Raw genomic sequence first — 54,188 nt, 5'->3', positions numbered from 1 at the left:
TCGAACGAGTACGCGGACATGTCCTTGCCGAAGCCGGACGCCTTGTAGCCGCCGTGCGGCATCTCGCTGATGATCGGGATGTGGTCGTTGACCCAGACGCACCCGGCCTTGATCTCCCGGGTGGCGCGGCCCGTGCGGTAGACGTCCCGGCTCCAGGCGGAGGCGGCGAGGCCGTACGGGGTGTCGTTGGCGAGGCGGATGCCCTCGTCGTCGCCGTCGAACGGCAGGACCACGAGCACGGGGCCGAAGATCTCCGACTGGACGATCTCGCTGTCCTGCGCGGCGTCCGCGATCAGCGTGGGCCGATAGTACGCGCCGTTCGCCAGCTCGCCCCCGGGCGCCGCACCGCCGGTGACCACGCGCGCGTACGCACGTGCCCGCTCGACGAAGCCGGCGACCCGGTCGCGCTGGACGTGCGAGATCAGCGGGCCTAGGTCGGTGCCCGGGGCGAAGGGGTCGCCGAGCCGGACGGTCTCCATCAGGGCGGCCGTCCGCGCCACGAACTCCTCGTAGAGGGGCCGCTGCACGTACGCGCGCGTGGCGGCCGTGCAGTCCTGGCCGGTGTTGATGAGGGCGCCCGCGACCGCGCCGTGGACGGCGGCCTCCAAGTCGGCGTCGTCGAAGACGACGAAGGGCGCCTTGCCGCCGAGCTCCAGATGGATGCGCTTGAGGGTGGCGGTGGCGATCTCCGCGACGCGTCTGCCGACGGCCGTGGATCCGGTGAAGGAGGTCATGACCACATCGGGATGGCCGACGAGGTGCTCACCGGCCTCCCTGCCCGTGCCGGTGACGATGTTGACCACTCCGTCGGGGAGGCCGGCGTCCGTGGCGGCCTGCGCGAAGAGCAGTGAGGTGAGCGGGGTCAGCTCGGCGGGCTTCAGGACGATCGTGTTGCCCGCGGCGATCGCCGGGAGGATCTTCCAGGCGGCCATCTGGAGCGGATAGTTCCAGGGCGCGACGGACCCGACGACCCCGAGGGGCTCACGGCGTACGTAGGAGGTGTGGTCCCCGGAGTACTCGCCGGCCGACTGGCCCTGGAGGTGGCGGGCGGCGCCCGCGAAGAAGGCGGTGTTGTCGATGGTGCCGGGCACGTCGAACTCGCGCGTCAGCTTGAGCGGCTTGCCGCACTGCAGGGACTCGGCCCGCGCGAACTCCTCCGCCCGGTCGGCCAGGACGGCGGCGAGACGGTGCAGCGCGTCCGACCGCTCGCCGGGCGTGGCCGCCGCCCAGCCGGGGAACGCCGCGCGGGCGGCGGCGACGGCCGCGTCCACGTCGTCGGGGCCGGCCAGCTCGTAGGTGAGGACCTCGTCGCCGGTCGCCGGGTCGACGACCGCGTGGGTACGGCCCGACGTGCCCTTGGTCGGGCGGCCGGCGACGAACTGCGCGCCGACCGCGAAGCGGTCCTGTGCGGGGAATCGGTCCGGGGTCGCGGTGCCCGGGTTCTGCATGTCGCTCTCCTCCGCCGGTGCCCCCTCTGTCCTCGGGGGCGGGTGGCGTAGCTCCAGCTCGATTTGAGTGCCGATCCTGACAGAGCCATGCGGCACCAACAAGGGATTCCGTTGTTGCCTTTTGGTTACGCAACGGAATCTGTCGACCAGGTGTCCAGTCGGCACAGGAAATCGAGGACGGAGTGTCAGTGGTTCCTGCCAGACTCGTCGGCATGGAGAAGATCGATTCCTGGGACACGCTGACGGAAGCGGTCCGCGCGGGGGCGAGGGTCAAGTACCTGCACTTCTGGGGGCACCGTCCCCTGCCGGACGGCCGGATCGGCGCGAGCTGTCTGAGCCAGTGGTGGCCGTCGCCGTTCACGGTGGACGGCGTGGAGTACGCGACGGCCGAGCACTGGATGATGGCCGCCAAGGCCCGGCTGTTCGGGGATCCGGAGGCGGAGCGCAAGGCCGTGGCCGCGTCGGGCCCCGCCCAGGCCAAGAAGGTCGGGCGGCTGGTGCGCGGCTTCGACGACGCCGTGTGGGAGCGCGAGCGCTTCGGCATCGTCGTCGAGGGCAGCTTCCACAAGTTCGCCGCCCACGCCGACCTGCGGGCGTTCCTGGTGGGTACGGGCGGCCGGGTGCTCGTCGAGGCCAGCCCCGTCGACCGGATCTGGGGCATCGGCCTCGCGGCGGACGACGAGCGCGCGATGGACCCCGCGCGGTGGCGAGGTCCCAATCTGCTGGGCTTCGCGCTGATGGCAGCCCGGGAGCGCCTGTCGAGCGGGGGCGCTCCGCTGCCTGCCGGGGGCGCCGTCCGGGAGTGACACGGCGGTGGGCGGGCGACTGCGGGTGCGTTGCGACTGGTCGCGCAGTTCCCCGCGCCCCTTTCGGGGCGCTCCTTCCCAGCGCTACGGGGCGGCTTCTCCCCTCGGCAGCACCAAGGACAGTGAGGTCGAGTAGCTGTCGTCGAAGGGGTCGGTGTCCGAGTCGTAGCCGTCGCTCTCGGCCGCGATGACGAGGAGGACGATGAAGCCGATGCCGAGCAGGATGCCGACGACTCCGCAGATGATCCCGGCCAGCGCGTGCCCCGGGTTCGTCGCCTCACCTCGGCGCGCCTTGGCCCGCCCGATGAAGCCGAAGATCATGGCCATGACCCCCAGCAGGATCGCGAGCGGCCACAGGCAGAAGAGCACGGCGGCGCAGATGCCGAGCACCATCGCCGCGATCCCCATCCCGTTGCTCGGCGGCGGCGCCGCCAGCGGCCAGGCGTACCCCGCGCCCGGAGCGGGGTAGCCGGCGCCGGGCTGCGCGTGGACGCCCGGGTACGCGGGGTACGGGGAGTAGCCGTACGGGACCTGCCCCGGACCCTCGGGACCGATGGGCGGAGGGGGTACGGCAGCGCCGGGGGCCGCGTAGGGCGCTGAGGCCGCGGGCGGCGGGTAGGACGCGTGAGGTGCGCCGGGCGCGGGCGGCGCGAACGGGTTGGCGGCGGGGGCGGGCGCCGTCGCGGGCTGCCGGTCCCCCGGGGGTGCGAACGCGCCGGGACCCGCCCAGGGCTGCGGCGCGGGGGTCGGCGTGTGCGCGGGGCTGCCATGGGCCGGGGTGTCGGCCGGTGCGGCCCAGGGGTCGTACGGAGCCTGGGGTGCGGGGGCGGACGCGGCCGTCGGGCTCGGCGCGGTCGGTTTGTCGAGGGCGACCGTCGGGGTCGGTGTCACCCCGGGTGCCGCGGCGAGCGTCGGGGACGGTATCGCGTCCTGGGGCTGCGGGACGGCGTCCGGCACGACAGGCAGGGGCACGCCCTCGGCCACCGTCAGCAGTTCGGCACCGCCGCCCGGCGCCGACGGCACGGCGTCCTCGGTGACCGTCGGCAGCGCCGCACCGTCCACCACCGTCGGCGGCACGGCGTCGTCGATCATCGTCGGCAGCTCGGCGCCGTCGACCACCGTCAGCGGGGCGGCGTCGTCGGTCACCGTCGGGAGGGTGGCGCCGTCGACCACCGTCGGCGACAGCGCGGCGTCGCCCTGTGGGGGCGCCCACGCGCCCGGCGGTGGAGTGGTCGGTGTGTCCGGAATCGGTGCCTCGTCGGCCGGCATGAGCGGTCCCCCTGTGACGTTCCGTGCCGTTCTGCGTCGTCTTTTCCGACGTACGCGATCAGCTGTACGTTCGGTCATGCTAAGGCCCGGGGATCGGAGAGCGGACGGCCGCCTACGATGATCTCCGAGTCATCGATCAGCCGATCACCCGCGTCCCCCGCAGCAGTCCACGGCTCGGGGCGGACGCCGTTCCCGGGGAGGAACCTTGACCGACCACCGCACCACGCAGGGCGTGCCCCTGAGCCCCGCCGTCGCCGACACCGCCGCCGCTTCCGGCGCCCGCGATCTGCACGCGTTCATCGCCGGTCTGCCGAAGGCCGAACTGCATGTGCACCACGTCGGCTCCGCCTCCCCCCGTATCGTCTCGGAACTGGCCGCCCGCCACCCCGACTCCCAGGTGCCCACGGACCCCGAGGCGCTCGCGGACTACTTCTCGTTCACGGACTTCGCCCACTTCATCCAGGTGTATCTGTCCGTCGTCGACCTGATCCGCACCCCGGAGGACGTCCGTCTGCTGACGTTCGAGGTGGCGCGGGACCTCGCCCGCCAGCAGGTGCGCTACGCCGAGCTGACCGTCACGCCGTACTCCTCCACCCGTCGCGGGATCGAGGAGCGGGCCTTCATGGACGCGATCGAGGACGCCCGGAAGGCGGCGGAGGCCGAGTTCGGGACCGTACTGCGGTGGTGCTTCGACATTCCCGGCGAGGCGGGTCCGGCCGCGGCCGACGAGACCCTACGGCTCGCCACCGAGGACCCGCTGCGGCCGGAGGGGCTGGTGTCGTTCGGTCTCGGCGGGCCCGAGGTCGGCGTACCGAGGCCGCAGTTCAAGCCGCATTTCGACCGGGCGATCGCGGCCGGGCTGCACTCCGTGCCGCACGCCGGCGAGACCACGGGGCCCGAGACGATCTGGGACGCGCTCCACGAACTGCGCGCGGAGCGCATCGGCCACGGCACCAGCGCCGCCCGTGACCCGAAGCTGCTGGCCCATCTCGCCGAGCGGCGGATCGCCCTGGAGGTCTGCCCGACCTCGAACATAGCGACCCGCGCGGTCCGCACCCTCGACGAGCACCCCATCAAGGAGTTCGTGCGGGCCGGTGTGCTGGTCACCGTCAACTCCGACGACCCACCGATGTTCGGCACCGACCTGAACACCGAGTACGCGGTCGCCGCTCGCCTCCTCGACCTCGACGAGCAGGGCGTGGCCGCGCTCGCGAAGAACGCGGTGGAGGCGTCCTTCCTCGACGAGCCCGGCAAGGCCCGGGTGAACGCCGAGATCGACACCTACACCTCGGCCTGGCTGACCCCCTGATCCGATCGGCACCGGAAACCACCACCATGCGCACCGTGACAGCCGTCGCCCATCGCGGCGCCCCCTACCGCCACCGTGAGAACACGCTCGACTCCCTGCGGGCCGGCCTCGAACTGGGGGCGGACGCCGTCGAGTTCGACGTCCGGACGACCCGTGACGGGGTACCGGTCCTGCTCCACGACGCGACGCTCGACCGGCTCTGGGAGGTGGACCGGCCGCTGGCCGCGCTCTCCGCCGCGGAGCTGCGCGGGCTGACGGCCGAGGGGGTGCCGACGCTGGCCGACGCGCTGCTCGCCACCGAGGGCAACCGCGTGATGGTGGACCTCCCGGGGGCGGTGAACCCCCGGGCGGTGCGGCAGATCCTCGGCGTCGTACGCGAGTGCGAGGCCGAGGACCGGGTCTACTACAGCGCCGATCCGCGGACCGTGCTCGCAGTCCGCACCGCCGCCCCCGCTGCCGAACTCGCCCTCACCTGGAAGACCTCCGCTCCGCCGCGCCCCGCCCTCCTCGACGCCATCCGTCCGCGCTGGCTGAACTACCGCTTCGGCCTCCTCACCCGCCCCCTGGCGGACCGCGTCCACCGGGACGGCTACCTCCTGTCCGCCTGGACGCCGGACACCCGGCGCTCCATGCGCCGCCTGCTGTCCTGGGGCGTCGACTCGATCACCACCAACCGGATCGACGCCCTGTGCGAACTCAGGGCCACGGGCAACGGACGGCCGGCCCTCTGAGGGAGCGCGGGGACCCGCTCGATCGGCCCCCACCCGCACACACGCGACCGCTACACCTCGGACCGCTGAGCCACGGTCGCCGCGTCGGCCGGCTTCTCGCGGGTGACGTACTGCGGCACCGGCGCCGAGTCCTTGCCGTCGTCGCGCACGAGGCCGTAGCGGATGACCCCCCGTTCGGGGCCGACGGTGATGTCCTCGGTGACGGCGTCCCAGGAGGAGGGCGCCACGGTGATGCCGTAGTCGGCGCCGCGTTCGTTCTGGATGAGGGTGACGGTGCCGTCGAGGTAGAAGTACTCGTTCTGCCACATCTGCTGGGTGCCGTCGGGCAGGACGGTGTAGCCGGTGTCGGGGCCGCCCATGCCCGAGGCCCTGCCGTCGGCGGAGGTCGGGTCGTCCATGCGGCGGCCGCCGCCCGAGGCGACGTGGAAGAGCTTGCCGTCGAGGCCGGTCCAGGCCGGCATGACCAGACCGCCCGCCCGGTACTGGGGCGAGATCTGCCAGCGGACCAGCACGTAGCCCCGGCCCGTGAACGTCACCTGGTCGCCCCGGTGGTTCATCACGGTCCGCGCCCCGCCGCTGCTGGTGACGCCGGACTCGGGCCGGCGTGGGAGAGCGGCGGGCGGGGTCTCCGGGTCCGGTGCCTCGTCCGCCACGTCGACGACGGTGCCGTACAGGTCCTTCGGAGCCTTCTTCTCCGTCGCCGACGGGGAGGCCGACGGTGAGGGGGACGACGACGGCGACGAGGAGGGCGACGGGGGGCGGGGCGCCGGGGCCGCGGGGTCGCGGGCCGTGCTCATCGCCGACGGGGCCGCCTGCGCGGGCCGATCGGCCGGGGGCTGCGTCACGACGTACGCGCCCCCGGCGACGATCGTCGCGCCGGCCGAGACCGCGACGACCGGCTTGGTGAGGGCACCGATCACCTTGGCGGACCAGCCCACGGAGGCGGTCGCGGCGGTCGCCGCCACGGCCGTCTTGCCGCCGAACGCCAGGGACAGGGTGAAGCCGACGGGGACGGGAACCAGGGCGAGCCCGACCAGGAGGCGCTCGGCGGGGACGACGACCTCGCCGGGGCGGCCGTGACCGTCGCAGCGGGCGCAGCCGCGGATGTGCCGGGCGATGCGCTTGCGCCACACCGAGTCGGGCTGCCCGCTCCAGCGCGCGGTGACCCGGCCGAGGTCGGAGCAGGAGGAGTCGAGGGCGCGGACGATGCCGCGCGCGGTCTCCAACCGGGCCTTCATCCGCTGCACGCGGACGGCGGCGTGCTGTCGGCTGATGCCGACGGCGGCGGCGAGTTCGCGCCGGGTGAGTTCGCCGGCGACCTCCAGCCACCACAGCGACAGCAGCTGTCGGTCCTCGTCGTCGAGCCAGCGGACCGCTTCCGCGACCTCCTTGCGCTGCCCCTCCAACTGGAGCCGCAGCACGGTCAGTTCGGCGAAGTCGGCGGCGCCGTGGGCGTCGTGGTCGTCGAGCTGGTCGGCGGTGCGGCGGCGCGCCCGGTCCCGTATCTGCCGCATGGCGATCGCGACCAGCCAGGACCGGAAGCTGTCCGGATCGCGCAGCGTGTCGAGGTTGTCGACGGCGCGCAGCATGGTCTCCTGCACGACGTCGTCGACGTCGGCGTGACCGTTGAGGGCCCGGCCGACGATGTTGTAGACGAGCGGCAGCCAGCCCTCGACCAGCTCGTCGAGGGCGCGCCGGTCCCCCGCCTGCGCGGCCGCGATGGTGGACCGCCACTGCCGCCCGTCCACGTACGTCCCCTTCGATCCCGCTGGGCTCACCCTGTTCACTCGGCTGTGTTCCGTACCTTCTCAGCCATCGCCCCGACCTGGGGAACCTCCGAGGCGGAGATCACACTGCGCACACTGCTCATACGGCTCGCTCCTGCATGTGGGGAGACAGGGGTGCCTACGGAGACGGTGTGGAGGCGGCCGGGATAACAGTTTTCCGGTCCCACCCGCCGGTGAGGGCCTCCAGCCGCTTGATCCGCTGTCGTACGACGTACAGCGGGATCACTCCGAGGACCCCGAACGACATGTCGATCACGGTCCACCAGAAGGGGATGTCCCGGATCGGCCCGCAGATCAGGGCCAGCGGGACGATCCCCGCGCAGGCGATCATGCCGAACTCGATGACCCAGATGTTGCGGACCGGGTCGCGGTAGGGGCCGTAGAACGACACCGCGATCACCAGGTGCGCGAAGGCCAGCCAGTCCGTGCCGTACAGGAGGAACGGGTACTCGGCGTCGGCTTCGTCGAGCCCCGCCCGTACCCGCTCGATCCACTCGACGAGCGTCGGCAGGTGGTCGCCGACGGACCACGACCGCAGCAACTCCTCGGTCCAGCGCAGCTCGTGGACCAGCGGGAAGGCTGTGGCGCCGCTCAGCACCAGACAGACGACGAAGAAGACCAGCCACGCACGGATGCCCTTCAACAGGGCGGCTCTGTCGCTCATGCGGTGAGCGTACGCCCTCACTTGAACGTGTTCAAAAGTGGGGGCCCGGCAGTCGCCGGGCCCCTCGGGAACGCGACGGACCGTCAGCCGCCGGGGATCGAGCGGATCGCGGCGATGTCGAACTGCAGGCGCACCTTCTCGCTCACCATGGCGCCGCCCTCCGCGAGCCGCTGGTTGTAGGTGAGGCCCCATTCGGAACGATTGATGGTGGTGGTCCCGTCGAAGCCGACCCGCTCGTATCCGAACGGGTCCATGACGTGTCCTATGTAGGTGAGTTCCAGATCGACGGGACGGGCGATGCTCTTGATCGTGAGTTCACCGGCCATGCGGTAGACATCGTTGCCGACGAGACGCACCGCCGTACTGACGAAGCGCATACGCGGATAAGTCGCGGCATCCAGGAAATCGCGACCCATCAGATGGGCGTCGCGCTGTTCCACTCCGGTGTCGACGGACGTGGTGGACAGCACTATCTCGGCGCGTGAACGCGAGGGATCACGGCCGTCGAAATAGAGCCGGCTCTGATACTCGGTGAACGCCCCGCGCACGGTCGTGACCAGGGCGTGCCGGACGGAGAAACCGATACGGCTGTGCGCCGCGTCGATCATCCATTCGCCGGTCAGCATCGTGAGTGCGGGGTCGGACATGCCGTCGGGAGCGAATGCCGCGGACTCGTGGGGGAGTTGAGCGGCTGTGGGGGCTGCCGGGCGGCGCAGGGACGCAGCACGGGTGAACAGGTTCATGATTCACGTAACTACGGCACGACGGGATGGGCCGCAACCCTTCGTCGGCGAATCCACCAGGTCCGAATCGACGGCGAAAGGCCGATAAAACGCCACCGCGCGGCGGACAATTGCACGATCTCCACAAGGCCCCCACGAATTTCCCGCCGCAATGCGTCTCGGAAACGGCCTGAAGTGAATCGGGGCCGTCCGGGAATCAGGTCGTGCTCTTCGGCAGCAGTCCACGGGCGAGGGTGTCGCGGGCGGCTGCCAGATGCCGCCCGGCCCGCGCGAGCGAGATCTCGTGGTGGCCGGGGAACAGCGCGTCCACGTCGAGCGCCGCCAGCCTGTTCAGACTGGCCGCGTACTCGGGGACCCGGCAGTCGTGCAGGTTCTGCAGTGAGACGCGGCCCCCGGTGAAGACACAGTCGCCGGAGAAGAGCGCCCGGTGGCCGGGGGTGCGCAGGTGGTAGCAGAGGTGACCGTCGGCATGACCGGGTGTCGCGACGGCACGCAGGACCACTCCGCCGCCGAGGTCGATCTCCTCGCCGTCGGCCAGGGCCTCGACCTGGGGGCAGGGGGCGAAGGTGTAGTCGGCCGGGTAGTAGCCGGACGCCTTTCCCCTGTCCAGACTGACGCCCGCCTCGTCGCCCGTCGCGATCCACCCCGTGGCCTCGGCACCGGCCAGCACCCGCAGTCCCGGCAGCCGTTCGGCGAGCGCGGCGGCTCCGCCCGCGTGGTCGGCGTGACCGTGGGTGAGCAGCAGACGGCCGGGGTCGGCGCCGCCGGCACGCACGGCGCGCACGATGCTCTCGGCGGACCGGCCGGCCCCGGCGTCCACGAGCACGCTGTGCCGGGCGCCCCGCACCAGGTAGACGTGGCAGTCCAGCGGGTCGCTGAGATCGAAGCCGTACGCCCCGCTGGCGACGAGCGTGACATGGTCGGTCAGCCGCATGACGGCCCTCCTGCGTTCGATGCCGACGGGGACGACGAGGCCCTCCCCCGCCCTCCCCAACGCCGACACCACCCCCGAGGTGACCCTCCGCCCCGCCCGGAGCGCTCCCGGTCTCCCACGGCGCCCCCAGCGCGCTCCCCGGCGCTCCGGGGCGCGCCCTGCCACACCCTCGGCGCCCCGGGCGCACCCCACCCGTCCCCCTGCTCTCCGACTCCCGCAGTCGCGCCCTACAACCCGACGATCCCGTTCCACCGCCGCGCGAACTCACGCCGTTCCCCGGAGGTGATGTCCCGGGCGACGGCGAGCCGGGCCCGCATGGCGTCGTCGGGGAAGATCAGGGGGTCCTCGGCGAGGGCGGCGGTCTCCTCGTCCTTGGCGGAGGCCAGGACGTCGCGGGCCGCCGGGACGGGACAGACGTAGTTGACCCAGGCCGCGAGTTCGGCGGCCACCTCGGGGTCGTAGTAGTGGTCGATCAGGCGCTCGGCGGCGGCCTTGTGCCGTGCCAGGTTGGGGATCATCAGGGACTCGGACCAGAGTTCGGCGCCCTCCTCGGGCACGACGAACCGGATGTCCGGGTCGTCGGCCTGGAGTTGGATGACGTCCCCGGAGTAGGCCTGGCAGGCGAGGACGTCTCCGCCGGCGAGGTCCTTGATGTAGTCGTTGCCGGTGAACCGGCGGATGTGGCCGGCCCGGACCCGGGAGGCGACCTGGTCGCAGACGGTGTGGAAGTCGTCCGCGGTCCAGCGCGTGACGTCGACACCGTTGCCCTGCATCAGCAGCGCGAACGCCTCGTCCAGCCCGGAGAGGAGGGTGACGCGCCCCTTGAGGTCGTCCGCCCACAGGTCCGCGACCCGGCGGATCTCACGGCCCACCCTCCGCCGGTTGTACGCGATACCGGTGATCCCCGACTGCCACGGCACGGTGAAGGCCCGGCCGGGGTCGAAGGCCGGCGACCGGAGCTGCGGATCCAGCCGGCGCCCGACGTTCGGCTGCCGGGCCCGGTCCATCTCCTGCACCCATCCGAGCCGTACGAAACGGGCGCACATCCAGTCGCTGACGACGACGAGGTCGCGGCCGGTCTGCTGGTGGTTCATCAGGGCAGGGCTGATCTTGCCGAAGAACTCGTCGTTGTCGTTGATCTCCTCGACGTAGTCGACGGTGATCCCGGTGCGCTCCTCGAACGCCTCCAGGGTCGGCCGCCGGGTGTCGTCCTCGTCGTCCGTGTCGATGTAGAGCGGCCAGTTCGACCAGCTCAGCCGCTTGTCCCGGGCCGACAGGTCGACTCCGGCCCGGTCGCCCGGCGCCACGTACGCGGCGGGCACCCCGCACCCGGCGAGCAGGCCGGCGGACACGCCCGCACCCAGCAGGGAGCGACGCGTGAACACGGGCACCCCCGCGCCCCGATGGGCCGAAGGCCCAAAAGGGGCGCGGGGAACTGCGCGACCAGCCACAACCAACCCTCAGCCGTCGACGACCCCTCAGTCCAACGACGTCATCACGTGCTTGATCCGCGTGTAGTCGTCGAACCCGTAACCCGACAGGTCCTTGCCGTACCCGGACTTCTTGAACCCTCCGTGCGGCATCTCCGCGACCAGCGGGATGTGCGTGTTGATCCACACGCACCCGAAGTCCAGCGCCTTCGACATCCGCATCGCCCGCCCGTGGTCCTTCGTCCACACCGACGAGGCCAGCGCGTACTCCACGCCGTTCGCCCACTCGACGGCCTGTCCCTCGTCCGAGAAGGACTGCACGGTGATGACCGGCCCGAAGACCTCCCGCTGGATGATCTCGTCGTCCTGCTTCAGCCCGGAGACGACGGTCGGCGCGTAGAAGTACCCCTTCTCGCCGACCTGGTGGCCACCGGCCTCGACCTTGGCGTGGGCCGGCAGCCGCTCGATGAACCCGGCGACCTGCTTGAGCTGGTTGGGGTTGTTCAGCGGACCGTACAGCACATCCTCGTCGTCCGGCTGCCCGGTCTTCGTCTCGGCCGCCGCCTTCGCGAGCGCGGCCACGAACTCGTCGTGGATGCCCTCCTGGACGAGGACACGGGTCGCGGCCGTACAGTCCTGCCCGGCGTTGAAGAAGCCCGCCACCGAGATGTCCTCGACGGCCTTGGCGATGTCGGTGTCGGCGAAGACGACGACCGGCGCCTTGCCGCCCAGCTCCAGGTGGACCCGCTTGAGGTCCCTGGACGCGGACTCGGCGACGGACATTCCGGCCCGCACGGACCCGGTGATGGAGGCCATCGCCGGGACCGGGTGCTCGACCATCAGCCGGCCGGTGTCACGGTCGCCGGTGATCACGTTGAAGACGCCCTTGGGCAGGATCGACCCGATGATCTCGGCGATCAGGACGGTCGACGCGGGCGTGGTGTCCGACGGCTTCAGCACGACCGTGTTGCCCGCGGCGATCGCCGGCGCGAACTTCCACACGGCCATCATCATCGGGTAGTTCCACGGCGCGACCTGGGCGCAGACGCCGACCGGCTCACGGCGGACGATCGAGGTCATGCCCTCCATGTACTCGCCGGCCGAGCGCCCCTCCAGCATCCGCGCGGCGCCCGCGAAGAAGCGGATCTGGTCCACCATCGGCGGGATCTCCTCGGAGCGGGTCAGCCCGATCGGCTTGCCCGTGTTCTCCACCTCCGCCGCGATGAGTTCCTCGGCCCGCTCCTCGAAGGCGTCGGCGATCTTCAGCAGGGCCTTCTGGCGCTCGGCCGGGGTCGTGTCACGCCAGCCCGGGAACGCGGCCTCGGCGGCGGCCATCGCCGCGTCGACGTCGGCCTGGCCGGACAGGGGCGCGGTCGCGTAGGCCTCGCCCGTCGCGGGGTTGACCACCTCGGTGGTCCGTCCGTCGACGGCGTCACGGAATTCCCCGTCGATGTAGTTGCGCAGACGACGCAGCTCGGTGCTCACTGCCGGCCCTCCAGGTTGGGTGTCCAGGTTGGGGTGTCCATCCTTTGAGACACCACCCTAATCCGCCGCCCCACGTTTTCAACACCCCTGACACCTCGCTGACTGCGAAATCCGCAAGCTACGACCCCGTAAACAACGAATTTCATCGGTTCAGCCTTGCGTAACTGTCGAGACGTCGTGCACAGTGAGGCCGTGGCCAGTCGAAGCGCAGACCAGAAGGACTCCAGGGACTCCCGGGAGCCCAGGAACGGCACCCCGCAGTTGGACGCCGTCTCCCTCGCCATCGTCGAGCAGCTGCAGGAGGACGGCCGTCGGCCGTACGCCGCGATCGGCAAGGCCGTCGGCCTCTCCGAGGCGGCCGTGCGCCAGCGCGTCCAGAAGCTGCTCGACCAGGGCGTGATGCAGATCGTCGCCGTCACCGACCCGCTCACCGTGGGCTTCCGGCGGCAGGCGATGCTCGGCATCAACGTCGACGGCGACCTGGATCCCGTGGCGGACGCGCTGAACGCCATGTCGGAGGTCGAGTACATCGTGATCACCGCCGGCTCCTTCGACCTGATGGCGGAGGTCGTCTGCGAGGACGACGACCACCTCCTGGAGGTCATCAACAAGCGCATCCGGACCCTGCCCGGGGTGCGGTCGACCGAGAGCTTCGTCTATCTCAAGCTCAAGAAGCAGACCTACATGTGGGGAACCCGATAACCGTGAGGACGCGATACCCGTGAGCCCCAAGGACCTCAGCCAGACCGCGTACGACCACCTGTGGATGCACTTCACCCGCATGTCGTCCTACGAGAACTCCCCGGTCCCCACCATCGTCCGGGGCGAGGGCACGTACATCTACGACGACAAGGGCAAGCGGTACCTCGACGGTCTCGCCGGTCTCTTCGTGGTCCAGGCGGGCCACGGCCGCACCGAGCTGGCGGAGACGGCGTTCAAGCAGGCGCAGGAGCTGGCCTTCTTCCCGGTGTGGTCGTACGCCCACCCGAAGGCCGTCGAACTGGCGGAACGTATCGCCTCCCACGCGCCCGGGGATCTGAACAAGGTCTTCTTCACCACCGGCGGCGGCGAGGCGGTCGAGACCGCCTGGAAGCTCGCCAAGCAGTACTTCAAGCTCCAGGGCAAGCCGACCAAGTACAAGGTCATCTCCCGCGCCGTCGCCTACCACGGCACCCCGCAGGGCGCCCTGTCCATCACAGGCCTGCCGGCCCTCAAGGCCCCCTTCGAGCCGCTGGTGCCGGGTGCGCACAAGGTCCCGAACACCAACATCTACCGCGCCCCGATCTTCGGCGACGACCCGGAGGCCTTCGGCCGCTGGGCCGCCGACCAGATCGAGCAGCAGATCCTCTTCGAGGGCCCGGAGACGGTCGCGGCCGTCTTCCTGGAGCCGGTGCAGAACGCCGGCGGCTGCTTCCCGCCGCCGCCCGGCTACTTCCGGCGGGTCCGCGAGATCTGCGACCAGTACGACGTCCTGCTGGTGTCGGACGAGGTCATCTGCGCCTTCGGCCGGCTCGGCACGATGTTCGCCTGCGACAAGTTCGGCTACGTCCCGGACATGATCACCTGCGCCAAGGGCATGACCTCGGGCTACTCCCCGATCGGCGCCTGCGTCGTGTCGGACCGCATAGCCGAGCCCTTCTACAAGGGCGACAACACCTTCCTGCACGGCTACACCTTCGGCGGCCACCCCGTCTCCGCCGCCGTCGGCATCGCCAACCTCGACCTGTTCGAGCGCGAGAAGCTCAACCAGCACGTCCTCGACAACGAGGCGGGCTTCCGGTCCACGCTGGAGAAGCTCCACGACCTGCCGATCGTCGGCGACGTCCGCGGCAACGGCTACTTCTACGGAATCGAGCTGGTCAAGGACAAGTCCACGAAGGAGAGCTTCGACGACGACGAGACCGAGCGGATCCTCTACGGCTTCCTGTCCAAGAAGCTGTTCGAGAACGGCCTCTACTGCCGTGCCGACGACCGCGGCGACCCGGTCGTCCAGCTCGCGCCGCCGCTGATCTCCGACCAGTCGACCTTCGACGAGATCGAGCAGATCCTGCGCGCGACGCTGACGGAGGCGTGGACCCTGCTGTAGTCACAGCGCCGCGGTCCTCCCCGATGCCGTGCTCTTCCGGCGGCAGGGCCTGAACGCCTTTCGAACGGCCCGGGGCGCCCCCATCCGAGTGAGATGGGGGCGCCCCGGGCCGTGTGCTGTCCGCCCCCTGCCGCCCCGACTCCCTAGCGTGCCCCTGTAACCGATCGGCCCTGCCTTCGTTCCCCGGACGGGGGGCTCCCCCGGCAATCCTGATCCGAACCGAGGTGTACGCCCATGGTGGCCCCGCCGGACAACGACGTGCTCTGGGCACGTGGTCTGACCTACGCGCACGACGGCTCGCCCGCGCTGCACGGTGTGTCGCTGGGGGTCCGGGAGGGCGAGATCCTCGCCGTCACCGGCCCGCGCGGCAGCGGCAAGACCACGCTCCTGCGGTGCCTGTCCGGACAACTGCGGGCCCAGCGGGGAGAGGTCTGGTTCAACAGCGTCCCCGTGCACACGATGGGTGCGCACGCCCGGGAACGGCTGCGCCTGGACCGCTTCGGGTGGATCGACCCCGAGCCGGTGCTCGTCCCCGAGCTGAACGCCTGGGAGAACACCGCGCTGCCGCTGATGCTGCGCGGCACCGGGCGCCGAGCCGCCAAGGCCGCCGCCCTGGAGTGGCTGGAGCGCCTCGACATCCGGGACACGGCCCGCAAGCGCCCGCACGCCCTCCTCCAGTCGGAGCGCCAGCGCGTGGTGGTGGCCCGCGCCCTGGTCTCGGCCCCCACGGTCCTCTTCGCGGACGAACCGACCGCCCCGCTGCACCGCGCCGAGCACACCCATGTCCTCCGCACCCTCACCACGGCGGCCCGCTCCCACCGGATCACCGTCGTGCTCGCCACCCACGACCCCGACACGGCGGCCCTCGCGGACCGCACGGTGACCCTCCTGGACGGACGCCACGTGAGGACGGTCCTCTTGCCCGCCACCCCGGCGCCCGAGAGCCGCGCCCCGGCCGACCGACCCCACCGCGCCGGATCCAACGCCGGCTCGAGCACGGGGCGCCCCGGCCCGGAGGCGGCGGCACCCGCCGCCGCGCCGGAGGGAGCACCGACCGCCACCCCGGAAGCGGCACCGACCGCCACCGCGAAGGCGAGCCGCCCCACGCCCCGAGAACCCCGACGCCCCACCACCCCGGAAGCGACGGACCCCCCGGCCCAGTCGGCCCACCCCTCCGCCGCCACAGAGGTGGGCCGCCCCGCAGCCGAAGGCGAAGCCCGAACACCCGCCGACGCAGCACCCCACCAACCCACAGAAACCACCGACCGACCGGCCCCCGCCACAGAAGTGGGCCGCCCCGCAGCCGAAGGCGAAGCGCGGCCACCCACCGACGGGAAGGCCCAGCCGCCTGCCGAGGCCGACGGCCGGGCGGCCGGGGCGCGCTCCTCCTCCGCCGCCGACGGGGAAGGCCGGGCGGCGTGCTCGCTCTCCGTCTAGCCCGCCGGGCCCACCCCGTGGTCCAGTTCCGTCGGCTTCTCGTGGCCGCGGCCGCCGGCGGCACCGGCTTCCTGCTGCTCTGCGCCCTCGGGCACGCCATGGCCCATCCGCACGCCCCGGCCGGCTCGGTGCTCCGCCTGGCCTGGTGCGTGGCCCCCGCCGCCGCCACCGTGTACTTCGCGGTGACGGTGGCCCGCACCGACCCCGGCACCCGCCCACGCCCCGGCCTCTCCGCGATCGGCCTCGGTCCCGGCCGGCTCATGGCGATCTCCGCGGTCACCACGGCCCTGTCCACCGTCCTCGGCTCCCTCCTCGCCCTCCTCTTCTTCCTCCACCTGCGCGGCGACCTCACCGGCCTGCCCTTCGACGGCACGGCCGCCGACGTCCTCGCCGCCGGGCGCCCCCTGCCCCTCCCGGCCGCCCTGACCCTCCTCTCCCTCGTCCCGGCCGCCGCCTCGGTCACCACCGCGCTGGTCCTGCGCCCCAAGGGCAGCGAAGCCAAGCCCACCGGCCCCCGGACCCGGTTCATGGCGTACGACACCTTCGCGATCGCCCGGCGCACCGCGCCCCCGGCGGGAGCCACGAGGTACGAGGAGGAGGCGGGCGTGGAGGCGGACGAGGAGGCCACGGCCGCCGCCGAGTCCGCCCAGGCGCCGCCGGAACCACCGGCTCCGCGCCCCGCCCCCGGCGGCCTCCCCTGGGGCGTCGCCGTACTGGCCGTGGGCCTCGCCTTCGAGACCTACGCGGGCCAGTCGAACGACGGCTCCGGCCTCACCCTCCCCGGCGGCTTCGCGGACAGCCCCGCGGGCGTCCTGGGCGGCTGGCTGCTCACCGCGCTCGGTCTGATCCTCGTAGGGCCCGGCCTCACCCATCTCACCGGGCGCCTGCTCCAGTCCGTACGCCCCGGCGCACTGCGCCTCCTCTCCGGGCGCGTGCTCCAGGAGGAGGCCCGGCGCATCGGGCGCCCACTGGGCGTGGTGTGCGCGGTGGCCTCCGGCGCGTACGCCATGGTGGCGCTGTCCTCGGGCGTGCGCCCCACCGTCGGCCCGCTCACGCTGCTGGGCGCGCTCGTGGTGGCCGGCTGCGCCGTGCTCACCCTCGCGACAGCCGCCGTCGAGGCCCGGCGGGCGCACGCGGACACCACGGCCGCGCTGTTGCGGATGGGGGCGCCCCGCTCACTGCCCCGGCAGGCGGCCCTGCTCCGCGCGGCCGCCCTGCTCGCCGTGTTCGGCCCCCTGACCTTGACGCTCGCCCAGCTGGCGGCGCTACCGCTGGCCGCCTGAGAACTCGTACGAAAAAAGTTCGCGCGCGGCGATGAGTTTCGCGGGGACCCCCGGTCTACCCCTGCGAACAGACCGAAACGGATACGACGGACTACGGGAGCGACCTCGCCATGTACCAGCAGATGATCTTCGTGAACCTGCCCGTGAACGACCTCGACGCCTCGAAGAAGTTCTTCACGGAGCTCGGCTACGCGCTCAACCCCCAGTTCAGCGACGAGAACGCGGCCTCCGTCGTGATCAGCGACACCATCGTGGCGATGCTCCTCACCAAGCCGTTCTACGCGACCTTCACCCAGAAGGAGATCGCGGACGCCAGCAAGACCAGCCAGGTGCTGCTCTGTCTGAGCGCCGAGAGCCGCGCGAAGGTCGACGAACTGGTCGAGAAGGCGGTAGCCGCCGGCGGCACCGCCTCGGAGAAGGTCCAGGACATGGACTTCATGTACGGCCGCGCCTTCGACGACCTCGACGGCCACACCTGGGAGGTCGTGTGGATGGACCCGTCCGCGATCGAGGGCTGAACCACCCGCAGCCCGCCCCGCGCCCCGTCAGGGGCGCGGGGAACTGCGCGAACAACCCCCACTCACCCGCAGCCGCGAAGCGCAATCACCCCCTCCCCCATAGGCGCCCGGCCCGCCCAACAGAGCGCAATAGCATGGGCGGGTGCAGACGATGCCCTCCCACGCGGCCCACCACGACGACCACGAGATCGAGACGATCGAGGAGTTCGACGCGACCGTCTCGGCGCGCGGCACACTCGCCGGATACCGGGTCCAGGCCGTCGATCTGACGGACCGTACACGCGAACTGCTCGCCACCGACACGGCGCAGGCCGTCTTCCTCGGCTGCCCGATGCGTCCGGAGGCGGCGGCGAAGATACGCACGGACGGCGCCCTGGTCTTCCCGCCCGTCCCCGGCCTGCCCTTCGATCCGTACCGGGGGCTGCTCTACTCCCCCGACGAACTCTTCGCGTCCCTGTCCGACGGCGGCTACGAGGCCACACCCGACGCCCGCGCGTACGCCTGGTTCCAGCGCACCAAGGCCGACCGCGACGTCTACGCCTCCATGCTGCGCGCCGTCCACGACGACTCCGTCTCGGACGCCCTCGACGAACTCCTCTCCGGCGCCCGGGTGGTGGGCGTGATGGGCGGCCACGCGATGGCCCGCGGCACCGAGGCCTACGAGGGCGCCGCCCGCCTCGGCCGGACCCTCGCCCGCTCGGGTCTCACGGTCGCCACCGGCGGCGGCCCGGGCGCGATGGAGGCGGCGAACCTGGGCGCCTACGCGGCCCCGTACGACGACGAGATGCTCGCCGAGTCGCTGCGACTGCTGGCCGGCGCGCCGAAGTTCACGCCCTCGATCACCGACTGGGCGAGCGCCGCCTTCGAGGTGCGCACCCGCTGGCCGAAGGGCGGCACCTCCGTCGGCATCCCCACCTGGTTCTACGGCCACGAGCCGCCGAACCCGTTCGCCTCGCACATCGCCAAGTACTTCGCCAACGCCACCCGGGAGGACGGTCTCCTCGCCCGCTCCGGTGCCGGCGTCGTCTTCCTGCCCGGGGCCGCCGGAACCGTGCAGGAGATCTTCGACAACGCGACCCCCAACTACTACGAGTCGCGCGGCGAACCGACCCCGATGGTCCTCGTCGACCGGGCCCACTGGACGCAGACGCTGCCGACCTGGCCGTTGCTCAACTCGCTGGCGCGGGGCCGTTCGATGGAGGCCCGTATAGCCCTCGTCGACCGGATCGAGGAGGCTCCGGACGCCCTGGCCCGTCTCGGGGACCGCCCAAACACTTCTTCGGATTGACATTGCTTATGGCGCGCTTATAAACCTGTGAGGCACATGGGGAGCCGCTCCCCCGGCGGCCCTCCGTCACCCCCACTCCCCTGTGCTTCCCGTGAAGGGCAAACGTGTCCATATCTCCTCGCAGTGCGCGGACTTCGCGCTCCATCGGTGTTGCTCTCGCGTCCGCCGCGCTCGTGCTCGGCGTCGCGGGCAATGCCATGGCCTGCAGCATCAAGGACTTCTCCGCCGTCGCCGAGTGCGACGGCGGCAACGGCGTCATCCGGGTGACCGACGTGGACCCGCTGGGCGTCAAGGCCGAGATCACGGTCTACCTGGAGAACAACGGGGCCGACCTGCGCATGGTCGGCAGCCGGACGATCGAGGACTCCACCGCCAAGGGTGTCACCGTCACCTTCGACGAGGACTGGGAGCCGAACGCCGAGTACCGCATCCACGTCGAGGCCGAGGACTACGTCAACGAGGACCTGCCGATCCTGGTGGCTCCCGCCGACGCCTGCACGGTCGACGCCATCACCCCGCCGGCCGCGTCCAAGGCCCCCGGCAAGTCCGCCGACAAGGGCAAGGAAAAGGACAAGGAGAAGGAGAAGGAGACGGGGAACGGGAACGGGAAGGGGCAGGACGACGAGCCGTCCCGGACCAAGACCTCCCCCACCCCGTCCGCCTCCGAGGGCACCGTGCCCGCGGGCTCGAAGGACGACAACGCACCCTCCCCCGAGGGCGACTCGGGCCTCGCCGAGACCGGTGGCGACTCCAACACCGGCACGATCGCCGGTGCCGCGGCGGCCCTGGTCGCCCTCGGCGCCGGTGCCGTGTACTACAGCATCCGGCGGCGTGGAGCCTCCACCCGCTGACCCCTGTCCGTCAGGGCCGTGGCCCGTACCCCCGCACCAGGGAGTACGGGCCACCCGCTGTTCCGGGCCCGCTCACCCGAACGTGGCCCGCCGCAGCCAGAAGTCGAGCAGCTCCCGGTCCCCCAGCACCTGCAACTCCCCGCCGTCCGGCGGCATACGGCGGTAGAAGGCGAGCAGCACCTCGGTGAGCGGGCCGCGCAGCGCCACCGTCGCCTTCTCGTGGCCGCGCCGCCGGCGCATCACGTCCTCGGTCAGCTCGATCACCCTCCCCCACCCTTCGGGCGGGGGGACCCCCATGTCGCTCCGCTCGGCGTCGGCCTCGGGGGGCGTGTCGGTGGCATGCAGATGGATGGTGCGCCCTGGGCCACGCAGTTCCGCCGCCTCGTCGTGCGGCATGGTGCGCTGCACGAACTCGACGATCTCCAGCCACTCGTCGATCGTGTCGGCGGCGATCTCCGGTGCCACCTCGACCGCCCGGCCCACGGTGAGTGCGGCATCGGCTCCGTGGACGACCAGTTCGTGGGCCATCCGCCGGGCCCAGAACCCCGCGCTGTGCTCCCACCCCCACGACCACACGGGGGCATCGGGGCCCGCCTCGCGCAGTGCGGCCACGGTCATCGCGCCGCTCTCGGCGAGCCACGCGTCCAGCGCAGCCGGGTCCCCCTGCCCTTCCGGCCCTCCGTACAGCGGGACGTCCGCCTCGGGGAACTCCTCCTTCGCCCGGGTCCGTACGTTCGCCTCGACCCAGCGCAGAGCGCCGCCGATGTGCCGCAGCAGGTGTTCCAGCGTCCAGTCGGGGCAGGTCGGCACGGTCGCCGTCAGATCGGCGCCGGAGGTCACCAGCTGCCGCACCTTCTTCACCTGGAGTTCGATCTCGGCACAGTAGCGCTCATGTCGCGGCCCGGGTTCTTGCACAAGAATCGCCATGGTGCCGCACCTTATGCGGCCGGAGCGGCTCCCAGCACGACGATTTCCGCCCCGTCGAAGCTCACGCCGACCTCGTCCCCGGGCTCCGGCGCGTCCCGCAGCGCGCACGCCGCCTCCAGTCGCGGTGCGCCCTCCGGCTGGAGGTGCAGGGCGACATGCGTGCCCCGGAACGTGCGCGCGGCCACCGTGCAGCGCAGCCCGTCGGCCGGATCCACCAGCCGTACGCCGGCGGGCCGCACGAGCAGCGCGCACGCCCCCTGCGGCGCTCCCTTCGGCACCGGCACCTTGCCCCACACGGTGTCCGCCGCCTGCCCCGTCACCGTCGCCTCGACCACGTTGTCGAAGCCGAGGAAGCGGGCCACGAACTCGTCCGCGGGCCGGCGCCACACCTCAAGGGGCGTACCGGACTGGGCGATCCGGCCGTCCCGCATCACCACGACCCGGTCGGCCAGCGCGAACGCCTCACCCTGGTCGTGGGTGACCGCCAGCACGGTCGTCCCCAACTCCCCGAACAGCTGCCGGAGTTCGACGACGAGGCGCTCCCGCAGCGACCGGTCCAGCTGGCCGAGGGGCTCGTCCAGCATCAGCAGGCGGGGGCGCGGGGCGAGGGCCCGTGCCAGCGCCACCCGCTGCTGCTCACCACCGGACAGCTCCCCGACGCGCCGGCGCGCGGCACCGGGCAGTCCGACCAGCTCCAGCAACTCCCGGACACGTACGGCGCGTTCGTCCTTCGCCGCGCCGTGCATCCGGGGGCCGAAGGCGACGTTGCCGGCCACGTCCCGCTGGGGGAAGAGCTGGTGGTCCTGGAACATCAGGCCGACACCGCGCTTGTGGGCGGGCACGCCTCGCTGGTCCCGCCCGTCGAGCGACACCCGTCCGCCGTCGAGGGGTTGCAGCCCGGCGACCACCCGCAGCAGCGTCGACTTGCCGCTGCCGCTGGGCCCCAGCACACAGACGATCTCGTGCTCGGCGACGTCCAGATCGACGCCGTCGAGCACGGGCCGGCCGTCGAACCGTACGGTCGCGTCCTCAAGGCTGAGCAACATCAGAACTCTCCCGTGCGATCGGTACGCAGGCGCTCCAGCACCAGCAGGGCCACCGCGCACACCACCATCAGAATCGTCGAAAGGGCCATCGCCTGGCCGTAGTTGAGTTCACCGGGCCGTCCGAGCAGCCGTGCCACGGCGACCGGCAGCGTCGGGTTGTCGGCACGCGCGATGAACACGGTCGCCCCGAACTCGCCGAGCGACACGGCGAAGGCGAACCCGGCCGCGACGAGCGACGCCCGTCGCACCATGGGCAGATCGACCTCGCGCCAGACCCGCCACGGCGACGCCCCGAGCACGGCCGCGGCCTCCCGCAGCCGCTCGTCCACCGCGCGCAGCACGGGCAGCATGGTCCGCACGACGAAGGGGACGCCGACGAGGGCCTGGGCGAGCGGCACCAGGATCCAGGACGACCGCAGGTCCAGCGGCGGCTCGTCCAGCGCGATCAGGAACCCGAAGCCGACGGTCACCGCGGACACCCCGAGCGGCAGCATCAGCAGCGCGTCGAAGCCCCGGACCAGACGGCCCGCGCGGCGGGTGAGCGCGGCGGCGGCGAGTCCGCCGACGAGCAGGGCGATGACGGTCGCGGCGGCCGCGTAGCGGAGCGAGTTTCCGACCGCCTCGATCGGCGCGACCAGGAAGATCCCGCTCTCGTCGCTGGTCAGCGCCTTGTAGTAGCCGAAGCCTGGCGCGTCCAGCGACCGCTCCACCAGCACGCCCAACGGCAGCAGGATCAGTACGACGACGGTCACGAGGACCGCGCCCAGCAGCGCCCACTGCCCCGCCCCGCGCGGTCGCCGGGCGGTGAGCGAGGCGTCCACCAGGCGCAGGGCGGTCTCCCGCCGCCGTACGGTCCACGCGTGCACGGCGAGGATCAGCCCGACCGCGACGAACTGGACCAGCGTCAGCACGGCGGCCGTGGACAGGTCGAAGATCTCCGAGGTCTGCCGGTAGATCTCCACCTCCAGCGTGGAGAAGGTCGGTCCGCCGAGGATCTGCACCACCCCGAACGAGGTGAAGGTGAAAAGGAAGACCATCAGCGTGGCGGCGGCCACCGCGGGCCCGAGCGCGGGGAGCGTCACCTTCCGCCAGGCGGCGAACGGAGACGCCCCGAGCATCCGCGCGGCCTCCTCCTGCCGCGGGTCGAGCTGCGCCCACAGGCCGCCGACGGTCCGGACGACGACCGCGTAGTTGAAGAACACATGAGCGAGGAGGATCGCCCAGACCGTGGTGTCCAGCCGCAGGCCCCACAGTTCGTCGAAGAGCCCGCCGCGCCCGACGAGGGCCAGGAACGCCGTACCGACGACCACGGTCGGCAGGACGAACGGCACGGTCACGACCGCCCGCAGCACGTCCTTGCCCCGGAAATCGAAGCGCGCGAACACATATGCGCCGGGGAGCGCGATCAGCAGCGTGAGCGCGGTCGAGACGAGCGCCTGCCAGGTGGTGAACCAGAGCACGTGCCGGATCCCCGCGTCCCCCAGCACCTCCCCGATCCGCCCGAGGTCCCAGCTCCCGTCGGCCTTGAGCCCCCGGGCGACGATCGCCGCGACGGGATAGGCGAAGAACACGGCGAAGAACGCGACGGGCACCGCCATGAGCCCGAGCCGGGCCGCGCCCCCCGTTCGACGGGGGCCGCGCGGCACGGTCTCGGACGACGACTTCGCTACTTCAGTACGAGGGAGGTCCACGACTTGACCCACTGGTCGCGGTTCTCGGCGATCTTCTCCGGCGCCATGGTCTCGGGGTCCTTCGCCGCGGGCCCGTACTCGGTGAACTCGGCGGGCACGGACGCCCCCTCGACCACCGGGTAGACGAACATGTTGAGCGGCATGTCCTCCTGGAACCGCTTCGAGATCAGGAAGTCGATCAGCGCCTTGCCGCCCTCGGCGTTCTTCGCGTTGCTCAGCAGCCCCGCGAACTCGATCTGCCGGAAGCAGGTGCCCTCGGCGACCCCGGTCGGCGCGGTCTTCGGCCGCGGCTTCGCGTAGACGACCTCGGCGGGCGGCGAGGAGGCGTACGACACGACGAGCGGCCGGTCACCGCCGGCCTTCTTGCCGTCCGTCGACCCGGAGAACTCCTGGTAGTACGCCTGCTCCCAGCCGTCGACGACCTTCACGCCGTTGGCCTTGAGCTTCCCCCAGTAGCCCTCCCAGCCGTCGTCGCCGAACTCCGCGGCCGAGCCGAGCAGGAAGCCGAGCCCCGGCGAGGAGGTGGAGGCGTTCTCGGTGACGAGGAGATCCTTGTACTCGGGCTTGATCAGATCGGCGTAGGTCCTGGGCGGCTCGATCTTCTTCTCGGCGAAGTAGGCCTTGTCGTAGTTGACGCAGATGTCACCGGAGTCGATGGGCGTGACCCGGTGCTCGTCCTTGTCCAACTGGTACTCGGCGCCGACCTTGTCGAGCCCCTTCGCCTCGTACGGCTGGAAGAGGCCGTTGTCGAGCGCGCGGGAGAGCAGCGTGTTGTCGACGCCGAAGAAGACGTCGCCCTGCGGGTTGTCCTTGGTCAGGATCGCCTGGTTGACGGCCTGCCCCGCGTCGCCGCTCTTGAGCACCTTGACCTGGTACCCGGACTCCTTCTCGAAGGCCTTCAGCACGTCCTTGGAGTAGGCGAAGGAGCCGTGGCTGACGAGGGTGACGGTCTTGGAGCCGCCGGAACCGCCGGAACCGGCGTCGTCCCCCGACGAACCGCACGCGGACAGGGTGACGAGCCCGAGGCCGACGGCGAGAACCGTCGCTCTCCTGGTGATGGTGATGCCCACTGGATTCATTCCTCCTGGAGGTGACCAGGAAGAGACGCGGCCCTGCCCGGGGCTCTCGGCGTTCCGAAGGCTCCCGGGCAGGGCGCAACAGCTTGAGTGATGACCGAACTTCCTACCCAGAATGACCTGGGCGAGGTTCAGAGGGTCTGCGGCCCGGATGCCGCACTCTCAGCGCTGTGGCGCTCCCCTGTCGGAATATGAATATGTACGTACGGGTCTCAGACTACCTCTCGGTCGCCGCGAGCTGACCGCACGCCCCGTCGATCTCCTGCCCCCGGGTGTCCCGGACGGTCACCGGCACGCCGTGGGCGGCGATGGCCTCGACGAACGCCTTCTCGTCCTCGGGCCGGGAGGCGGTCCACTTGGAGCCCGGGGTCGGGTTCAGCGGGATCAGGTTGACGTGCACCGGCTTGCCCCTGAGCAGCCGGCCGAGCCGGTCACCGCGCCACGCCTGGTCGTTGATGTCCCGGATCAGCGCGTACTCGATGGACAGCCGGCGCCCTGACCTCGCCGCGTACTCCCACCCGGCGTCCAGGACCTCGCGCACCTTCCACCGGGTGTTCACGGGGACGAGCGTGTCACGCAGCTCGTCGTCCGGGGCGTGCAGGGAGATGGCGAGCCGGCACTTGAAGCCCTCGTCGGAGAACCGGTGGATGGCGGGCACCAGCCCGACCGTCGACACGGTGATCCCGCGCTGCGACAGCCCGAGCCCGTCCGGCTCCGGATCGGTCAGCCGCCTGATCGCCCCGACGACACGGTTGTAGTTGGCGAGCGGCTCGCCCATCCCCATGAAGACGATGTTGGAGAGCCGAGCGGGCCCACCGGGGATCTCCCCGTCCCGGAGCGCCCGCATCCCGTCGACGATCTGATGCACGATCTCGGCGGTGGACAGGTTCCGGTCGAGCCCGGCCTGTCCGGTGGCGCAGAACGGGCAGTTCATCCCGCACCCGGCCTGCGAGCTGATGCACATCGTCACCCGGTCCGGGTACCGCATCAGCACGGACTCGACGAGCGTCCCGTCGAACAGCCGCCACAGCGTCTTGCGCGTGGTCTCCTGGTCCGTCGACAGATGCCGCACGACGGTCATCAGCTCCGGAAGCAGCGCCTCCCGCAGCTTCGTCCGCGCACCCGCGGGGATGTCGGTCCACTGCTCCGGGTCGTGCGCGAACCGCGCGAAGTAGTGCTGCGACAGCTGCTTGGCACGAAACGGCTTCTCCCCGATCGCGGCAACAGCCTCCTTCCGCTCAGCAGGCGAAAGATCAGCAAGATGCCGCGGCGGCTTCTTGGCTCCGCGGGGGGCGACGAATGTGAGTTCTCCGGGCTTCGGCATAACCCACCCAGTGTCGCAGATCAACTCGGGTGACCCGTCCCCGTCAGGAAGGCGCGGGAGCACGGGCGCGGGCCCCCGCCCCGGAGAACCAGGACGAGGGCCCGTGTGCGGCGCGTGCGGGCGCGGGCGGTCGGATCAGCCGGAGCCCACGAAGAGCACCAGCAGGAGCCAGACCACCGGGGCGGTCGGGAGGAGGGAGTCCAGGCGGTCCATGATGCCGCCGTGGCCCGGCAGGAGCGTGCCCATGTCCTTGATGCCGAGGTCCCGCTTGATCATGGACTCGCCGAGGTCGCCCAGCGTGGCGCTGGCCGCGACGGCGAGGCCCAGGAGCAGGCCCTGCCACCAGGCGCCGTCGTCGATGACGAACTCCATGAGCAGCGCGCCCGCGACCATGGCGAAGGCGATCGCGCCGAGCAGCCCCTCCCGGGTCTTGCCGGGGCTGATGCGCGGCGCGAGCTTGTGCGTGCCGAACCGCCAGCCCACGGCGTACGCGCCCGTGTCGCTGACGACGGTCAGCAGCAGGAACACCAGGACCCGCTGCGGCCCGTCGTCGGCGGTGAGCATGAGCGCGACGAACGTGGCCAGGAACGGCACGTAGAAGGCCGCGAAGACCCCCGCGGTGACGTCCTTGAGGTAGTTCTCCGGTGGTTCGGTCATCCGCCAGACGAGGACGGCGAGCGCGGTGAGCGCCATGGCCACCCACGCGCCCTCCGGCCCGCGCACGTATCCGCTGACGACCATGGCGGCACCGCCGACCGCCAGCGGCACGAGGGGCGCCTTGATGCCCTTGCGTTCCTGCAGGCGCGAGGTGAGCTCCCACAGACCGACGACGACGGCGACCGCTATGACGCCGACGAACGCGGCCTTGACGATGAACAGCGACGCGACGATGACCGCGCCGAGCGCGACGCCGACCCCTATGGCGGCGCCCAGGTCACGGCCCGCGCTCTTCTTCTGCGGGGCGGGCTGCGGGGCGTCGGGCATGGGCTCCGGCTTCTGCGGCGCGGCCCCGTGGGGCTGCGCCGACGGCATCTCGTCACGGAACGGGGGACCGGCCTGCCGAGCGGCCCCCCGGTCGTCGTCCTGGTTCCCGCCATGCGCGGGTACGTCGGGCACGATGGGCATGGGGCGAGTCTGCTGGGCCTCAGGCGCATCGTACGTGGGACCCGCCGGGGCATGCCCCTGGACAGGTCCCCGGTCGGTCGGCGCCCAGTACCCGGCTTGTGGCGGCGCTCCCCAGGAAGAGTCGTTCATCAGACCTCGAGGAGCTCCGCTTCCTTGTGCTTGAGCAGCTCGTCCACCTGGGCGACGTACTTCGCGGTGGTGTCGTCGAGCTCCTTCTCCGCACGGCGGCCCTCGTCCTCGCCGACCTCGCCGTCCTTGACGAGCTTGTCGATCGCGTCCTTGGCCTTGCGGCGGACCGAGCGGATGGACACCTTGGAGTCCTCCGCCTTGCTCTTGGCGACCTTGATGTAGTCGCGGCGGCGCTCCTCGGTCAGCTCGGGGAACACCACCCGGATGATGTTGCCGTCGTTGCTCGGGTTGACGCCGAGGTCGGAGTCGCGGATCGCCTGCTCGATGTTGCGCAGGGCGGTCTTGTCGAACGGGGTCACCACGGCCATGCGCGGCTCCGGCACCGAGAACGAGGCGAGCTGGTTGATCGGCGTCAGTGCGCCGTAGTAGTCGGCCACGATCTTGTTGAACATCGCCGGGTGCGCACGACCGGTGCGGATCGCGGCGAAGTCGTCCTTGGCGACCACGACGGCCTTCTCCATCTTCTCCTCGGCCTCGAGGAGGGTCTCTTCGATCACCACTTGCTCCTGCGTGTCTTGAGTAGGCCCGGCAGCTGTTCTTGGTCAGGTCGGCGGCCGGCTGCGTCGCGTCTTGTTCCTGCACGGTTCCCGACCGGCAGGACATTGTCCATCCCCCGGTCAGGCTCCGTCCCCCGGGCAGGGGAAGGACCCGGTCAGGCCCGGCTTCCCTGATCACCCACGAGAGTGCCGATCTTCTCACCCTTGACGGCCCGCGCGATATTGCCCTCCTTGAGAAGCTCGAACACGAGGATCGGGAGCTTGTTGTCACGGCAGAGCGTGATCGCGGTGGCGTCGGCGACCTTCAACTCGCGGGTGATGACCTCGCCGTAGCCGAGGGAGTCGAACTTGACCGCGTCCGGGTTGGTCTTGGGGTCGGAGTCGTAGACCCCGTCCACACCGTTCTTGCCCATCAGCAGCGCCTCGGCGTCGATCTCCAGGGCGCGCTGGGCGGCGGTGGTGTCGGTGGAGAAGTAGGGCATGCCCATACCGGCGCCGAAGATGACCACACGGCCCTTCTCCAGGTGGCGCACGGCGCGCAGCGGGATGTACGGCTCGGCGACCTGGCCCATGGTGATGGCGGTCTGGACGCGGCTGTCGATACCCTCCTTCTCCAGGAAGTCCTGGAGGGCGAGGCAGTTCATGACGGTGCCGAGCATGCCCATGTAGTCGGAGCGGGCCCGGTCCATGCCGCGCTGCTGGAGTTCGGCGCCGCGGAAGAAGTTGCCGCCGCCGATGACGACGGCGATCTCCGCGCCGTCGCGTACGACCGCCGCGATCTCACGGGCGATCGCGTGCACCACGTCGGGGTCGACGCCGAGGCCACCGCCCCCGGAGAACGCCTCTCCGGACAGCTTCAGCAGAAACCGGCCGCTCAATTTGCCGTCGTCGCTCTTCTGGGGCTTGGTGGTCATGGGATCTCGCCTCTTCACGTGTCGCACATACGAAGAAGGCCATTGCCGGTGGGGTGGTGTTCGCATCCCATGCGCGGCAATGGCCTCCTCGTCAGATCTGCTGTCGTCCGTATCGCGTCACGCGCGCACGGGGCGGCGTACGCGAACGACTGCACTCGACCCTATCGGGGCCGGGCGCTGGTCGCGTAACGGACTCAGATGCCGACCTTGATGCGCGTGAAGCGCTTCAGGGTGACACCGGCCTCGTCCAGGACCTTCTGGACGGACTTCTTGTTGTCCAGCGCGTAGGGCTGGCCGAGCAGCGTGGCGTCCTTGAAGAAGCCGTTGAGGCGACCCTCGACGATCTTCGGCAGGGCGGCCTCGGGCTTGCCCTCGGCGCGGGTGGTCTCCTCGGCGACGCGGCGCTCGGACTCGACGACCTCGGCCGGCACGTCCTCCTTGGAGAGGTACTTGGGCGCGAAGGCGGCGATGTGCTGGGCGATACCCTTGGCGACGTCGGCGTCGGCCTTGTCGAGCTCGACCAGGACACCGATCTGCGGGGGCAGGTCGGGCATGGTGCGGTGCATGTAGGCGAAGACGAAGCCGTCGGCGAACTGCGCGAAGCGGTCGAGGACGATCTTCTCGCCGAGGTTGGCGTTGGCCTCGTCGACGTACGCCTGGACGGTCTTGCCGGCCTCGATCTCGGAGGCGAGCAGCGCGTCGAGGTCGGCCGGGGAGGTCGCGGCGACGTGGGCGGCGATGGCGTTCGCGGCGGCCTGGAACTTCTCGCCCTTGGCGACGAAGTCCGTCTCGCACTTCAGCTCGACGAGGACACCGGAGGTGTTGTCGTCGGCGATGACGGAGACCACGGCGCCGTTCTCGGCGGAGCGGCCCTCGCGCTTGGCGACGCCCTTCTGGCCCTTGATGCGCAGGGCCTCGACGGCCTTGTCGACGTTGCCCTCGGCCTCGTCCAGCGCCTTCTTGCAGTCCATCATGCCGGCGCCGGTGAGCTCGCGGAGCTTCTTGACGTCGGCGGCGGTGTAGTTCGCCATGATCTGTGAATCTCTTCTCGGAGTTCGAAGTCTCGAAGTCGGCGTCCGCCGCCGCTCGTAGGGCGGGCGCCCGCCGAAGATCTACGGGCTGTGGGTGAACGGCGGGTGGCGCGTTCGGCGCCACCCGCCGTCATCCCGACAGCTCTACGACCGTGAAGGTCAGGCCTGCTCGGCGTCCGCGGCCGGAGCCTCGGCGGCAGCCGGAGCCTCCTCGGCGGGAGCCTCGGCAACGGCCTCGGCCGGAGCCTCGGCGGGGGCCTCGGCGGCAGCCGGAGCCTCAGCGGCGGCCGGCGCCTCGTCGGCCTTCTTCTCGCCCTCGAGCAGGTCGCGCTCCCAGGCGGCCAGCGGCTCGCCCGCGGCCTTGTCGCCCTTGCCCTCGGTGGCGACACGGGAGCGGGAGATGAGACCCTCGGCGACCGCGTCGGCGATCACACGGGTGAGCAGCGTGACGGAGCGGATCGCGTCGTCGTTGCCGGGGATCTTGTAGTCGACCTCGTCGGGGTCGCAGTTGGTGTCGAGGATGGCGACGACCGGGATGTTGAGCTTCCGGGCCTCGCCGACCGCGATGTGCTCCTTCTTGGTGTCCACGATCCAGACGGCGCTGGGCACCTTCTGCATCTCGCGGATACCGCCGAGGGTCTTCTCCAGCTTGGCCTTCTCGCGCGAGAGCACGAGAAGCTCCTTCTTGGTCAGACCCGACGCGGCGACGTCCTCGAAGTCGATCTGCTCGAGCTCCTTGAGGCGCTGCAGACGCTTGTAGACGGTCGAGAAGTTGGTGAGCATGCCGCCCAGCCAGCGCTGGTTGACGTAGGGCATGCCGACGCGGGTGGCCTGCTCGGCGATGGCCTCCTGCGCCTGCTTCTTCGTGCCGACGAACATGACCGTGCCGCCGTGGGCGACGGTCTCCTTGACGAACTCGTAGGCGCGGTCGATGTACGACAGCGACTGGAGCAGGTCGATGATGTAGATGCCGTTGCGCTCGGTGAAGATGAAGCGCTTCATCTTCGGGTTCCAGCGACGGGTCTGGTGACCGAAGTGGACGCCGCTTTCCAGCAGCTCCCGCATCGTGACGACGGCCATGGCCGTTCTCCTTGAATTTCTCGGTTGTGCCGCGAGAACCGGACGGCTCCCGCGCCTGACGCCCGCGATGCGCCGTTGCCACGAAGGACCGAGGGGCGCTGATACGGACCGTCCGACGAATCTGACGGACCTCGTACCGGGGCGTGCGAAGTCGACCCGGTGACCCGGATCGCCACCAGAAGTGTACGGGACCCGCGAGGCCCCGGGTGACGCCGATATCCACAACCGACGAGTACTCCACAGATCCCGGCCATGATCGCGCCACTCGCGGGACGCTTCCCCCATGTCCGACGAGATGACTCACGGGGGCACACCCCCACGACGTGCCCGCACATGGCCCGCCCTGCTGCTGTGCCTGATGTCGGCGCTGCTGCTCACGGCCTGGACGACGGCACCCCGCGCGGCTCCGGGACGGGCCGCCGCCGCCCCGGCACCGCCTGCGGCCGAGGAGCCGGTCCCCGCCGTGGCCCGCGTCTGGCCCGTCGGGCTGCGCCCCCTGGTGGCGCGGGGCTGGGAGCCCCCGCCGACCCCGTACGCCCGGGGCCATCGAGGCGTCGATCTCGCCGCGCCGGCCGGGTCCCCGGTCCGCGCGGTGGCACCGGGCCACGTCGCGTTCGCGGGCCGGGTGGCGGGCCGAGGAGTCGTCTCGGTCGAACTGACCGGCACGGGCGACTCGCCCCTGCGCACGACCTACGAGCCCGTCCGGACCTCCGTGAAGAAGGGCGACGAGGTGACGACGGGGACACCCCTGGGCACCCTGGAGGCCACCCCTTCCCACTGCCCGACGGCATGCCTCCACTGGGGACTGCGCAGAGGGGACACCTACCTGGACCCGCTCACGCTGCTCCCGCCCTGGCTCCTCCGAAGGGGCCCGTCACGCCTGCTGCCGGTGCCTGCGTAGCCATCCCGGCTGCCCCTTGGACGAGCGAGGCGGGGTCGGGTGCCGGGCGGCGCGGTCTCAGCCCCGCACACCCCGCAGCGCCATGCCCACGGCCGCCTCCGTGATCGCGGAGGGGTCCTCCGCGGCCCCGAGCTCGATACGCCGCACAGCTGCGTCGACGACCCCCTGCAACAGCATCGCCCCCAGCCGGGGTTCCCCCTGCCCGAGGTCCGCCAGGGCTTCCACGATCATCGCGACGAGCCCACCGTGCGCTGCCCGGATCTTCTCCCGTGCGCCGGCGTCCAGCTCGCTCGCCGAGATCGCCACCACGGCCCGGTGCCGCCGGTCCCCGACCAGCTCCAACTGTTTGCGGACGTACGCCTCGACCTTGTCCTCGGGCCGCTCGACCGCGGCCATCGCCGCCTCGACCTCCGCCGCCCACACGGGAAAGTCGACCTCGCACAGCTCCTCGACCACGGAGGCCCGTGACCGGAAGTACTCGTACACGGACGACCTCGCCAGCCCCGTGCGCTCGGCGAGCGCGGGGAACGTCAGCGCCTCCGTCCCGCCCTCGGACAACAGCGAGCGAGCCGCGTCCAGCAGGGCGGCTCGCTGCATCGACCTGTGCTCGGCCACGGAGGCCGCTCGAATCCTTGGCACGTCATCCACTGTACGGACGGACCGCCACCCACGGGAGTGCCTTCCACCCACGAGCCCCCGGCGAGCCCCGCCCTGCCCCTGCCTCCGTACCCGGCCAGCCTCTGCCTCCGTCCCCGCCCGGCCCCCTTTCGGCATCCGGCCGGATCGTGGCGGTCAACGGCCGAAACTCGCCAGCTTCGCCCGCAGCTGCAGCACCGACTTCGTGTGGATCTGACTCACCCGGCTCTCGGTCACCCCCAGCACGTTCCCGATCTCCGCGAGGGTGAGCCCCTCGTAGTAGTAGAGCGTCACGACGGTCTTCTCCCGCTCCGGCAGCGTGTTGATGGACCGCGCCAGGAACCGTCGCAGCTCCCGGTCCTCGGCGACCTCGACCGGATTGTCGGCGGCGGTGTCCTCCAGCGTGTCCATCAGGCTCAGCCGGTCGCCGCCCTCGCCCCCGACATGCAGCAGCTCCTCCAGCGCCACCACATTGGCCAGCGACAACTGGCTGAAGACCGAGTGGAGTTCGTCGACCGCGATACCCATCTCGGCGGCGACCTCGCCCTCGCTCGGCGTGCGTCTGAGCCGCGACTCCAGCGTGGCGTAGGCCCGCTCGACGTTGCGGGCCTTCTGCCGCACCGACCGGGGGATCCAGTCCAGGGCGCGCAGTTCGTCGATCATGGCGCCCCGGATCCGGGTGATCGCGTACGTCTCGAACTTGATCTCGCGGTCGATGTCGAACTTCTCGATCGCGTCGATGAGCCCGAAGACCCCGGAGGAGACGAAGTCCGCCTGTTCGACGTTGGTCGGCAGGCCGACGCTCACCCGGCCCGCCACGTACTTCACCAGCGGTGAATAGTGCAGGATCAGCTGCTCGCGCAGCCGGTCGTCGCCCGTCGTCTTGTACGTCCGCCACAGCTCGTCGAGTGTCGAGGGGGCGGGTGGGCGCACGGTGCCGCGAGCGGCGGTGGGTACCGCCGCCCGGTCAGACCCGGAGGTGTGCTGGGGCATTCGTCGCCTTGTGCCGTTCTGCCGTGAACTGGGGATGCCTGGGTGAGCTGTCGGTCTGATGTCGAGTTGCCTGTCCTGAGTCGGAATCCTCGTGAGCGTAGCGTGACTGAGGAGTCGCAGTGCGCGAAGGCCGAGCGATCGCCGGTGCGCAGATACGTTCCGCTGGACGCGCCGCCGGGTCGCGGCCTTCGCGGTGCGGATGCGATCGGGCGCGCCAACTGCCGGGAACCGTAAGGCCGTCGGCGTTCCCCCGGACGGCCGAACAGGCTTCGTCAACCCGTCCTCCGATCGGGCGAGACGGAGATCATCGCCTGGCGTGTCAACTTCCAGCCGTCGCCGTGTCGTTCGACGTAACCGAGTGCGCGCAGTTCGTACAGTCTCCCGACCGCGTCGTCCACGGTCGTGCCGGCGCCGCGCGCGACCTCCTCGGGTGCCGCGGCCCCTCGCGCCGGCAGGGCGGCCAGCACCTGCCGCGCGTCGGGTTCCAGCAGGTCACGGGGGAGAACGGGGCCCCGGCGGTCGGGCGCCAGCTCGCCCATGTCACCCACCAGCTCGACGACTTCGGCGGCGTCTGAGACGAGGACGGCGTCGCCCCGCAGCAGGTCGTGCACGCCGGCCGAGAGCGCCGAGGTGGCGGGGCCCGGCACCCCCATGGTGAACCGGCCCAGCCGCTGTGCCGCCCGGGCCGTGACCAGCGCGCCGCTGCGGTGGGCCGCCTCCACGACCACGGTTCCCCTGGTGAGCGCGGCGATGACCCGGTTGCGCAGGATGAACCGGCTCGGCGTCGGGTGCTCCCCCGGCGGCAACTCCCCCACCACGAGGCCCTGTTCCGCGATCCTGCCGATCAGCTGGACATGCCCTCGGGGATAGGGCCGGTCGACCCCGCAGGCCAGCACGGCGACGGTCGCCCCGCCGGCCCCGAGCACGCCCCGGTGCGCGGCGCCGTCCACGCCGTACGCGCCCCCGGACACCACCACCCACCCCCGCTCGGCCAGCCCCGCGCCCAGTGTCGCCGCCATGTGCGCCCCGTACTCCGTGCAGGCCCGCGCGCCCACGACGGCCACCGACCGCAGGGCCCACATCCGCACATTCGCCGTCCCCCGCACCCACAGCCCCACAGGCCGCCCGTCCCCGAGATCATCGAGCTGCCCGGGCCACTCCCCGTCCCCGGGGACGAGGAAGCGGACTCCGGCGTCCCGCGCCTGTGCGAGGTCGCCCGCGGGATCGGCGCGTCCGGCTCGGGCGCACAGGCCCGCCCACCGCTTCTCGGAGGCCTTCGGCAGTGGTCGCCCGCCCTCGGAGAGCCTCCGCACCACTTCCCGGGCTCCGTACTCCCGCAACCATCGCCCGCCCAGTTCGTCGCCGGGTTCGAGGACACGGGCCAGAAAGGCCCGGTCGAGCCGCTCGCCGTCCGGTGCCCCTCCCTCGCCCGTCACGGCGTGCCCGCCGACGGACCGCGCGCCTCGGGCATCACGTCAGCGCGCCGATCGCCATCGGCACCCCGCGCGGGACCCCGGTGCGCAGTTGCAGACCCAGGTTGACGTCCGTCGCGTCAGGGCGGTCATGGCCGACGAGGTCGGCGATGGTCCAGGCGACCCGGAGCACCCGGTCGAGGCCGCGTGCGGTCAGCACACCCCGCTCCAGGCACCGCTCGGCCTCGTCCATCGCGCCCGGGGCGGGATGCCATCGGCTGCGCAGTTCGCGCCCCGGTACCTCGCTGTTCGTCCGCCAGGGTGTGCCCAGCAGGCGTTCGGCCGCCCGTTCCCTCGCCGAGCGCACACGGTCGGCCACCGTCACCGTGGACTCGCCCCGGGCCCCCCGCCCGGCGAGTTCCCTCCGGGTCACCCGGTCGACCTCGACCCGCAGGTCGACCCTGTCCAGCAGCGGACCGGAGAGTCGGGCCTGGTAGCGGCGGATCGACGCGGGTGGGCACTCGCACAGGTCGTCCGTCCGCGAGAACCGACCACAGGGGCAGGGATTCGCGGCGAGGACCATCAGGAACTTCGCCGGGAACCGGACCACTCCCGCGCTGCGCGCGATCACGACGTGACCCGCCTCCAGCGGCTGCCGCAACGCGTCCAGGGCCTGGCTGCTGAACTCAGGCGTCTCGTCGAGGAAGAGCACTCCGCGGTGGGCGAGAGAGACCGCTCCGGGGCGTGCGACGCCCTGCCCCCCGCCGACCAGGGACTGCATCGTGGCCGAGTGGTGAGGGGCACAGTAGGGTGCGTCGTCGACCAATGGCTTCCCCGGCGGCAGCAGACCGGCGATCGAGTGGACCGCCGTGACCTCGAGCGACTCCTCCCTCGCCAGCTTGGGCAGGACGGTCGGCAGCCGTTCGGCGAGCATCGTCTTTCCCGCCCCCGGCGGCCCCTCCAGGAAGACGTGGTGTCCGCCTGCCGCGGCGACCTCCACGGCGGTCCGGGCCGCGAGCTGACCGACGACATCGGCGAGGTCATGCCCCTGATCCTGCTGCGCGGCTCCCGACGTGTGCATGCCGGTGGCCGCCCCGGTGCCCGGAAGGCGGAGTCCCGCCATGAGCGGGTCCGGGCGCCCCTCGTCGGTCTCCTCGTCCGGCACGGGTTCATCAGTGAGCACGGCGATCAACTGCCGCAGGGTGCGCACACCCAGTACCGAGACACCGGGCACCAGCGAGGCCTCCGCGGCCGCGCACTCCGGCACCACCACCTGCTCGTATCCGGCCTCGGCAGCGGCCAGCACCGCGGGCAGGATGCCCCGCACCGGCCGGACCCGGCCGTCGAGTCCCAGTTCTCCGATCATCACGATGTCGGACAACACCCGCGGATCGATCCGCTCGGAGGCGCCCAGGACCGCGCAGGCCACCGCCAGGTCGAAGCCCGGTGAAAGGCAGTTTTAAAGCCGCAGGCTGTGTGCCTGCGGCTTCAAAGTGTGGGGGGTTGGGTGGAGTCAGTTGGCGTCGGGCCAGTCCTGCGGCCACCAGCCCTCTCGCACGATCCGCTGGAACAGCTCGACCAGCTCATCCCTGGCCTGCTCGCTCACATGCTCCTTGGATGCGAGCAAGGTGAAGGAACCTTCCTGCTGCACTCCTGCGATGACTCGCCCGCCAGGGAGGCTGCCGACCAGTTCCATCCGGATCTCCGGCTGCGGCCGTTCCTCTTGTGACTCATCGTCACCCTGCCGGGTTCCCTCGTCCGCCATTCGCGCTCGCCTCCCTACTCACAGCCAGGCGCTCGCTCATGTGTACGAGCGCCCAGCTGAGGTGATCCCTTTGCGCCCCCCAGGCGGATCACCGACTGTGTCACACCGATCAGCCTGTGACCAGAGAGAATCAGCGGGTAACAGAAAGTCGTACTATTCGCCCGACTTACCGTCACTCTGCGTACGCCTGCGGGCAAAGGTTTCTGCGATGGCGGCGAACTGCTGCCGCTCCTCCTCCGTCATCTCCTCGGCGCGCGCGACGATCAGACGGGTCGTGAGATCACCACTCCACACGACCGACGCGTCGGCAGCCGGGTCATAGCCGAGGAACTGAAGGGCGGCCGCGCGCTGGAGCTCCTTCAAGGGGAGCCCATAGCCGGCCTTGAGAGCCTTCAGCCGTTCCACCTTAGGTGGGTCAACCGGCTTACCGAGTTCGACCTTGGAGAGCCAGCCGAACTTGGCCTGCTCGCCGCTGTCGGGGTCGATGCAGAGCTTTTCCATCTCGCGCAGGCTCTTGCCGAGCTCGGCGCGCCGAGCCTTCAGCAGGTCGGCGAAGTCTGTCCGCTGCTCAGTCATGGCGTGCATTGTGCCCCTTCGCTGGCTTTGGCGTGACGCCTGATGTCTACGTTACGGCTTTTGATCACTGATCAAATGCCAGGTCAGCGGACGCAACCGTGCGTAACCCTGCACAGAGTGTCTACGGAAACACCCCTTCCGCGCTATCCCCTCCGGGCGTGACGACCGAATCTCACTGCACTGTGCGTTTCCGTAGACACCCCGTCTACAGACGTGTACTGTCGGTCTTGTTCACGGAAACGCACACCACGTCTACGGAGGTAGATACGTGCGCCCCCAGCAGGAATACATGGTCCTCGTGAGCCGCGACCTCCTGGTCATGCTCATGGAGCGCACCGGAGACGGGCGCGAAGTCAGCGTCCGAGAACTCGCCGACGCAGCCGGATGCCACCCCAGCAAAATCGATGCCCTGCGCAACGGACGCCGCGAGAAGTCCCTTTACTCCGAGGCACTGGCAATTGCCAAACGGCTTGGAGTGGACCTCCTCGTTCTCTGGGCCCACACCGGCCGCACCGTCGAAGCGCCGGTCGAACTCGACCACCTCGCCGCGGTCTCCGCATGAGCGCGGAACCGGAGTTCTCCCGCGAGAAGGCGGAACGACTGCTCGGGCCGGCGGCTATCGCGAGGGCCCGTCAGATCGTCGACGCTGCGCCTCCTCTTAGCCCGGAGGTTCGGGAGCAGTTGCGGGCGCTGTTCGCGTCGGCTCGTACCGCTCCGCCGGTGTCGCCTTCGAAGGCCGCCTGACCTCATCAAACGCCGAAGGGCCGCCCCCTTGCCCGGATGACGGCCCAGCGATCGGCGACCCCTACACACAGAGAAAGAGAGGCCTCAGATGGCCACAGTCTTGCAGACCAGCAGCGAGGTCAGGTCGCTGCCCAAGCCGCCGTTGCCGCGTCGGAGCCCGTTGTCGGCGGTGTTCCGTAAGGCGGCCCGCATCATCGCGGCGAACGGCCACTACCAGGGCGACTACCTGCCCGACCCGTTCGACCGGGAGATGTGCATCCCGCACTTCCTGCGGCCGATGTCGATCGTGGCCGCCGTGAAGTGCGCGGTGTCGGGTGACCCGCACACCCCGTCGCTGCTGGCCGATTCGGCGATCGCCCGGTTGGCGCTGCGGTTGGACGGCGGCCCGGAGTTCGGCGACATCTTCTCGCTGGAGTCGCATGTGGACGAGTGGGGTGACGTGCTGGGGCGTACGGCCGAGGAGGCTGTGACGCTGCTGGAGTCGGCCGCTGTTGAGGGCGGGGTGGCGGCGTGAGCGCCCCGGAGACGCGCGATCCGCGGTTCGTGAACACGAAGGACGCGTGTTGGGTGCGGCGTGCGGTGACGTCGGATGGCCGTGGCTTGTATGCGGTGGAGGGCTCGTGCCGGTGCCCGGAGTTTCTGCTGGTGTCGCTGGCTGAGTTGGCGGCGGTGGGGATTGTCGGGTCGGCGGATGTGGTTCCGGCGCCTTCTGTGTCGTTCGCCGAGCGTGCGGCGGCGGAGTCGGATCCGGCCCGTCGTGTGGCGTGGCGGATGCTCGTGGAGCCGGAGCCGGAGTTTCACGCCTGGCTGCATCACGAGAACCGGGTCTCGCACGACCTGCCCGAGACGGGCGGCGCGGACCCGGAGGAGCGTCTCCTCGACGGGGACGACCTGAAGCGGGCAGTGCGCGGCCACCTCTTCGGCGGTGGCGCCTCGTGAGCCAGACCCATGACCTTGCCGAGTGGGCGGCGTTCTTGTCGCTCGGTGTCGGTGTCCACGCGTCGTTCTCCGTCTTCTGGTTCCTGCTGGTCGACGCGCACCGCACGGACTTCGACCCGCGTCCGCTGCTGGCCCGCGTGCTCGGCTCCGAGGCCCTGTACCCGCTGCTGCGCGAGTGGGACATCGCCCGGCATGCGTCCCGTGAAGCGCTCCGGGATGCCGCCGCTCTCCTTCTCCTCCTCACCACCTCCCCGAAGGGGGCCCTTCGATGAACCGCGTCCGTCTGTACCTGCACCGTCTGTTCCGTCGCCCGGCGATCACCGGCCCGTACCGCGTGTACGTCCGTCGTATCCCGACCGGCGTGACGCTCGACGTGTCGGACTACCTCGTCGCGATGATCGAGACGATCGCCGACAACCCGGACCTGATGGACCTCTTGTCGGAGATCGAGGAGGACCGCAGGACCGCGCACGCCCACAAGCACGACGGGTGGGAGCCGGAGGCGCTGCTGGTCGAGCAGTTGTGTGCGGCGCTGGGCTTCGAGCTTCCGGTGTACGGGGCGGGGGTGGCGTCGCTCGCGGATCGGCTGGGGGCGCTGGCTCCGAAGCTGTCGACCGTCCTTCCCGCGCAGCGCACCCAGGGCGGTGCGGCATGAAGTGCGGCGAGCCGAAGCCCGGCGGCAGCTACCAGGACTGCGACCGCGACCTGAAGCACCCCGGCGACCACGCCTACCTGGGCCAGCGCTGGCCGCGCCTAGTTCCCGCCGAGCCGAACCGGGAGGTGCAGGAACTCCTCGACGACACCGCGCCGCGTAACGCGTGGGGGTTGCAGGAGCGCAGCTTCCCGATCGTCGTCACGGAGACCATCACCCGCGTGATCTGGGTGGACGCCGAGAACGAGGACCAGGCGCTCGCCTACTGGGCTGACGACTACTGCGACATCCCCCTCAAGAACGCCGACGTCATCGACGGGTCGCTGGACTTCGAGCGGCCGGACGAGTTCCAGCGGCAGGAAGCCTTCAAGGCCAACCGCTTCGAGCCGAAGATCGGCCCGCTGATCCCGTGCCCGGACTGCGGGAAGGAAGCGTTCCGGCGGGAGTGGATGCACGACCCGTACCGGAAGTGCCACGGCCCGATCGTGTGGAAGTTGCTGCCGGGCGCCAAGCGTCACCTGCGGGACTACCAGCAGACGCCCGCGTACACGGGGGTGACGGGATGAGTGTCGTCCGTTACCGGAAGCGTCCCACCGTGGTCGACACCATCCAATGGACCGGTACCAACGTCGACGACCTGATCGACTTCACCGGCGGGAACTTCCTGCTCCCCGACCGCTGCGAGCAAATCTTCTCCCCGGAGTTCACGGCGAAAGTCTGGGACGCCATCCACGACACGTGGGTCCGGATGAAGACCGGGCAGCACGTCGTGCGCGGTATCCAGGGCGAGTTGTACCCGATCGCGGAGGACGCCCTCGCCGAGACGTACGAGCTGGTCGACGGCGCGTTCTTCGAGCCGGGCCGCTCGTACACCAGCATCGGCCCGCGTGACAGGTGGCTGCGGTTCGTGTGCGAGCACGTCACCCGCGACCCGCAGACCGGAGTACGGGAGGCGTGGGGCTGGCTGCACCGGGCGGACGGCACCCGCCGGATGGAGCGCGCGTGGGACTCCTCCTACCCGCAGTGGACCGCCGAGGCGGGTGACGGTCGTGGCTGATCAGATCACCGTCCGCCGTCAGCGTCTCCTCGCTGAGATCCGCCGCGTCGGCGGCCGCTACACCACCGGGCAGGCGCACCGCTTCTACCAGGCGACCGGCTGGGGTCCGTGCCGTACGACCGCGCGGAAGGACTTGCAGTGGTGGACGCGGCGCGGGGCCCTCGTCGAGACGGGCACGGTCAACAACCGCGGCTACTGGATCGCCTCGTGACCGCCCGTCTGCGGGCCGTTGCCCACTGGTCGGCCATCACCGCCTTCCTCCTCCTCTTCGCCCAATGGGGCCCCTTCGACGGCTGGCAAGCCACCGCCACCACCGGCGTCATCGCCGCCGGAGTCGGACTCATCGGCCTCGCCACCGCACCACACCCAGGAGCACGCACATGACGATCGTCGAGCAGGCCGGGGCACAAGCCCCGGCCGCCGGCCCCACCGTCCTCGGATGGTTCGAGCCGGGCAGCCCCGAGTGGCACGCCGCCCGCGCGCCCGGGATCTGCGGCAGCGAGATCGCCGCTGTCATGGGCCTGTCCCCGTACGAGTCCCGGTTCTCCCTCTGGCACCGCAAGAAGGGACTCATCGGGCCCGTCGAGGAGTCCGAGGAAATGTACTGGGGCAAGGAGCACGAGCCTGCGATCTGCCGCCGGTTCGCCCGCCTCCACCCTGACCTCAAGGTCACAAGCTCGCCCACCGTGGCCGCTCACGACCGGCCGTGGCAGATCGCCAACCCGGACCGACTGATCTGCACCCCCGAGCAGCCCGTCCCGCACGCCGTGCTGGAGGCCAAGACCGCCCGCGACGCCGAGGGATGGGGCAAGGAAGGCACCGCAGAGATTCCCGTCCACTACCGCGCCCAATGCCTCTGGTACATGGACGTGATCGGGGTGCGCCGCTGCCATGTGGCAGTCCTGATCGCCGGGTCGGAGTACCGCGAGTACGTCATCGACTACGACCCCGCCGACGCCCTGCGCATGCGGGACGCGGCCGCCGAGTTCATGCGCACCCTCGCCGCCGACGAGCGCCCGGACATCGACGGCCACTCCGCCACCTACCAGGCGATCCGTGAGATCCCCGAGGGCCTGGACCCGGTCGACGTCGAGATCCCGACCCTGCTGCGGGACCGCTTCCACGCGGCGCAGGACGCCTTCTGGGTGGCGGAGGACGAGCTGACCGCCTGCAAGGGCGAACTCCTCGACGCGATCGGTACCAGCCAGCGCGCCGTCTGCGAACGCCGGCGTATCGCCACCCGCACTGTCCGCAACGGATCCACCTACTCCCTCATGCCCGCACGCACCCGAAGGAACGCCGCATGACCGACAACACCGTCTCCAACGCCGTCGCCGTCCGTGACGCCGGCCCCGGCGCCATGGTCGAGCAGTACCGCGAGGAGTACGCCGCCCTCGTTCCCTCCCACGTCAACGCCGACCAGTGGGTCCGCCTCGCCGTCGGCGCCATCCGCGGCAACCGCGACCTGGAGCAGGCCGCGAAGACCGACATCGGCGTGTTCCTGCGGGAGCTGAAGATCGCGGCCCGCCTCGGCCTGGAGCCCGGCACTGAGCAGTTCTACCTGACGCCCCGGAAGTCGAAGGCCCACCGAGGCCAAAAGATCATCAAGGGGATCGTCGGCTACCAGGGCATCATCGAACTGATCTACCGGGCCGGTGCCGTCTCCTCCGTCGTCGTCGAAACCGTCCGCGCCAAGGACTCGTTCCGCTACGTCATCGGCCGCGACGAGCGCCCCGTCCACGACGTCGACTGGTTCGGCGGCGACCGCGGCAACCTCGTCGGCGTGTACGCGTACGCGGTCATGAAGGACGGCGCCACCTCCAAGGTCGTCATCCTCAACCGCGACCAGGTGATGCAGGCCAAGGCCAAGTCCGACGGCCGCAACAGCGAGTTCTCCCCGTGGAACACCAACGAGGAAGCGATGTGGCTGAAGACAGCCGCCCGCCGTCTCGCCAAGTGGGTCCCGACGTCCGCCGAGTTCATGCGTGAGCAACTCCGCGCACAAGCCGAGGTCGCCGCCGAGTTGCCGACCGGGTTCGCCCCGGCGCTCCCGCAACCGCAGGCCGACATCCCCGACGACGGCGACGACGCCATGGACGACGACGGCCCGATCGAAGGCGAACTCGTCGACGAGCCCGCGGCCGGCTGGCCCGAGGCAGCGCAACCCGGATCAAGGGCCTGACCCGCACGCAGGTGGCCGCCCCGCCCGCCGGTAACAGGCGGGGCGGCCTCCCCCCAGCACACCACACCAGCCCTGAACGGAGAACCCGCCATGAAGCGGTCATCGCTCTCCCGCCGCCAACACGATCAGATCCTCGCCGAGCTCCAGCGCAAGCACGACGCCGAGACCGCCAGCCTCAGGGCCGACGTCGCCCGGCTGCGGGGCGAGCGGGACCAGTTCGCCAAGGACCGCGACGCCATCCAGGCCACCGCCCGACGTGACGCGGCCGAAGCCAACGCCACCATCGTCCGCCTCCGCGCGGACCTCGACGAGGCCTCGGTCGGCGGGGACAGCATCCCGGCGCTGCGCCGCCAGCTCAGGACCCTGCAGAAGAAGTACGACGACGCCGTCGGCCTCGGTGGCCGCCGGATCGAGGACAGCAGTCGCTGGCAGCCCGGCTACAAGACCCCGGAGAAGGCGTCATGAGCGACTACCTGACCGCCCTCACCGGCGCTGGTACCGCGGTCGCGGTCGGCACGGTCATGGTGGCCCGCTCGTGGCCGCTTCCGGCCCGGCACAGGGGTCCGCGGCGTGTGGCCGAACTGCTGGCCGACGCCGAGCTCGTGTCGCTGGACGAGTTGCTGACGGCGGAGGCCGAGTTCGACGCCGAGTACGGGGAGACGTTCGCGCCCGACTGGCGGCACTGCCCCGGCCACGGCACGCCCACGGGGGACGGCTGGGTGTGCCCGACCTGCCGCCTCCCGATCCCCACCCGCACCACCACGACCATCGGGGGGACCCACTCATGACCACGCACATCTGCGAGGCTCCGGCCACCGGGTCGACACCGGCCCGCCCGGACCTCGAGTTCACCGTCACCGACCACCGACCCGCACCACAGGGCAGCAAGCGGCACGTCGGCCGGGGCCGCCTGCTCGAGCAGTCCAAGCGCGTCGCACCCTGGCGCGAGGCCGTCGACACCGCCGCTCGAGCAGCGGCGCTCGCCCGCCACATCCTCGAGTACGGCGGCCGCCCCGCTCCCGGCGCGGCCCCTGCACCGCTCGACGGACCGCTGTCGCTCGAGGTCGTGTTCACCGTCCGCAAGCCCGCCTCCGCGCCGAAGACTCGAGTTACCTGGCCGACGACCCGCGACAGCGGCGACATCGACAAGCTCCTCCGCTCCACCTTCGACGCCCTCACCACCGCGGGGGCCATCGCGGACGACTCGAGGATCGTCGAGATCACCGCCCGCAAGGTGTTCCCCGGCGAAGGCCTCGACGCGCTCGAGACGCCGGGCGCCGTGATCCGTGTGTGGCGCCTCGCCGAGGCGGTGGCCCGGTGAGTGTGCCGACCGTCTGCACCATCGTCGTCCTCGCCGCTGTCGGCGCCGGATGCTGCTTCCTCCAACTCCGGCGCGCCGTCCGCGAATCCCGTAACCGCGACCGCACCGCCGACGCCCGCGCCCGGGTCGGCCTGCCGCCCGCCGCCGACGACAACGTCCCCGGCACGCACCTCGCCGACCTCGACGCATGCGAACTCATCTGGGCCACACCCAGCCCCGACGACGCGGCGGCCGCAATCGACGAGGGCCTGACACGCCTGTTCGAACGGCTCGGGCCGCCCGCCGACGCCCCGGAAACCGACGCCGACTGGCTGCGCGACGCAGTCCGTGACGCATTCCGCGACGCACTCCGCGAACACCGAGGGGAGGACCCGGCATGACGCGCACCGCTTCCGCCCACGGCCTCACCTCCGAACCGGCCGGCAAGTGGGCCAAACAAGCCGCCTGCCGCGGCGTCGACCCCGACGTCATGCACCCCGGCAACGACGAGACCGAGATCCACCGCGCCAAGCAGGTATGCGCGCGCTGCTGGGTCGCACGCGCCTGCTTCTGGGACGCCGTCGCAACCGGCGACATGGAACACGGCATCCGCGCCGGACTCCGCCCGAACGAGCGCCGCGCCGTACTGAAAGAGATCAACCGGCGCAAGTCCGCACCAGTGGAACAGGCGGCCGAGCAGACGACCGACCCCGCCGAGGCGCCCCGGCGGAAGCCGTACACGGACCTGCGCAGCCTCTTCGACGACAACACCAAACGCATCATCCACGGACACCTCGCCTGGACCGGACCGTCCAAACCGTCGTTCAAGGGCCGCGCCTACAACCCGAAACAGATCGCCTACCTCCTCGACCGCGGCCGCACCCCAGTGGGTCGGGTCCTGACGACGTGCAACCTCACCGGATGCGTGCTGCCCGCACACATCGCGGACGACGAGGAACGCGCACAGTGCGGCACCAGGGCGGGCTATCAGCGGCACCGCCGTCTCGGTGAGACGCCGTGTGACCCGTGCAAGCAGGCCAACACGGACGCCGACAACCGGCTCCGCCGCACCGGCACCACGAAAGCCGCCGTCTGATGCCCGGACCAAAGGGCGCCCCCCGCGCCGACATCCTCCGCCTCCTCGCCACCGGCCACTCCGACCGCGCCATCGGCCGGCAACTCCACACCGCCACCAAACGCGTCCGCCGCATCCGCGAAGAACTGTCCCTGCCGCCCGCCAAAACAGCCAGTGTGCTCACCCTCGAACAGAAGTGGGCCACCCACGCCACCGCGGTCGACGGCGGCCACCTCCAATGGTCCGGTCCCCGCGGCCACTACGGCACGCCGATCCTCTGCCACGGCAACCGCCGGTACCAGGCGCGCGCTGTCGCCTTCCGCCAGCAGTACGGGCGTGAGCCGGTGGGGCAGGTGCGGCCGGGCTGCGGGGAGGCCTGGTGCGTGGCACCGGCGCACGTGCTTGACAGGCCTGGTCGGTCGCGTCTGGAAGGGCAGTACGCGGCGATCTTCGGAGCCACGCCGTGAGCGGCGGCCCGTGGCGTGGCGGGATCACGGTGCGCGGCCTGGGACGGGGCGGCCTGCCGGTCGCGGATTTCCTGTGCGCGCTGTGCCTGCATCACCGCCGGGTCACGGGCCGCCAGCTGGTGCGGGATTTTCTCGCCTCCGACCCCATCGGCGCACACCGCACCGTGTGCACCGCCCGAAAGGACATCCCGTGACCCACTTCACGACCGGCCTCCTCCTCGGCGCGTCCGCTGCCGCGATCGCGTACGCGTCGGGTGCGAGCCCGCTGTGGATCGCCGTGCTCGGGATGGCTGCCGGACTCGGGTGCTGGCTCGGCTCCCGCAACGACCGCCACCGCTGACCGAGCGCCCCGCCTCACGCGAATTGAGGCGGGGCCCCACCAGAAAAACACACCACCGAAAGAAAGGACCCACCCCATGTCGACCAGGGGCTTCCTCGGCTTCGTCGCCAACGGCCGCGAGACCATCACCTACGTCCACTACGACGCCTACCCCGGTGCCCTCGGCGCCGACGTCCTCAAGTGGGCCCGCAGCGTCACCGACTGGAACGCGGTCCGCGAGCAGGCCGCCGCGCTGGTCCACATCGACGGCGACGTCATGCCCACCCCAGAGCAGCGGACGGCGCTCGCCCAGTACGAGAAGCCGAACGCTGGCGGATCGAAGGACGACCCGGGCGAGGAGTGGTACCGGCTCCTCCACGGAACGTTCGGCGACCCGGCCGCCACCCTGGCCTGCGGTCTCGCCCCGCACGCCCCGGAATGGCCGGGCGACTCGGTGTGGTGCGAGTGGGGCTACCTCATCGACTGCGACGAGAAGCGGTTCGAGATGTACCAGGGCTTCCAGACCCGGCCGCACAAGGGCCGCTTCGCAGACCGCCCGGCCAACGAACGCAGCGGCTACTACCCGGTGAAGCTCCTCAACTCCTGGCCGCTGGACGCCCTCCCGGACGACGACGCCTTCCTCGCGTCCGACGACTGACCACCTGACCGGCGGCCCTTCCCCCTCAGGCCGCCATGGGCCCGCCCGACCTCCCCCAACGGGCGGGCCCACCCCAACCACCGAGAGGAGCCCTCGATGAGGGACTACACCACCGGCCTCATCCTCACCGGCAACGCCCGCCAAACCACCCGCACCCGCGCCGCCGACCTGTACGCGCAGGGCTGCACCATCCGCTCCGTCGCACGACAGATCGGCCGCTCGTACGGCGGGACACGAGCCCTCCTCCTCGAAGCCGGCGTCACCCTCCGCGCACGCGGTGGACGGCTCCGGAAGGCAGGCGTCTGATGGGCCTCCAGCACTCCACCTACAAGGCGTACGGCTTCGAAATCCCGGCCACCACCGACTTCGACGCCATCGACCAGGCCATGGCCGACCAGCCCGAACAACCGCACGGCGGCGTCCACCACCAGTACCTCGGCGACTTCGAACGTCTCTTCCTCCTCGTCGCCAGCGAAGAGATCGAGGAGAACACCGCCTCCGCCATCACGGCCGCGGACTTCGCCCGCTACGAGATCCCCGTCTGGACTGCGGCCCTGCATCGAACGGCGGTCCGCCTCGGCCACGAAACGCACCCAGAACCCGCGTGGCTGGTCCTCCACGACCACAGCTGACCGCAGCACGAAGGCCCCGCACACACCGTGCGGGGCCCCGGAGACGACAGAAGGAGGAGCGGTGTCAGGAGTCCACGGCCAGCGCAGCCGAGTGCAACGCCTCGCGGATGGTGCGGGACGTGACCGCGTCGTAGGAATCGGCGCCGGCACCGGGTGTCTCGGTACGTCGGTGCAGCTCGTCGATGATCGCCCGGTCGCGTACGGCCCGTTCGTAGAACTCGGGTGGCACCACCATCGCCACCCGCTTGCCGCGCTCCGTGAAGGCCCCCGGCCTCTGCCCCCAACTGACCTCGCGGATCAGCGACGTCAGCGCGGCACGCGCGTCGGTCATCGCCACCTCGGCGACGCCGTCCTTCTCGATCTCGATCTTCGGGTGCAGGGCCATGGCCAGAGTGTAAGTCATTGCCAATCCTTCCATTCTTTCCAATCTTTAAAGTAGTATGGCAGGGCCAGGTCAGCACTGCCAAGACCTCGGAACCAGCCACGCCAGCAAACGAAAGGAGGACCGAGTGAACGACATCACACTGCCGACCGAGCAGGATGCGCGTGCCCTCACCGACCGCATCAAAGTGGCAGTCGAAGGGACATGGCTCCTCATCCAAGAGGCCTACACATCCCGCGCATGGGCAGCCCTCGGATACGACACGTGGGACTCGTACTGCGCCGCCGAGTTCGGCACCGCCCGGCTCCGGCTCCCGCGCGAAGAACGACAAGAAGTCGTGGCCTCCCTCCGCGAATCCGGGATGAGCCTCCGCGCCATCTCATCGGCCACCGGCATCTCCCCGGCCACCGCCATGCGGGACGCACGTGTTTCAGATGAAACACCTGCCGTAATCCTCGGCACGGACGGCGGCACGTACGCCGCGGCACGTCCGGCCCCCGAACCGCCCACCGACGACGCCCTCCTCGCGGGCGACGACTGGGTCCAGCCCGACGGCCCCGGCTTCGAAGCCGCCGTCACCCCACCGGCCGCCGCACCCAAGCCCAAGCGGCGCCCCCTTCCTGAGGCCCTCACCGAAGCCAGCCGCGACTACGTCCGCGCCGCCGAACGCCTCGCCCGCCTCACCGAAGACGACCGGTTCCCCAAGAACCGGGACACCACCCAGCTCCCCGAACTCCTCGGCGCGCTGGACACCACCGCCCGGTACGTGCAGGCCCTCCGCCTCGACCAGGCCCAGACAACCGAAGAGGCCCGCCGCTGGTGGGCGACGAGCCTCCACAAGATCAGCGACGCCCTCACCGACGTCGCCAACTCCCTCGAACAGGAGAAGTAATGACCCAGCTCAGCGTACCCGCCACCGACATCCCCCAGGTCGAGATCATGGCCGTCACCCCCGAGCTCGCCGCCAAGTGGCTCAAGCAGAACACCCGCAACCGCAACGCCCGTAAGCGCGCCGTCTCCGACTACGCCCGCGACATGGCCGCCGGGCAATGGCGCCTCAACGGCGAATCCATCAAGTTCGCCACCGACGGCACCCTCCTCGACGGACAGCACCGCCTCATGGCCGTCATCGAAGCCGACGTCGCCATCCCCCTCATGGTCGTCACAGGACTCCCCAACGACACCCAAGAGACCATGGACGCCGGCCGCAAGCGCACCACCGCCGACGCCTTCAGCCTCCGCGGCGAGACCAACGCCGCCGTCCTCGCCGCGGTTCTGAAGAAGGTCTGGCTCTGGGACCAGGGCGACTACAAGTTCGGCCAGAACTACAGCCCCACCACCGCCGAGTGCGCCGCCCTCCTGAAGGAGCGCCCCGAGATCTACCGCTCGGTGGAGATCGCCGCCCGCGTACACCAGGCGTTCCGCTACCTGCCGAAATCCGTCGTCGGCACCGCCCACCACATCCTGTCCCGCATCGACGTGGACGAGGCCGTGTGGTTCTTCTGCCGCGTCGGAGACGGTGCCGAGCTCCCCGTCTCCCACCCGGTCCTCGCCCTGCGGAGCAGGGTCATGACCGACCGGGCCGAGAACCGCAAGGTGCCCGACCACCAGCACATGGCGTACCTCATCCGCGCCTGGAACGCCGTCCGCAGCGACCGGCCCCTCACCCGGATCCAGCAGCCCGCGGACGCCCCCATGCCGCTGCCCAAGTAGCCCCACCGCGGGGCCGTCCACCACGGCGGCCCCGCCCTCTTCGCCGATCAGCACGAACGTAAGGAAGTTGAATGCCGCGCATCCGCACCGTGAAGCCGGAGTTCTGGGAAGACGAGCTCCTCGGCGTCATGCCGCGCGACGCGCGGCTCCTCTTCATCGCCACGTTCAACATGGCCGACGACGAAGGCATCCTGCGCTGGACGCCGGCCTACATCAAGGCCCAGGCCTTCATGTACGACGACGACCTCACGATCGGCGACGTCGGCAAGCTCATGCAGTGCCTCACCGACACCGGACTGATCTTCCCGTACATCGGGGGAGCGGCCCGCCAGCAGATGGCCGTGGTCGTCAACTTCCGCAAGCACCAGCGGATCAACCGGCCGCAGAAGAGCAAGCTCCCGCCGCCCTCGATCGGCGCGTGGCAGGCCCGCGAGATGTACGCCCGCCGCGACGGCTGGACGTGCCAGCTGTGCGGCGGGGAGATCCCTCAACGTCTCGTCGTGAACGACGACCACAACTTGGTCATCGACCACATCCGGCCGGTGGCCGCGGGGGGCACCGACCATCCGTCCAACGTCCGGGCCGCGCATCAGGTGTGCGAGCGGAGCCGACGCGGTTGCCCGGACGATGAAGGGTTCGTTCCGCCCGCCGGGCTCGCAGGGCTTGAAGACTCACTGAACGATTCACTGAACCATTCAGTGAATGACTCACTGAACAAAGTTCACGCTGAGTCGACTTTCGGCGCTCCGACGGATGCGTTGCGTGACATTTCTTCAATGAACCATTCACTGACGGAAGGGAAAGGAAGGGAAAGGAAAGGAAAGGAAGGGAACCCCCCCCTACCCCCCGTCGAGTCGCCCCGCGAAGCCGCCGTCGTGCAGACGGGCGAGAGGCCACTCCCGGACCGGATGACGGACGCCTTCCTCGACCGCTTCGCCCGCGGCAACTCCTACAAGCGCCGCCAAGTCCGCACCGTTATCGCCGACGCCCTCGCGAACGACACGGACTCCAACGAACTGTGGCGCGCCATGGAACGCCTCGGCGAAACCAGCAAGCCCGTCACCGCGAACACCCTCCAGTTCGCCTTCTCAGACATCCGCCGCGCCAGCAGCGCCTCGAACGTCATCGCCCTCCCCGGCCAGCAGCAGCCGCTCACCGGCACCGACGCGAAAGTCGCCGGCTGGCTCGCCCTCGCCGAACAACTCCGCCAGGAAGGAGATCCCGCATGACCCCGAACGAGGCGGCTGAACTCCTCGCCCACGCCTCCAGCTTCGACAACCGGCAACCCTCCCTCGCCGCCGCCACCGCATGGGCCTCCGCCCTCGACGACGTCCCGCTCGACGCCGACGCCAAGGCCGCAGTCGCCGCCTACTACACGACCCCGCCGCAGAACCCGAACGAACGCCTGTGGATCCTGCCCCACCACATCCGCACCCTCCGATCCAAGATCCGCTCCGCCCGGCTGGTGAACTTCCAGTACGAACCCATCCCGGACGAGACCGTCGGCGAGTTCATGGCCCGACTCCGCGGTCAGACCCAGGCAATCGCCTCCGGCCGCGTCCCGGCACCCGTCGGCCGGCTCGCCCTCGAAGCCGACCCGAAGCGGGACCGGGAGTTCGTCAAGGAGCTGGAGGCCCGCGGCTGGGAAGGCAACCGCGCCGTGCCCGGCACTGACGAGGAAGCCGAAGCCGACACCGTCCGCCGTGCCGGGCCGCTCAGTGTCGAATGCCCCACCTGCCGGGCAGCCCTCGGGCACCCGTGCAAGAGCCCGGGAGCGTCCGCGAAGCGCCCGTTGGGGAAGCCCCGCCCCAAGCCGCACTCCGCCCGCCTGCGGGCCGCACAGGGCGTCCCCGAGCAGACCGCCGCCCAGCGGGCCGCCGAGGAGCAGGCGGTCAAAGCGCGGGCCGCCCAGCACTTCGCCCGCAACGACGGCCACATCCACGACGCCGACATCATCGAGGAGCCGACCCCATGAACCTCGCCGACGAACTCCGCACCGCCGCACAGACGCTGCGGTCCCTGGCCACCCGCACCACCACCACGCTCACCCGCCACGAAGTCGAATGGACCGACCTCACCGTCAGCGACACCGCCGCCCAGGCCAAAGGCCGCCCGATGGTCTGGTCGCAGTACGCCGCCGCCATGAACCCGGCCGTCGGCACCGCGCTCGCCAGCCTTCTTGAGGCCGAAGCCGACGTCGTGGCCGCCCGCACCGCCCAAGACGGCACCGAGGACTACGCCCTCGACTACGGCAGCGGCTACCTCCTCGACGTCGCCCGCCTCATCAACGGCACCGAGACGTGACCAAGCCGGCCGAATGGTCCATCCGCTGCCCCTGGTGCCAAGCCGCCCCCGGCAACCGCTGCACCAGCCCCCGCGGACGGCGCCTCGCAGTCGACAGCCACGACGCACGCATCCAAGCCCACACCGCACGCACCCGCCAGCAGACCGGAGGCACCAAATGACCGGCATCCCGGACGGCTACTACGCCACACCCGACCCCGACAACGCCGACACCATGACCTACTGGCGGGCCCGAACCGGACGTATCGAACGCTGGCCCGCCAAAGCCTGGTACGGCCCCGCCCGACTCCTCAAGCGCGACGCCCCTACCGACCGCGACGCCAAGATCGCGTGGATGCGGGCCTGGAACAAGCGCTATCTCGCCTGGCTTCAGCGAACCACCGAGGCGATCGGATCCGACCCGCAAACCGGCCGAGCCGTCTTCGCCGCACTCGCCGTCCGCTGCTGCGACTGCGGCCGCGCACTCACCGACGCCAAGTCCAAGACCCTCGGCGTCGGCCCCGAGTGCCGCCGCGGATACGACGAGGCATGGCTCGCCGCCACCCTCACCCCCGCCATCGCCGAAGCCCACGTCACGTACACCCAGCAGGCAGGAGCCGACCAGTGACCAGCCTCCAGACGTTCGCCGCCTACCTCCGCGACCGTGCCCACGACACCGGTTACCGGGTAGACCGCAGCCGCGGACAGCGCGCCCTTGCCCGCGCCGCAGGCATGTCGTACGACGACCTCGACCGCACCCTCGCCGGCCGCCACTGCCCCGACCCGTACGAGCTGGAGCGCCTCGCCGACGCCCTCGGCGTACCGCTGGTGACGCTCCTCGTCGACTCCGGCTTCGTCCGCCCCCGCACCGACCCGGGCACGCCGTGAGCACCCCGTACGAGCGCCTCCTCGCCGAGACCATCCCCACCCGACCCGCACCCGCCACACCCCGCTCCCGCCGTATCCCCGTCGGCCACCACTGGACGACCGCCGAACGCGACGCGCACTGGCAGGCCCTCTGCGAAGCCGTCGGCGCCCCGCACGAGGAACGGCCCCGACTGCGGGCCATCCGCCCGGCCGCCTAACGGATCAGCACCGCGCGCGATCCCATCGCCACTGCCCGCCATCACCACAAGCTAGGACACGACATGACTGAACGGGACACAACCGCGCAGGCCGGACTTACCGCCGGACGGCTCGACGAGATCGAAACCCGCCACAAGGCCGCCACCCCCGGACCGTGGACCGCCGTGGAACTACCGCCCAACGAGCACCACCCCCGGCCCGCGTACTGGGTGAACGCCGACTACACCGACACCGACGACTGCCGCACCCACGAAACCGTGGCGGACTGCCCGTGGCGCATGACGGACGCCGCGTTCATCGCCCACGCCCGCGAGGACGTGCCCGCCCTGCTCGCCGAAGTCCGCCGCTTGAAGGACGAACTCGCCGAGACCAAGGCCGCGAACGACCCACGGCTGCGCGGCCTCCTCGTCAAAGCCGCACCCGACAAGGACCTGTACGTCCACTGGTCCACCGTCTGCGACATGCCCGGCGGCGTGTTCAGCCGCGAGACCGCCCTGGAGTACGGGTTCCCCCGCTCGAAGGTCGACCACGCCGACGAGCACGGCAGCAGTTCCCGTATCGGTGACGGCGCCTGGGATGACAAGGGCTGGGTCGCGGAGCAGCGCGGCTGGCTGCGTCGGGACCTGATCGGCGAGTACGCGGTCGAGTACCTGACCGGCGATCGGGAGGCCGCGTACCGGCTGCTGGAGCCGTTCGACGACGACCCAGCCGTCTCGTCTGTCGTCTGACCACCCACCACCAGGAGACCCACGTGACCACCGACCGCCGCCTTCACCTCGTCATCGACCACCCCGCCCCCGGCGAGTGGTACGGCCGCCTCGACGTCGGAGAAGCCCTCGAAGCCGCCGGCTGGACCACCGACCCGGCGTCCGGCGTGCTGCGCCACCCGTCCGGCGCCGTCTGGACCGTGGTGAACGACTGCGACGACTCCGGCCTCGGCTGCCCGAACGGGACGGTCATCGAGTTCCCCGGCAGCACGCCGACCGTCGTGATCGTCGCCGCCTGCCTCGCCGCCGCCGCCTCGCCTGCTGTGTGAGCCCCGCCCCCGCACCCCACCCCAACCCGGACACCAGCCACACCACGGAGCAGACCATGACCCGCCGTCTCCCGCCCGGAACGCCCGTCGCCTACCACCCCGGCGACGGACACCTCCCCGAATCCCACTGGCACGGGATCGTCCTGTTCCACCACGACAACGGCGTCGGCGGCCTCCTCGGCCTCACCGACATCGAGTGCACCGACCCGCACCAGTTCCTGAACCAGCGGCCTGGACACGTCACGACGGTCGAGACGAAGAAGCTGCGGATCGTGGAGGCGCCGGCCCCGGAGTCCGGGCAGGGGGCACTGTTCGACCCCGCCGCGCCCGTCTCGTGAACGCAGGCGACCCCCGCCGGTGATAGCGGCGGGGGTCGTAGGCCCAACCCAACCACAGGCCGTCCTTGGGTCG

The 54,188-nt window shown here is 70.9% G+C and carries 67 protein-coding genes and 2 pseudogenes (1 of these 69 cut by a window edge); 44 read left to right on the top strand and 25 right to left on the bottom strand.

Annotated elements, in window-relative coordinates; genetic code table 11:
• A protein-coding gene (locus HW837_RS28030; protein WP_193381577.1) for a gamma-aminobutyraldehyde dehydrogenase crosses the window boundary here: on the bottom strand, positions 1–1,448 show its 5' portion. Its footprint begins 88 nt before the window's first position; 1,448 of the gene's 1,536 nt are visible here — the first part of the coding sequence; the start codon lies at positions 1,446–1,448; its stop codon lies off the left edge, out of view.
• Between the two features lie 212 nt (positions 1,449–1,660).
• On the opposite strand from HW837_RS28030, the gene HW837_RS28025 reads away from it, so the two are divergent.
• Entirely contained in the window at positions 1,661–2,254 is a 594-nt protein-coding gene (locus HW837_RS28025) for an NADAR family protein (protein ID WP_177261910.1), read from the top strand.
• 84 nt (positions 2,255–2,338) lie between these two features.
• On the opposite strand, the gene HW837_RS48925 is transcribed toward HW837_RS28025, so the two are convergent.
• The gene (locus HW837_RS48925; RefSeq protein WP_237270401.1) at positions 2,339–3,523 is read right to left on the bottom strand and encodes a DUF4190 domain-containing protein; all 1,185 of its coding nucleotides are present in this window, start codon (positions 3,521–3,523) and stop codon (positions 2,339–2,341) included.
• A gap of 205 nt (positions 3,524–3,728) precedes the next feature.
• Between HW837_RS48925 and HW837_RS28015 the strand changes: the two genes are divergently transcribed.
• Together HW837_RS28015 and HW837_RS28010 are read left to right on the top strand one after the other, a co-directional pair.
• Positions 3,729–4,832: an adenosine deaminase gene (locus tag HW837_RS28015; protein ID WP_390623561.1), complete on the top strand. Its 1,104-nt coding sequence runs from the start codon at positions 3,729–3,731 to the stop codon at positions 4,830–4,832.
• A gap of 26 nt (positions 4,833–4,858) precedes the next feature.
• Positions 4,859–5,563: a glycerophosphodiester phosphodiesterase gene (locus HW837_RS28010; RefSeq protein WP_193381576.1), complete on the top strand. Its 705-nt coding sequence runs from the start codon at positions 4,859–4,861 to the stop codon at positions 5,561–5,563.
• 50 nt (positions 5,564–5,613) lie between these two features.
• Here the strand turns inward: HW837_RS28010 and HW837_RS28005 are convergent, their stop codons facing one another.
• The 6 genes from HW837_RS28005 to HW837_RS27980 all read right to left on the bottom strand — a co-directional run bounded on the left by HW837_RS28005 (position 5,614) and on the right by HW837_RS27980 (position 12,606).
• Positions 5,614–7,311: a sigma-70 family RNA polymerase sigma factor gene (locus HW837_RS28005; RefSeq protein ID WP_093790222.1), complete on the bottom strand. Its 1,698-nt coding sequence runs from the start codon at positions 7,309–7,311 to the stop codon at positions 5,614–5,616.
• A gap of 157 nt (positions 7,312–7,468) precedes the next feature.
• Positions 7,469–8,014 (bottom strand): hypothetical protein, encoded by a 546-nt coding sequence (locus tag HW837_RS28000; RefSeq protein ID WP_045561430.1) that lies wholly within the window; start codon positions 8,012–8,014, stop codon positions 7,469–7,471.
• Between the two features lie 83 nt (positions 8,015–8,097).
• Complete coding sequence (locus HW837_RS27995; RefSeq protein WP_193381574.1) at positions 8,098–8,757, bottom strand: YceI family protein; 660 nt, start codon at positions 8,755–8,757, stop codon at positions 8,098–8,100.
• Between the two features lie 196 nt (positions 8,758–8,953).
• Complete coding sequence (locus tag HW837_RS27990) at positions 8,954–9,691, bottom strand: MBL fold metallo-hydrolase (protein WP_045561432.1); 738 nt, start codon at positions 9,689–9,691, stop codon at positions 8,954–8,956.
• 227 nt (positions 9,692–9,918) lie between these two features.
• Entirely contained in the window at positions 9,919–11,082 is a 1,164-nt protein-coding gene (locus HW837_RS27985; RefSeq protein WP_193381573.1) for an ABC transporter substrate-binding protein, read from the bottom strand.
• Positions 11,083–11,169: 87 nt separating this feature from the next.
• A complete protein-coding gene (locus HW837_RS27980) occupies positions 11,170–12,606 on the bottom strand; it encodes a gamma-aminobutyraldehyde dehydrogenase (protein ID WP_045561434.1) in 1,437 nt (478 codons plus the stop codon).
• A 177-nt stretch (positions 12,607–12,783) separates the two neighbouring features.
• Between HW837_RS27980 and HW837_RS27975 the strand changes: the two genes are divergently transcribed.
• The 7 genes and pseudogenes from HW837_RS27975 (at position 12,784) to HW837_RS27945 (ending at position 20,069) form a co-directional block, all read left to right on the top strand.
• On the top strand, positions 12,784–13,308 hold the full coding sequence (locus HW837_RS27975; RefSeq protein WP_078853798.1) for an Lrp/AsnC family transcriptional regulator: 525 nt from the start codon (positions 12,784–12,786) through the stop codon (positions 13,306–13,308).
• 19 nt (positions 13,309–13,327) lie between these two features.
• Positions 13,328–14,692, top strand: a complete 1,365-nt coding sequence (locus HW837_RS27970; RefSeq protein ID WP_193381572.1) for an aspartate aminotransferase family protein — start codon at positions 13,328–13,330, stop codon at positions 14,690–14,692.
• A gap of 234 nt (positions 14,693–14,926) precedes the next feature.
• Positions 14,927–15,643, top strand: a pseudogene (locus HW837_RS27965) (ABC transporter ATP-binding protein); the annotation flags it as partial.
• 467 nt (positions 15,644–16,110) lie between these two features.
• The gene (locus tag HW837_RS27960) at positions 16,111–17,412 is read left to right on the top strand and encodes a hypothetical protein (protein WP_193381571.1); all 1,302 of its coding nucleotides are present in this window, start codon (positions 16,111–16,113) and stop codon (positions 17,410–17,412) included.
• Positions 17,413–17,522: 110 nt separating this feature from the next.
• Positions 17,523–17,930, top strand: a complete 408-nt coding sequence (locus HW837_RS27955) for a VOC family protein (RefSeq protein WP_193381570.1) — start codon at positions 17,523–17,525, stop codon at positions 17,928–17,930.
• Between the two features lie 142 nt (positions 17,931–18,072).
• The gene (locus HW837_RS27950; RefSeq protein ID WP_045561438.1) at positions 18,073–19,218 is read left to right on the top strand and encodes an LOG family protein; all 1,146 of its coding nucleotides are present in this window, start codon (positions 18,073–18,075) and stop codon (positions 19,216–19,218) included.
• Between the two features lie 104 nt (positions 19,219–19,322).
• Complete coding sequence (locus tag HW837_RS27945; RefSeq protein WP_045561439.1) at positions 19,323–20,069, top strand: LAETG motif-containing sortase-dependent surface protein; 747 nt, start codon at positions 19,323–19,325, stop codon at positions 20,067–20,069.
• 72 nt (positions 20,070–20,141) lie between these two features.
• On the opposite strand, the gene HW837_RS27940 is transcribed toward HW837_RS27945, so the two are convergent.
• The 10 genes from HW837_RS27940 to rpsB form a co-directional block, all read right to left on the bottom strand.
• The gene (locus HW837_RS27940) at positions 20,142–20,996 is read right to left on the bottom strand and encodes a maleylpyruvate isomerase N-terminal domain-containing protein (protein WP_045561440.1); all 855 of its coding nucleotides are present in this window, start codon (positions 20,994–20,996) and stop codon (positions 20,142–20,144) included.
• Positions 20,997–21,007: 11 nt separating this feature from the next.
• Entirely contained in the window at positions 21,008–22,042 is a 1,035-nt protein-coding gene (locus HW837_RS27935) for an ABC transporter ATP-binding protein (protein WP_193381569.1), read from the bottom strand.
• Entirely contained in the window at positions 22,042–23,733 is a 1,692-nt protein-coding gene (locus HW837_RS27930; protein ID WP_390623560.1) for an ABC transporter permease, read from the bottom strand. The genes HW837_RS27935 and HW837_RS27930 overlap by 1 nt, the downstream gene beginning before the upstream one ends.
• Positions 23,709–24,812, bottom strand: a complete 1,104-nt coding sequence (locus HW837_RS27925) for a thiamine ABC transporter substrate-binding protein (RefSeq protein ID WP_078853799.1) — start codon at positions 24,810–24,812, stop codon at positions 23,709–23,711. The genes HW837_RS27930 and HW837_RS27925 overlap by 25 nt, the downstream gene beginning before the upstream one ends.
• Positions 24,813–25,026: 214 nt before the next feature.
• Positions 25,027–26,133 (bottom strand): dual-specificity RNA methyltransferase RlmN, encoded by a 1,107-nt coding sequence (gene rlmN / locus HW837_RS27920; RefSeq protein ID WP_193381568.1) that lies wholly within the window; start codon positions 26,131–26,133, stop codon positions 25,027–25,029.
• Positions 26,134–26,268: 135 nt separating this feature from the next.
• Positions 26,269–27,387 carry a phosphatidate cytidylyltransferase gene (locus tag HW837_RS27915; protein WP_093790215.1) on the bottom strand — a complete coding sequence of 373 codons (1,119 nt, stop codon included), beginning with the start codon at positions 27,385–27,387 and terminating at the stop codon, positions 26,269–26,271.
• The gene (gene frr, locus HW837_RS27910; RefSeq protein WP_045561444.1) at positions 27,387–27,944 is read right to left on the bottom strand and encodes a ribosome recycling factor; all 558 of its coding nucleotides are present in this window, start codon (positions 27,942–27,944) and stop codon (positions 27,387–27,389) included. Before frr ends, HW837_RS27915 begins: the two co-directional genes overlap by 1 nt.
• A 155-nt stretch (positions 27,945–28,099) precedes the next feature.
• Positions 28,100–28,858 carry a UMP kinase gene (pyrH, locus tag HW837_RS27905; RefSeq protein ID WP_045561445.1) on the bottom strand — a complete coding sequence of 253 codons (759 nt, stop codon included), beginning with the start codon at positions 28,856–28,858 and terminating at the stop codon, positions 28,100–28,102.
• Between the two features lie 194 nt (positions 28,859–29,052).
• The gene (tsf, locus tag HW837_RS27900; protein WP_045561446.1) at positions 29,053–29,889 is read right to left on the bottom strand and encodes a translation elongation factor Ts; all 837 of its coding nucleotides are present in this window, start codon (positions 29,887–29,889) and stop codon (positions 29,053–29,055) included.
• 159 nt (positions 29,890–30,048) lie between these two features.
• Positions 30,049–30,969: a 30S ribosomal protein S2 gene (gene rpsB, locus HW837_RS27895; protein WP_045561447.1), complete on the bottom strand. Its 921-nt coding sequence runs from the start codon at positions 30,967–30,969 to the stop codon at positions 30,049–30,051.
• Between the two features lie 283 nt (positions 30,970–31,252).
• Here rpsB and HW837_RS27890 point away from each other — a divergent pair, with 283 nt between their 5' ends.
• Positions 31,253–31,870 carry a M23 family metallopeptidase gene (locus HW837_RS27890; protein WP_045561448.1) on the top strand — a complete coding sequence of 206 codons (618 nt, stop codon included), beginning with the start codon at positions 31,253–31,255 and terminating at the stop codon, positions 31,868–31,870.
• Positions 31,871–31,927: 57 nt separating this feature from the next.
• On the opposite strand, the gene HW837_RS27885 is transcribed toward HW837_RS27890, so the two are convergent.
• The 6 genes and pseudogenes from HW837_RS27885 to HW837_RS27860 all read right to left on the bottom strand — a co-directional run bounded on the left by HW837_RS27885 (position 31,928) and on the right by HW837_RS27860 (position 37,252).
• Positions 31,928–32,485 (bottom strand): TetR/AcrR family transcriptional regulator, encoded by a 558-nt coding sequence (locus HW837_RS27885; RefSeq protein ID WP_045561449.1) that lies wholly within the window; start codon positions 32,483–32,485, stop codon positions 31,928–31,930.
• 177 nt (positions 32,486–32,662) lie between these two features.
• Positions 32,663–33,499: an RNA polymerase sigma factor WhiG gene (gene whiG, locus HW837_RS27880; protein ID WP_193381567.1), complete on the bottom strand. Its 837-nt coding sequence runs from the start codon at positions 33,497–33,499 to the stop codon at positions 32,663–32,665.
• A gap of 272 nt (positions 33,500–33,771) precedes the next feature.
• A complete protein-coding gene (gene dprA / locus HW837_RS27875) occupies positions 33,772–34,935 on the bottom strand; it encodes a DNA-processing protein DprA (protein WP_193381566.1) in 1,164 nt (387 codons plus the stop codon).
• A 34-nt stretch (positions 34,936–34,969) separates the two neighbouring features.
• A pseudogene (locus HW837_RS27870) lies at positions 34,970–36,355 on the bottom strand (YifB family Mg chelatase-like AAA ATPase); the annotation flags it as partial.
• A 69-nt stretch (positions 36,356–36,424) separates the two neighbouring features.
• The gene (locus HW837_RS27865; RefSeq protein WP_193383537.1) at positions 36,425–36,676 is read right to left on the bottom strand and encodes a hypothetical protein; all 252 of its coding nucleotides are present in this window, start codon (positions 36,674–36,676) and stop codon (positions 36,425–36,427) included.
• A gap of 153 nt (positions 36,677–36,829) precedes the next feature.
• The gene (locus tag HW837_RS27860; protein WP_237270400.1) at positions 36,830–37,252 is read right to left on the bottom strand and encodes an XRE family transcriptional regulator; all 423 of its coding nucleotides are present in this window, start codon (positions 37,250–37,252) and stop codon (positions 36,830–36,832) included.
• Positions 37,253–37,520: 268 nt separating this feature from the next.
• Between HW837_RS27860 and HW837_RS27855 the strand changes: the two genes are divergently transcribed.
• The 22 genes from HW837_RS27855 to HW837_RS27750 all read left to right on the top strand — a co-directional run bounded on the left by HW837_RS27855 (position 37,521) and on the right by HW837_RS27750 (position 47,277).
• Positions 37,521–37,814: a helix-turn-helix domain-containing protein gene (locus HW837_RS27855; RefSeq protein ID WP_193382652.1), complete on the top strand. Its 294-nt coding sequence runs from the start codon at positions 37,521–37,523 to the stop codon at positions 37,812–37,814.
• Between the two features lie 270 nt (positions 37,815–38,084).
• On the top strand, positions 38,085–38,510 hold the full coding sequence (locus tag HW837_RS27850; protein ID WP_193382651.1) for a DUF6197 family protein: 426 nt from the start codon (positions 38,085–38,087) through the stop codon (positions 38,508–38,510).
• Complete coding sequence (locus tag HW837_RS27845; protein ID WP_193383536.1) at positions 38,507–38,935, top strand: hypothetical protein; 429 nt, start codon at positions 38,507–38,509, stop codon at positions 38,933–38,935. The genes HW837_RS27850 and HW837_RS27845 overlap by 4 nt, the downstream gene beginning before the upstream one ends.
• Positions 38,932–39,207: a hypothetical protein gene (locus tag HW837_RS27840; protein ID WP_193383535.1), complete on the top strand. Its 276-nt coding sequence runs from the start codon at positions 38,932–38,934 to the stop codon at positions 39,205–39,207. The genes HW837_RS27845 and HW837_RS27840 overlap by 4 nt, the downstream gene beginning before the upstream one ends.
• A complete protein-coding gene (locus HW837_RS27835; RefSeq protein ID WP_193383534.1) occupies positions 39,204–39,590 on the top strand; it encodes a hypothetical protein in 387 nt (128 codons plus the stop codon). The genes HW837_RS27840 and HW837_RS27835 overlap by 4 nt, the downstream gene beginning before the upstream one ends.
• Entirely contained in the window at positions 39,587–40,153 is a 567-nt protein-coding gene (locus HW837_RS27830) for a hypothetical protein (RefSeq protein WP_193383533.1), read from the top strand. Before HW837_RS27835 ends, HW837_RS27830 begins: the two co-directional genes overlap by 4 nt.
• Positions 40,150–40,644, top strand: a complete 495-nt coding sequence (locus HW837_RS27825) for a hypothetical protein (protein WP_193383532.1) — start codon at positions 40,150–40,152, stop codon at positions 40,642–40,644. Before HW837_RS27830 ends, HW837_RS27825 begins: the two co-directional genes overlap by 4 nt.
• Complete coding sequence (locus tag HW837_RS27820; RefSeq protein WP_193383531.1) at positions 40,637–40,855, top strand: hypothetical protein; 219 nt, start codon at positions 40,637–40,639, stop codon at positions 40,853–40,855. Before HW837_RS27825 ends, HW837_RS27820 begins: the two co-directional genes overlap by 8 nt.
• The gene (locus HW837_RS27815) at positions 40,852–41,028 is read left to right on the top strand and encodes a hypothetical protein (protein WP_193383530.1); all 177 of its coding nucleotides are present in this window, start codon (positions 40,852–40,854) and stop codon (positions 41,026–41,028) included. Before HW837_RS27820 ends, HW837_RS27815 begins: the two co-directional genes overlap by 4 nt.
• On the top strand, positions 41,025–41,951 hold the full coding sequence (locus tag HW837_RS27810; protein WP_193383529.1) for a YqaJ viral recombinase family nuclease: 927 nt from the start codon (positions 41,025–41,027) through the stop codon (positions 41,949–41,951). The genes HW837_RS27815 and HW837_RS27810 overlap by 4 nt, the downstream gene beginning before the upstream one ends.
• A complete protein-coding gene (locus tag HW837_RS27805) occupies positions 41,948–42,826 on the top strand; it encodes a recombinase RecT (protein ID WP_193383528.1) in 879 nt (292 codons plus the stop codon). The genes HW837_RS27810 and HW837_RS27805 overlap by 4 nt, the downstream gene beginning before the upstream one ends.
• A gap of 90 nt (positions 42,827–42,916) precedes the next feature.
• Entirely contained in the window at positions 42,917–43,291 is a 375-nt protein-coding gene (locus HW837_RS27800; RefSeq protein WP_193383527.1) for a hypothetical protein, read from the top strand.
• Positions 43,288–43,614: a hypothetical protein gene (locus HW837_RS27795; RefSeq protein WP_193383526.1), complete on the top strand. Its 327-nt coding sequence runs from the start codon at positions 43,288–43,290 to the stop codon at positions 43,612–43,614. Before HW837_RS27800 ends, HW837_RS27795 begins: the two co-directional genes overlap by 4 nt.
• Positions 43,611–44,147 (top strand): RusA family crossover junction endodeoxyribonuclease, encoded by a 537-nt coding sequence (locus HW837_RS27790; protein ID WP_193383525.1) that lies wholly within the window; start codon positions 43,611–43,613, stop codon positions 44,145–44,147. Before HW837_RS27795 ends, HW837_RS27790 begins: the two co-directional genes overlap by 4 nt.
• A complete protein-coding gene (locus tag HW837_RS27785; RefSeq protein WP_193383524.1) occupies positions 44,144–44,527 on the top strand; it encodes a hypothetical protein in 384 nt (127 codons plus the stop codon). The genes HW837_RS27790 and HW837_RS27785 overlap by 4 nt, the downstream gene beginning before the upstream one ends.
• On the top strand, positions 44,524–45,222 hold the full coding sequence (locus HW837_RS27780) for a WhiB family transcriptional regulator (RefSeq protein ID WP_193383523.1): 699 nt from the start codon (positions 44,524–44,526) through the stop codon (positions 45,220–45,222). The genes HW837_RS27785 and HW837_RS27780 overlap by 4 nt, the downstream gene beginning before the upstream one ends.
• Positions 45,222–45,668, top strand: coding sequence for a response regulator transcription factor (locus HW837_RS27775; RefSeq protein WP_193383522.1), 447 nt, complete (start codon positions 45,222–45,224; stop codon positions 45,666–45,668). The genes HW837_RS27780 and HW837_RS27775 overlap by 1 nt, the downstream gene beginning before the upstream one ends.
• Positions 45,665–45,862, top strand: coding sequence for a transcription factor WhiB (locus tag HW837_RS27770; RefSeq protein ID WP_193383521.1), 198 nt, complete (start codon positions 45,665–45,667; stop codon positions 45,860–45,862). The genes HW837_RS27775 and HW837_RS27770 overlap by 4 nt, the downstream gene beginning before the upstream one ends.
• Positions 45,859–46,008, top strand: a complete 150-nt coding sequence (locus HW837_RS27765) for a hypothetical protein (protein ID WP_193383520.1) — start codon at positions 45,859–45,861, stop codon at positions 46,006–46,008. The genes HW837_RS27770 and HW837_RS27765 overlap by 4 nt, the downstream gene beginning before the upstream one ends.
• Positions 46,009–46,084: 76 nt before the next feature.
• A complete protein-coding gene (locus HW837_RS27760; protein ID WP_193383519.1) occupies positions 46,085–46,645 on the top strand; it encodes a hypothetical protein in 561 nt (186 codons plus the stop codon).
• Positions 46,646–46,741: 96 nt separating this feature from the next.
• Positions 46,742–46,951 (top strand): helix-turn-helix domain-containing protein, encoded by a 210-nt coding sequence (locus HW837_RS27755; RefSeq protein WP_193383518.1) that lies wholly within the window; start codon positions 46,742–46,744, stop codon positions 46,949–46,951.
• Positions 46,951–47,277 (top strand): hypothetical protein, encoded by a 327-nt coding sequence (locus HW837_RS27750; protein WP_193383517.1) that lies wholly within the window; start codon positions 46,951–46,953, stop codon positions 47,275–47,277. The genes HW837_RS27755 and HW837_RS27750 overlap by 1 nt, the downstream gene beginning before the upstream one ends.
• A gap of 64 nt (positions 47,278–47,341) precedes the next feature.
• Here HW837_RS27750 and HW837_RS27745 read toward each other — a convergent pair whose 3' ends face one another.
• Positions 47,342–47,680 carry a type II toxin-antitoxin system prevent-host-death family antitoxin gene (locus HW837_RS27745; protein WP_193383516.1) on the bottom strand — a complete coding sequence of 113 codons (339 nt, stop codon included), beginning with the start codon at positions 47,678–47,680 and terminating at the stop codon, positions 47,342–47,344.
• Between the two features lie 106 nt (positions 47,681–47,786).
• Between HW837_RS27745 and HW837_RS27740 the strand changes: the two genes are divergently transcribed.
• From HW837_RS27740 to HW837_RS27690, 11 genes are all read left to right on the top strand, one after another.
• Positions 47,787–48,551, top strand: coding sequence for a helix-turn-helix domain-containing protein (locus tag HW837_RS27740; RefSeq protein ID WP_193383515.1), 765 nt, complete (start codon positions 47,787–47,789; stop codon positions 48,549–48,551).
• A complete protein-coding gene (locus HW837_RS27735) occupies positions 48,551–49,372 on the top strand; it encodes a hypothetical protein (protein ID WP_193383514.1) in 822 nt (273 codons plus the stop codon). Before HW837_RS27740 ends, HW837_RS27735 begins: the two co-directional genes overlap by 1 nt.
• A gap of 71 nt (positions 49,373–49,443) precedes the next feature.
• A complete protein-coding gene (locus HW837_RS27730; RefSeq protein ID WP_193383513.1) occupies positions 49,444–50,601 on the top strand; it encodes an HNH endonuclease in 1,158 nt (385 codons plus the stop codon).
• Positions 50,598–51,347 (top strand): zinc finger domain-containing protein, encoded by a 750-nt coding sequence (locus HW837_RS27725; RefSeq protein WP_193383512.1) that lies wholly within the window; start codon positions 50,598–50,600, stop codon positions 51,345–51,347. The genes HW837_RS27730 and HW837_RS27725 overlap by 4 nt, the downstream gene beginning before the upstream one ends.
• Positions 51,344–51,676, top strand: a complete 333-nt coding sequence (locus HW837_RS27720; RefSeq protein ID WP_193383511.1) for a hypothetical protein — start codon at positions 51,344–51,346, stop codon at positions 51,674–51,676. The genes HW837_RS27725 and HW837_RS27720 overlap by 4 nt, the downstream gene beginning before the upstream one ends.
• A gap of 157 nt (positions 51,677–51,833) precedes the next feature.
• On the top strand, positions 51,834–52,283 hold the full coding sequence (locus HW837_RS27715) for a DUF6011 domain-containing protein (protein ID WP_193383510.1): 450 nt from the start codon (positions 51,834–51,836) through the stop codon (positions 52,281–52,283).
• Positions 52,280–52,543 (top strand): helix-turn-helix domain-containing protein, encoded by a 264-nt coding sequence (locus tag HW837_RS27710; protein WP_193383509.1) that lies wholly within the window; start codon positions 52,280–52,282, stop codon positions 52,541–52,543. Before HW837_RS27715 ends, HW837_RS27710 begins: the two co-directional genes overlap by 4 nt.
• Complete coding sequence (locus HW837_RS27705) at positions 52,540–52,740, top strand: hypothetical protein (protein WP_193383508.1); 201 nt, start codon at positions 52,540–52,542, stop codon at positions 52,738–52,740. Before HW837_RS27710 ends, HW837_RS27705 begins: the two co-directional genes overlap by 4 nt.
• A gap of 63 nt (positions 52,741–52,803) precedes the next feature.
• Positions 52,804–53,469 carry a hypothetical protein gene (locus HW837_RS27700; RefSeq protein WP_193383507.1) on the top strand — a complete coding sequence of 222 codons (666 nt, stop codon included), beginning with the start codon at positions 52,804–52,806 and terminating at the stop codon, positions 53,467–53,469.
• 23 nt (positions 53,470–53,492) lie between these two features.
• Positions 53,493–53,777 (top strand): hypothetical protein, encoded by a 285-nt coding sequence (locus HW837_RS27695; RefSeq protein WP_193383506.1) that lies wholly within the window; start codon positions 53,493–53,495, stop codon positions 53,775–53,777.
• Between the two features lie 56 nt (positions 53,778–53,833).
• Positions 53,834–54,115, top strand: a complete 282-nt coding sequence (locus HW837_RS27690) for a hypothetical protein (RefSeq protein ID WP_193383505.1) — start codon at positions 53,834–53,836, stop codon at positions 54,113–54,115.
• Positions 54,116–54,188 lie beyond the last annotated feature (73 nt).

The sequence above is a fragment of the Streptomyces caniscabiei genome (assembly GCF_014930365.1).
Lineage (GTDB): Bacteria > Actinomycetota > Actinomycetes > Streptomycetales > Streptomycetaceae > Streptomyces > Streptomyces caniscabiei.
Note: the sequence above shows the minus strand (reverse complement) of the source record. Positions and strands in the feature narration are given on the sequence as shown.

Excerpts from the sequence above, each read along its gene's own strand:
- HW837_RS28025 (WP_177261910.1), top strand. The coding sequence starts at position 1,661 with ATGGAGAAGATCGATTCCTGGGACACGCTGACGGAAGCGGTCCGCGCG.
- HW837_RS48925 (WP_237270401.1), bottom strand. The coding sequence starts at position 3,523 with ATGCCGGCCGACGAGGCACCGATTCCGGACACACCGACCACTCCACCG.
- HW837_RS28010 (WP_193381576.1), top strand. The coding sequence starts at position 4,859 with ATGCGCACCGTGACAGCCGTCGCCCATCGCGGCGCCCCCTACCGCCAC.
- HW837_RS28000 (WP_045561430.1), bottom strand. The coding sequence starts at position 8,014 with ATGAGCGACAGAGCCGCCCTGTTGAAGGGCATCCGTGCGTGGCTGGTC.
- HW837_RS27995 (WP_193381574.1), bottom strand. The coding sequence starts at position 8,757 with ATGAACCTGTTCACCCGTGCTGCGTCCCTGCGCCGCCCGGCAGCCCCC.
- HW837_RS27990 (WP_045561432.1), bottom strand. The coding sequence starts at position 9,691 with ATGCGGCTGACCGACCATGTCACGCTCGTCGCCAGCGGGGCGTACGGC.
- HW837_RS27955 (WP_193381570.1), top strand. The coding sequence starts at position 17,523 with ATGTACCAGCAGATGATCTTCGTGAACCTGCCCGTGAACGACCTCGAC.
- HW837_RS27940 (WP_045561440.1), bottom strand. The coding sequence starts at position 20,996 with ATGGCGATTCTTGTGCAAGAACCCGGGCCGCGACATGAGCGCTACTGT.
- HW837_RS27935 (WP_193381569.1), bottom strand. The coding sequence starts at position 22,042 with ATGTTGCTCAGCCTTGAGGACGCGACCGTACGGTTCGACGGCCGGCCC.
- HW837_RS27925 (WP_078853799.1), bottom strand. The coding sequence starts at position 24,812 with ATGAATCCAGTGGGCATCACCATCACCAGGAGAGCGACGGTTCTCGCC.
- rlmN (WP_193381568.1), bottom strand. The coding sequence starts at position 26,133 with ATGCCGAAGCCCGGAGAACTCACATTCGTCGCCCCCCGCGGAGCCAAG.
- HW837_RS27915 (WP_093790215.1), bottom strand. The coding sequence starts at position 27,387 with ATGAACGACTCTTCCTGGGGAGCGCCGCCACAAGCCGGGTACTGGGCG.
- pyrH (WP_045561445.1), bottom strand. The coding sequence starts at position 28,858 with ATGACCACCAAGCCCCAGAAGAGCGACGACGGCAAATTGAGCGGCCGG.
- tsf (WP_045561446.1), bottom strand. The coding sequence starts at position 29,889 with ATGGCGAACTACACCGCCGCCGACGTCAAGAAGCTCCGCGAGCTCACC.
- rpsB (WP_045561447.1), bottom strand. The coding sequence starts at position 30,969 with ATGGCCGTCGTCACGATGCGGGAGCTGCTGGAAAGCGGCGTCCACTTC.
- HW837_RS27890 (WP_045561448.1), top strand. The coding sequence starts at position 31,253 with ATGTCCGACGAGATGACTCACGGGGGCACACCCCCACGACGTGCCCGC.
- whiG (WP_193381567.1), bottom strand. The coding sequence starts at position 33,499 with ATGCCCCAGCACACCTCCGGGTCTGACCGGGCGGCGGTACCCACCGCC.
- HW837_RS27865 (WP_193383537.1), bottom strand. The coding sequence starts at position 36,676 with ATGGCGGACGAGGGAACCCGGCAGGGTGACGATGAGTCACAAGAGGAA.
- HW837_RS27860 (WP_237270400.1), bottom strand. The coding sequence starts at position 37,252 with ATGACTGAGCAGCGGACAGACTTCGCCGACCTGCTGAAGGCTCGGCGC.
- HW837_RS27850 (WP_193382651.1), top strand. The coding sequence starts at position 38,085 with ATGGCCACAGTCTTGCAGACCAGCAGCGAGGTCAGGTCGCTGCCCAAG.
- HW837_RS27835 (WP_193383534.1), top strand. The coding sequence starts at position 39,204 with ATGAACCGCGTCCGTCTGTACCTGCACCGTCTGTTCCGTCGCCCGGCG.
- HW837_RS27830 (WP_193383533.1), top strand. The coding sequence starts at position 39,587 with ATGAAGTGCGGCGAGCCGAAGCCCGGCGGCAGCTACCAGGACTGCGAC.
- HW837_RS27825 (WP_193383532.1), top strand. The coding sequence starts at position 40,150 with ATGAGTGTCGTCCGTTACCGGAAGCGTCCCACCGTGGTCGACACCATC.
- HW837_RS27810 (WP_193383529.1), top strand. The coding sequence starts at position 41,025 with ATGACGATCGTCGAGCAGGCCGGGGCACAAGCCCCGGCCGCCGGCCCC.
- HW837_RS27805 (WP_193383528.1), top strand. The coding sequence starts at position 41,948 with ATGACCGACAACACCGTCTCCAACGCCGTCGCCGTCCGTGACGCCGGC.
- HW837_RS27800 (WP_193383527.1), top strand. The coding sequence starts at position 42,917 with ATGAAGCGGTCATCGCTCTCCCGCCGCCAACACGATCAGATCCTCGCC.
- HW837_RS27795 (WP_193383526.1), top strand. The coding sequence starts at position 43,288 with ATGAGCGACTACCTGACCGCCCTCACCGGCGCTGGTACCGCGGTCGCG.
- HW837_RS27790 (WP_193383525.1), top strand. The coding sequence starts at position 43,611 with ATGACCACGCACATCTGCGAGGCTCCGGCCACCGGGTCGACACCGGCC.
- HW837_RS27780 (WP_193383523.1), top strand. The coding sequence starts at position 44,524 with ATGACGCGCACCGCTTCCGCCCACGGCCTCACCTCCGAACCGGCCGGC.
- HW837_RS27775 (WP_193383522.1), top strand. The coding sequence starts at position 45,222 with ATGCCCGGACCAAAGGGCGCCCCCCGCGCCGACATCCTCCGCCTCCTC.
- HW837_RS27760 (WP_193383519.1), top strand. The coding sequence starts at position 46,085 with ATGTCGACCAGGGGCTTCCTCGGCTTCGTCGCCAACGGCCGCGAGACC.
- HW837_RS27755 (WP_193383518.1), top strand. The coding sequence starts at position 46,742 with ATGAGGGACTACACCACCGGCCTCATCCTCACCGGCAACGCCCGCCAA.
- HW837_RS27750 (WP_193383517.1), top strand. The coding sequence starts at position 46,951 with ATGGGCCTCCAGCACTCCACCTACAAGGCGTACGGCTTCGAAATCCCG.
- HW837_RS27745 (WP_193383516.1), bottom strand. The coding sequence starts at position 47,680 with ATGACTTACACTCTGGCCATGGCCCTGCACCCGAAGATCGAGATCGAG.
- HW837_RS27735 (WP_193383514.1), top strand. The coding sequence starts at position 48,551 with ATGACCCAGCTCAGCGTACCCGCCACCGACATCCCCCAGGTCGAGATC.
- HW837_RS27730 (WP_193383513.1), top strand. The coding sequence starts at position 49,444 with ATGCCGCGCATCCGCACCGTGAAGCCGGAGTTCTGGGAAGACGAGCTC.
- HW837_RS27725 (WP_193383512.1), top strand. The coding sequence starts at position 50,598 with ATGACCCCGAACGAGGCGGCTGAACTCCTCGCCCACGCCTCCAGCTTC.
- HW837_RS27720 (WP_193383511.1), top strand. The coding sequence starts at position 51,344 with ATGAACCTCGCCGACGAACTCCGCACCGCCGCACAGACGCTGCGGTCC.
- HW837_RS27715 (WP_193383510.1), top strand. The coding sequence starts at position 51,834 with ATGACCGGCATCCCGGACGGCTACTACGCCACACCCGACCCCGACAAC.
- HW837_RS27700 (WP_193383507.1), top strand. The coding sequence starts at position 52,804 with ATGACTGAACGGGACACAACCGCGCAGGCCGGACTTACCGCCGGACGG.
- HW837_RS27690 (WP_193383505.1), top strand. The coding sequence starts at position 53,834 with ATGACCCGCCGTCTCCCGCCCGGAACGCCCGTCGCCTACCACCCCGGC.